The sequence below is a fragment of the Flavobacterium sp. PL002 genome, from assembly GCF_054165825.1.
Genome location: NZ_CM135110.1, coordinates 752,228 through 809,898 on the forward strand (window position 1 = coordinate 752,228; position 57,671 = coordinate 809,898).

Below are 57,671 nucleotides of genomic sequence, written 5' to 3' on the forward strand. Positions count from 1 at the left end.
AGTATTTCGGGTAAAATCATCGACCAAAAAACAAGCGAACCACTTCCTTATGTGAACGTTGTGATCAAAGAGGCTAACAAGTTAATCACAGCTGGAGTCACTTCTGAAAAGGGAATTTTTTACATCAAAAATTTAGATTTAAAGAATTACAATGTCGAAATTCAGTTTATGGGTTACAAAACGATTTTAAAAACCATCACTTTGTCAAGCGATAATAAAAACCTGGATTTGGGTACCATATCACTTCAAGAAAATGCGATTGAATTGCAAGGCGTTAATATCGTAAGTGAGAAATCGACTATTGTTCAAAAAATAGATCGAAAAATCATTAATGTGGGCAAAGACTTAATTTCGACTGGAGCAACAGCCAGCGAAATAATGAATAACATTCCCTCAGTAAGTATTGATCCGCAAACAAACGCGATTAGTTTAAGAGGAAACTCAAATGTAAAAGTTTTAATAGACGGAAAACCATCTACGATTGACGCATCGCAAATACTGCAACAAATTCCGTCAGCATCTATCAAACAAATTGAGTTGATTACCAATCCATCGGCAAAATACAACCCAGAAGGAATGAGCGGAATTATCAATATCGTATTGAATAAAAACAGCAAAATAGGTTTTAATGGCAGTATCAATAACGGAATCACATTTGGAAAAACACCCAAAGTAAATTCAGCTTTCGACCTAAACTATCGCAACGGAAAATTTAATTTTTATGGTAATTATGGGCTTAATCACGGCAAGCGGCTTAATAGAGGAGTAATTGTAAGCGAGGAAGAAGACAAAGAAAACACACAGCATTTTCAATTTGATAACTTAAACACCTCTCATCTTGCTAAAGTAGGTGTAGATTATTACCTCAACGACAACAATACCTTATCATTTTATACCAATCAAGTATTTTTTAATTCAAAAGGTTTAGGAAGTACCTCAGTAGATTATGTTTCTAACACCACAAATGTAGACTTGTTACAACCCTATCAAAATAGTCAAGACAATCAAGGTCAAACGTATAATTTTGATTACAAAGTAAATTTCAAAAAAGAAGGTCACAATCTAGAGCTTGAAGCTAATTATGGTGAAGATGACAGTCGTGAAAATGCAATTTACACCAACTTAAATAAAGACAACAATACACTTATTAACTCTTTCATTAATGATGTGCGTGTACTTAGCAAAAGTACCATTGTGAATCTTGACTATGTGAATCCATTGAGTGAAACCATAAAATTAGAATTGGGTTTAGAACTTAGAGAAGAAACTACAGATAACAATTTATTTAGAGACCAAGTCTATGGTTCTAATTTTACTTATGATCGAAATATCTACTCAGGTTATGCTACACTGGGTAAACAGTGGAAAAAATGGAGTTTTCAAGCAGGAGCGCGTTTGGAGCAATATAATGTTGATGCTTTATTTCAACAAGTGGCTGAAGCTAACGGAAAATTTAACGACGACATTTTAAGTATATACCCTTCTACTTTCTTGAATTACAACCCTAGTGAAAACAACTCCTTTAATTTAAGCTTTTCACGACGCGTAGACCGACCAAGTATTGATCAAGTGAACCCAATTAGAGAATGGAGTACAGCAACATTAGATTCAGAAGGAAACCCAAATCTTGTACCGCAATTCACCAACTCCTTTGAATTGAATTATACTAGAAAAACAAAAATAGGTTCGATTACTTCAGGCGTTTTTTATAGAAAAATTGAAGACGAAATCAATAGAGTACTTTTTACCAATTTAGAAAATCCAAACAAACAAGTGTTATCCTATGCCAATTTTGACAACAATAACGCCTACGGAATTGAGGTGTCAGGAAATTTAGATTTTAAAAAATGGTGGAGCGCTAACGTTAGTTTAGATGCTTATCAAAGGAAAATTAAAGGAACAATCGAAATTACTCCTGGAAACTACGAATTTGAAACAATAGATGCCACCACTTTTAATGCCCGAATCAACAATACTTTTAAACCAACCAAAGATTTGCGTGTGCAGTTGTTTGCCATGTACAGAGGAAGAGAACGCAGTATTCAGTTTAACGTTGCTAACATGTGGAAAATGGATATTGGAACAAGTTATACTGTTCTAAAAGGAAATGGAACGGTTAGTGCTCGTTTTAGTGATGTATTTAACACCATGCGTTTTGCTTTTAATAATGACAAACCCTACAAAACAAACGGGCAGTTTAATTGGGAAAGTCAAACAGTGTATTTAGGATTTAATTACCGTTTTGGAAGTGGAAAAAATAAAGCCGCTGAAAGAAAACAAAGAGACAAAAATGAAAGCCAAGGAGGCGGCGTTCTATAAACTAACTATAAAAATAAGGTTACCCAAAGAAAAACCCGAAGTCATGATGACTTCGGGTTTTTTTATATTTGAAAAGGATATTTTTATTGGTATAAAATTACCATTTAATAACCGCACTTGCCCAAGTAAATCCACTTCCAAAAGCAGCCAAAACTACAGTGTCTCCAGATTTAATTTTCCCTTTTTCCCATGCTTCGGTTAAAGCAATTGGAATAGAAGCAGCAGTTGTATTTCCGTATTTTTGAATGTTATTAAAAACTTGGTCATCCGTAAGCTCAAATTTCTTTTGTATGAACTGAGAAATCCTCAAGTTTGCTTGATGCGGAATCAACATATCAATATCAGACACCTTTAGATTATTGGCTTCAAGCCCTTCATTAATTACCTCAGCAAAACGAACTACAGCATTTTTAAATACAAACTGTCCGTTCATATGTGGAAAATAACTATCATCATCAGGATTATTGTCTGCAATAATATCCGTCACCCATCTTGCTCCCATTCCTGGTGCAATAAGTGCTAATTCTTCGGCATGTTGCCCTTCAGAGTGTAAATGTGTAGAAAGAATTCCTTTAGTCAAGTCTTCTTCTCTACTTAAAACAGCTGCTCCAGCTCCATCACCAAAAATTACTGATACACCGCGTCCACGAGTCGTCATGTCTAAACCTGTAGAATGCACCTCAGAACCAATTACCAAAATATTTTTATACATTCCGGTTTTAATATACTGATCTGCAACAGATAACGCATAAATAAACCCCGAACATTGATTTCTTACATCAAGAGCACCTATTGTTCTTAAACCTAAATCACGTTGTACAAGTACACCTGGCCCAGGAAAATAGTAATCTGGACTTAATGTAGCAAAAACTATAAAATCAATATCTTCTTTAGCCACACCAGAGCGTTCAATAGCTACTTCAGCAGCCTTAACTCCCATAGATGTAGTTGTATCCTCTCCTCTTATAATGTGTCTTCTCTCCTCAATACCAGTTCGTTCCTGAATCCACTCGTCTGTTGTGTCAATGATTTTTGTTAAATCATCGTTAGTTACAACATTGGAAGGAACGTAATATCCTAATCCCGCAATTTTTGAATGATACATATTGTTGTTTTATTAAAATAAGATTGCAAATTTAAAAATACTTTAAAATATAAACGTACAAATTACTGATTTTTTAACAAATAGCAATTTTTTAAGAGAAACTAGTGAATTTACCCCTAGTTTTTCAAAAGTAACAAATTGCTTATTCAACCAATAAAAACAACTATAATCTTACTAATCTACTAGGCATTCAGTAAAATAATTATTGTCTAAAATTTTGTTCGTTTGAATTATTTTCGATAAAAATAGTACCGATAATAATTTCATTTTAAAATGTGGTTTAAAACACCCACAGAATACTCGTTTCTGAAAGCATTTTATATTTATGAAATCATTAGTGTCACTGTCTCATTGACTGGCAACGGACGGTCATGTTCAAAGAAAATTACTTTTCTATCAAAGACTGCTTTTATTAAATAATAACCGCCTTTAAAATACGACTGTTTCACCACCGCATTAAGCATCCCGTTATCGACCACTTTTAATTGGTTAGGATATAACAAAACTGTTTCATCGGCACCGTCAACAGGAACTAACTGAGATAATTTCAACTCGTTTACCTCTCCAAAAAGAGAAGCAACATATTTATTTATTGGGTTGTTATATAAACTAAATGAGTTGGCTTTGTCTACCATCATTCCGTTTTGTAAAACGATTGTTTCATCAGCATAGGACAATGCATCTGTGCTATCATGAGTGGCTACAATACATGTAATTCCTTTGGTCTTTAAATAAGCAAACAAATTACGTCTTAAAGCGTTTTTTCTAAAGTTATCAATATGACTAAAGGGTTCGTCTAGCAATAAAATTTCAGGTTCATTAGCAAGAACTCTTGCTAGTGCCACACGTTGTTGCTGTCCTCCACTTAAATATTTGGCCTGAACGTTTGCGAATTCGGTCATTTCGACCATTTCTAATAACTGTTCGACACGTAGTTTTTTCAAGGCGTTAAAACCATTAGATAAAAACTTACCCACGTTTTCAGCAACTGTAGTGTACGGCATTAAATCAAAATCCTGGGCAAGATATTTTATAAAAGGCATTCCAGGAACCAAGTTATATTTAGGCCCAGTAACCTTTTTATCGCCCCATGTAATTGCTCCTTCATCTAAATCATACAAGCCATAAACTAGTTTTAGTAAAGTACTTTTACCACAACCACTTTCACCAATAACAGCAATATTCTGACCTTTTTCAATAGTGAAATTGATGTTTTTTAAAACGGGTTTTTCGTTATAACCAAAAGAGATGTTTTGAACTTGAAGCATTTTTATGATATGAAATTTTAAGGATACAAAGATAGATTTCTTTACTAGAAATAACGGAAATGAAATGATAATTAAAATAAAAAAAGTCGTTTCATCCTAAAACGAAACGACTTTTTTATGTTATAAAAAAAAAGAAAATTGCTTAGTTTCCTGATTCTTTTTGAGCGTCTTGTTGCATTTTTTCATTTGCAGTAATAGCAAATTCAACACGACGGTTTTGCGCTTTACCAGCTGAAGTTTCATTTGTTGCAATTGGGTCAGCAATACCTAAACCAGTTACTGTAAATCTACCTAAAACTAATCCTTTAGACACTAAGTAATCTCTTACTGAAGCTGCTCTTTCACCTGAAAGTTTCAAGTTAAAATCAGCAGGTCCTGAACTATCAGTATATCCAAAAATAGTTATGTTAGTATCAGCATATTCTTGAAATACTGGTATTAATTTATCTAAATTCGCTTTTGCAGCAGCAGTTAGACTAGATTTGTTAGTATCAAAACGTACTGCATTTTCATTCAATACTAATTTGATCCCTTCTCCTACTCTTTCTACCTCTGCACCAGGAATTGCTTGATCAATTTGTCTTGCTTGTTTGTCCATTTTATTACCAATGACACCACCGGCAACTCCACCAACAACTCCACCTAGAACGGCACCTACAGCAGTATTACCACCTTTACCTAAGTTGTTTCCTAGAACTCCACCTAGCACCGCTCCAGCTACGGCACCTATTCCAGCACCTTTTTGAGTGTTATTTGTGTTTTTTACAGCATCACAGCTTGTAAACAGTGAACCCATAGCCATTACTAAGGCCATTGAAAGTATAGAAATCTTTTTCATAATAGATTATTTAGTTTATTAGTTTGATTTTTGAAATTGGTAAATAACATCCGTTAATTTTCCACCCACGTTGATTTTGTCAACCAATTGAAAAGAAGTTTCCGTTTGGTTCGCCACTGTTAAGATATAACCATCTCTAACTTTTTTAGCCTTTTCACCAGCATCTAAAATTTTAAGAATGAATTGCCCGTCCTTATTAATGTACCATGTGATTGGAGAACTAAAAGCAGGACAGTCATAACTAGTTAAAGCCATTTCTCCTTTATTGTTATTCGAAATAAACTTCCAAGTACTACCTACAAAACATTTTGAATCGGCAATCTGGAATGAATTTACTTTTATTACTTCTGATCCTGGATAATTTACAGCGGTAATTGTCCACTCCCCTTTTACTGCTACTTGAGACCCTTTATTTAACTGTGTATTGGCAACTGATGCAGGCTTGCATGAGAAAAGCATTACTGCTATTGCTGCTAAGAAAATTAGTTTTTTCATTTTGGTTTTCGTTTTAATATTTAACTGATGCAAAGATACAATCCATTATGAATTGTACAGTAGTAATATTCTAGAAATTTGTTGTAAAATTAACATTTACGCCAATTTGTCACATTATAAGTAAATGGTATCTTATTTGAAAGAATTGTACGAGATTGTAAAACCCTAATAAATTTAAATATGACAACAGGAAAAATTAATGTATCGGTAGAAAACATCTTCCCATTAATCAAAAAGTTCCTTTATAGCGATCACGAAATATTTTTACGTGAATTGATTTCGAATGGGACAGATGCAACTTTAAAATTAAAACATCTAACAAATATTGGCGAAGCCAAAGTAGAATATGGCAACCCAATTATCGAAGTAAAAATTGATAAAGAAGCTAATAAATTGCATCTGATCGATCAAGGAATCGGAATGACATCTGATGAAGTTGAGAAATACATTAACCAACTGGCTTTTTCTGGTGCTGAAGAATTTTTAGAAAAATACAAAGACACTGCAAAAGATTCTGGTATTATTGGTCATTTTGGTCTTGGTTTCTACTCGGCTTTTATGGTAGCTTCAAAAGTGGAGATTATCACTAAGTCATATAAAGACGAGCCAGCTGCACACTGGATTTGTGATGGTAGCCCAGAGTTCTCTCTTGAACCAGCTGACAAAACAACACGTGGTACCGAGATTATCTTGCACATCGCTGAAGATTCATTAGAATTTCTTGAAGAGTCAAAAATCAAGGAACTTTTAAATAAGTACAACAAGTTCATGCCTATTCCAATTAAATTTGGAACAAAAACAGAAACGTTACCTAAAGCCGATGACGCTCCAGAAGACGCTGTTGCTGAAACGGTAGAAGTTGATAATATCATCAACAACCCTAACCCAGCTTGGACAAAACAACCTACTGATTTAAATGACGAAGACTATAAAACGTTCTACCATGAATTGTATCCTATGCAATTTGAAGAGCCTTTATTTCACATTCACTTAAATGTAGATTACCCATTCAACCTTACTGGTATTTTGTACTTCCCTAAATTAAGCGGGGACTTACAAATCCAAAAAGATAAAATTCAGTTGTACCAAAACCAAGTTTACGTTACAGATAACGTAGAAGGAATTGTGCCTGAATTCTTGATGATGCTACGTGGAGTAGTAGACTCGCCAGATATTCCTTTAAATGTTTCGCGTTCAGGATTGCAAGCAGATGGTGCGGTAAAGAAAATTTCGAATTATATCACTCGTAAAGTAGCTGATAAATTGAAATCTTTATTTACTGAAAACCGTGCTGACTTTGAAGCTAAATGGAATGACATTAAAATCGTTCTTGAATACGGAATGCTATCTGAAGATAAATTCTATGAAAAAGCTGGTGCCTTTGTTCTTTACCCAACGGTAGACAACAAATACTTCACGCTTGAAGAATTAAAAGAGAACTTAAAAGATAAGCAGACTAATAAAGATGGTAAGCTAGTTGTTTTATACGCTGGAAATAAAGAAGCGCAACACTCTTACATCGAGACAGCACAAGAAAAAGGATACGAAGTATTGTTACTTGACTCTCCTATTATCTCGCATTTGATTCAAAAAATTGAAGGAGATAACAGCGATATCACTTTTGTACGTGTAGATTCTGACCATATTGATAACTTAATCAAGAAAGACGAAACTACAATTTCGAAATTATCTGAAGAAGAGCAAACAGGTTTAAAAACAGTTTTAGAAACAATCGTTCCTAAACAAACCTATACAGTACAACTAGAAGCTATGGACAGCCAAGCAGCTCCTTTTATCATCACGCAACCAGAATTCATGCGTAGAATGAAAGAGATGAGTCAGTCAGGTGGTGGTGGCGGAATGTTCGGAATGGGTAATATGCCAGAGATGTACAATCTAGTAGTGAATACAAATTCACCACTAGCAACTACCATTCTTGGTACTGAGGACAAAGCAGCACAAGAGCACTTAGTAAAACAAGCGCTAGACTTAGCTAAATTATCTCAAAACCTACTTAAAGGAGAAGCATTAACTGCTTTTGTGAAACGTAGTTTTGAAATGATCAAATAATACCAGCATCATGCTATACTAAAAGCTGTCCTTCATTGGGCAGCTTTTTTTTTGGAGCAAAACGGATGATTATCATAAGAACTTCCCTCCCGCTTTCCACTGTATCTTTTTATCTGAAACTAGTTTTCTTACCATAATACTAGTTCAAGAAAAAAAGGATGCCGTTTCAATCGGGGCTAACTAGAATATTTAGTATTTCAAATTTCGATTATAAAAAAAATGGTAAAGTGCAGTAATTATATACAATTTGTAGCTACAATTGAGCTACTGCATTTTTTATCAAATATAAAAGGACTACAAAAAAGAAAAGCACTATTTTAGCACATGCTTATAAAAGCATTAGAAAAACAAATTACATGTTCGAACAAACATTCAAAAATATAGACGACCTGCTATACAAAGATTCAGGTGCAGATAGCGAACTAGATTATATAGGACAAACCTCTTGGGTGATGTTCCTCCGTTACTTAGATGAACTAGAACAAGATAAGTCTGATCAAGCCGGATTAAAAGGCGAAGAATACACCTTTATACTAGAAGAAGAATTTCGTTGGCCAAATTGGGCAATGCCTAAAGATGCTGAAGGAAAACTAGACCATCATGCTGCCATGACTGGACCAGATTTGGTGCAGTTTGTTGATGGTAAACTATTCCCGTATTTGGCTAAATTCAAACAAGAAGCAGAATCTGCTAATACGATTGAATACAAGATTGGGGAAATTTTCTCAGAATTAAAAAACAAAATTCAATCGGGCTACAACTTGCGTGAGATTTTGGAATATGCAGACAGTCTTCCGTTTCGTGCCTCCAATGATAAACATGAGCTGAGCCACTTGTACGAAACCAAGATTAAAAACATGGGTAATGCCGGTCGTAATGGTGGTCAATACTATACACCAAGACCCTTAATTCGTGCCATGATTAACGTGGTTGACCCACAAATAGGCGAGAAAATATATGATGGTGCAGCTGGTTCCTGTGGTTTCTTAGTGGAAGCCTACGATTATTTGTACCAACGCATGGAGAAAACCACTGATAATCTAAAAACACTACAAGAAGAAACCCTTTACGGAAAAGAGAAAAAGAACTTGGCTTATGTGATTGGGATCATGAACATGATTTTGCATGGTATTGAAGCACCCAACATTATACACACCAATACGCTAGGCGAAAACATACGCGATATACAAGAAAAAAACCGTTACCATGTAATTTTGGCTAATCCACCCTTTGGAGGAAAAGAACGCCCAGAAGTGCAACAGAACTTTGACATTAAAACAGGAGAAACGGCTTTCTTGTTTATGCAACATTTTATAAAGAGTTTAAAAACAGGCGGTCGTGCCGCTATTGTTATTAAAAACACCGTTTTGAGCAATACTGACAATGCTTCGGTAGCTTTGCGTAAGTTATTGCTAGAAGGTTCTAATTTGCACACTATTTTAGATTTGCCAGGAGGAACGTTTACAGGTGCAGGAGTTAAAACGGTTGTGTTGTTTTTTCAAAAAGGAGAACCTACTAAAAACATTTGGTACTACCAGCTAAACCCAGGACGCAACATGGGAAAAACCAATCCTTTGAACGATAAGGACATGGAAGCTTTTGTCACCCTGAGCGCAGTCGAAGGGCAAAAGCCAGAAACTGAACAATCTTGGAATATAAAAGTAGCCGATATTGACGAAACTACATTTGACCTAAGCGTAAAAAACCCAAACACTCCCGAAGAAGCCCAGAAGAAATACTAGACGAAATGGTGTATTTAGATAAAGAAACCAAATCTATTTTGAATGCTATTAAAGAGCTAATTTAATTATGTTAGAATCAAAAAAATTAGGTGAAGTTTGTAAATTTGTTAGAGGTCCTTTTGGTGGAAGTCTGAAAAAAAACTGTTTTGTAGAAAACGGAAATGCTGTTTATGAGCAGCAACATGCTATATATAATCAATTTTCTGAAATACGATATTTTATTAATGATGAAAAGTTTGAAGAAATGAAACGCTTTGAACTAAAATCAGGTGATTTAATTATGAGTTGCTCTGGGACAATGGGTAAAGTAGCAATTGTTCCTCCAAATATTAAGAAAGGAATAATTAATCAGGCTCTTTTAAAATTAACACCTTCTAAAAATCTTGATATTGAATATTTGCGTTACTGGATGAGCAGTCCAGATTTTATTCAAAGAATAGAAGAAAATACTGTAGGAGCAGCAATTAAGAATGTTGCATCTGTCAAAATCTTAAAAGAAATTGAAGTTCCTGTACCACCACTACAAGAACAACAACAAATTGTAGCGATTCTAGACCAAGCCTTTGAAGCCATAGACCAAGCCAAAGCCAATATTGAAAAAAACATAGCTAATGCAAAAGAGTTGTTTCAATCTAAATTGAATGCTATTTTTAGTCAAAAAGGTGATGGTTGGGAAGAGAAGAGTTTGAATACTATCTGTGAAGTTAAAGATGGCACACATGATTCACCAAAGTACATTGACAAAGAACTTGGAATACCTTTTGTAACACAAAAAAATATTCTTGATGATGGAATATCATTCGAAAATACGAAATTCATCAGTTTAGAAAACCATAATGATTTTTACAAGAGATCCAATGTTGCTTATAATGACATTCTATTTTCTATGATTGGTGCAAATAGAGGAATGGCATGTGTTGTAGATGACAAAAGAGTATTTAGCATCAAAAATGTTGGTTTAATTAAGTCAAACGAAAATTACAGACCAAAATTTCTTCTTTACTTTTTCAAAAGTTCAATAGCTCAAAAATTTATAGCTGAAAATTCAAGCGGAAGCGCACAAGGATTTGTTAGCTTGGGAAAATTGAGAACTTTTCCGATTCCATTCACACACATTGAAAATCAAAAAAAAATAGAATCAATAGTCGAATCTTTAAATGATTCTGTAAATTCTACAATATCAAATTACAAACAAAAACTAAACAATTTAGAAGACCTAAAAAAATCGATACTCCAAAAAGCGTTTGCAGGAGAGTTGACTAGTCCTGAAAGGACGAAGTAATTTAAGGAGGGACGTAGTCCTTCAGTATAGTAAGAAGGGACGTAGTCCTTCAGTATAGTAAGCAGGGACGTAGTCCTTCCGTGGTAAGTCACAAGAATAAAAACCCTGAAAGGGTGTAATAACCAGAACGCATACTAGTTATACCGCCCTTTCAGGGCTTTGATGAAGAGTAGTTTTGGGTGCATAGGGCTATGCCCTATGTGTTTAAATGTCGCCCTTTCAGGGCTTTGATGAAGAGTAGTTTTGGGTGCATAGGGCTGTGCCCTATCTGTTTAAATGTCGCCCTTTCAGGGCTTGGATGAAGAGTAGTTTTGGGTGCATAGGGCTATGCCCTATGTGTTTAAATGTCGCCCTTTCAGGGCTTGGATGAAAAGTAGTTTTGGGTGCATAGAGCTATGCCCTATCTGTTTAAATGTCGCCCTTTCAGGGTTTGGATGAGGAGTGGTTTTGGATGCATAGAGCTATGCCCTATGTGTTTAAATGTCGCCCTTTCAGGGCTTGAATGAGGAGTAGTTTTGTGTTCATAGAGCTATGCCCTATGTGTTTAAATGTCGCCCTTTCAGGGCTTGGATGAAAAGTAGTTTTGGGTGCATAGAGCTATGCCCTATGTGTTTAAATGTCGCCCTTTCAGGGCTTAAGATACATTTCATATACTAGGCAGGACTTCGTCCTACCTTATGGAATACCATCCCTTCGGGATTATTATTTGTTAATCCCATCGGGATGAAATAGATTTGGGTGGGATGTAATCCTAATAACTATAAAAAAAATATGGGACAATCATTAGTAAAAAATTATGTGCATATCGTGTTCAGTACCAAGTACCGTGAAGCATTGATAAAACCACCTTATGAGGAAGAACTTCATGCGTACTTGGGAGGAGTTTGTAAAGAGCTAGAATGCCCCGTACTCATTGTTGGCGGCTACACCGATCACATTCATATTTTGTGCATGTTGTCTAAAAAAATAGCCTTAATGACTTTGGTACAAAAACTAAAAGCCAATTCATCAAAATGGATAAAAACGAAAGATAAGAGTTTAGAGCATTTCTTTTGGCAAGATGGTTATGGAGCATTTTCTGTAAATCCAAGTCAGGTAGATGTGGTGATAAACTATATTAAAAATCAGCATGAGCACCACAGTAAAAAAGATTTCAAAGAGGAATATAGAGGTATTTTAAAAAAATATAATGTTGCATTTGATGAGACTTATGTTTGGGATTAACTTTACTATATCTATTTAGATATTATAGGGCTACGCCCTATGCAGATGAATATCATCCCTTTGGGATTACTAGATGTGGATGGACATACGGCAGGACTTCGTCCTACCTTATCAAATAACATCCCTTCGGAATTAACATAAAAGTCCCAACGGGACGCTATATATTAAGGATGGACGTAGTCCTTCTGTACTAAAGATAACTTATAAAAACCCTGAAAGGGTGCTATATATGAACGAAGCACAAACCAAACACGATTTAATTACACCTGCTTTACAAGCGGCAGGTTGGGGTATTGTAGAAGGCAGTCGTTTGCGTTTGGAGTTTCCCATAACCAAAGGTCGCTTAATAGGTCAAGGCAGAAGAGCCACACCGCTTTTTGCAGACTACGTTTTAGAATATAAAAATAGAAGAATTGGTATTGTAGAAGCAAAAAAAAGAGACGATTATTATACCTCTGGTGTTGGTCAAGCCAAAGATTATGCGGAGCGCTTGAACATTCGCTACAGCTATGCTACCAATGGTTTACAAATCTATGAAATAGACATGGACGAAGCCGCAGAAGGCGAAATCCCAAAATACCCAACTCCAGACGAGCTTTGGGAAATGACCTATCCAACACCAAAAGAAAATTATAAAATAGAAATCGCCAATTGGAAAGAACGCTTGTTCGAAATTCCTTTTGAAGACCGTGGTGGAACATGGCAACCGAGATATTATCAGCAAAATGCCATTGCCAAAGTATTAGAAGGCATCGCTGAAAAGAAAGACAGAATGTTGCTAACCTTAGCCACAGGAACAGGAAAAACAGCCATCGCTTTTCAGATTGCTTGGAAACTATTTCATGCCAAATGGAATTTAAAGCGTGATTCAACTAGAAGTCCAAGAATATTATTTTTAGCCGATAGAAACATACTAGCCGACCAAGCGTTTAATTCGTTTGGTGCTTTTGATGTTATAGACGAAAACATCAAAGTTCGTATTAGCCCGAAAGAAATAAAAAAGAAAGGGCATGTGCCTACAAATGGAAGTATCTTCTTTACCATTTTTCAAACCTTTATGACCAGTAAACAAAAGGAAGAGGAAGTGGAAGAAGAAATGGATTATCAAGCAGTAGCCGAACCCAGAGAAGAATATAGTAGCTCTGATTTTAATTTTGGACAATATCCACCTGATTTTTTTGATTTAATTATTATTGACGAATGTCACCGAGGTGGAGCCAATGACGAAGGTTCATGGAGAGCCATTATGGACTACTTTGCTCCTGCTGTGCAGTTGGGTTTAACGGCAACTCCAAAACGGGATGTCAATGGAGATACTTATAAATATTTTGGTGACCCCATTTATACTTACGCTTTAAAAGAAGGTATTAATGATGGATTCCTTACTCCTTTTAAAGTAAAAGAAATCCAAACCAATTATGATGAATATACGGTAACGGCTGATGATGTTATTTTAGATGGTGAAGCCGAAGTTGGTGATACGTTTACCTATCGTGATTATGGTAGAAAAATCATCATTCAACAAGTAGAAGAATATCGCGTTAAGAAATTCTTGGAACTGATCAATCAAAATCAAAAGACTTTGGTTTTCTGTTCTACTCAAAAACATGCCGCATTAATTCGGGATTTAGTCAATCAATTCTCTACAAGCAAAAGCATTAACTATTGTCATCGTGTGACGGCTGATGACGGAGCAATGGGGGAAAAATATTTACGAGATTTTCAGGATAATGAAAAAAGTATTCCAACAATATTAACTACTTCCCAAAAGTTAAGCACAGGAGTTGATGCACCCGAAATTAGAAACATCGTTTTATTACGCCCTGTAGATTCTATGGTCGAATTCAAACAAATCGTAGGTCGAGGAACCCGATTATTTGATGGTAAAGATTATTTTACCTTGTTTGATTTTGTAAAAGCGCATCAACATTTTAAAGACCCAGAATGGGATGGCGAGCCTTTAGAGCCTACACCACCACCACCAGGCGGAGGAACGCCAAGAGTTTGTAAAGTGTGTCAAGTAAAACCATGCGTTTGCGTAAAAACTGATCAGGAAGATTGTGAGGTTTGTAATAATTATCCATGTGTATGTGATAAATTACCAGGCAAAATCATAAGAGTTAAACTATCAGACAATAAAGAAAGAGAAATCGATTCGACTGTAAAAACCTCCTTTTGGAGTCCAAGTGGAGCGCCAATTTCCTCAGTGGAATTTATCCAACAATTGTTTGGTGATTTGCCAAGTTTCTTTGCCAATGAAGAGGAGTTACGTAAACTGTGGAGTTTGCCAAGCACTAGAAAAAAATTACTCATCGAGTTAAATGAAAAAGGATATACCAATGAACAATTAGAAGACTTACGTCTCTTAATTCATGGAGAGGATAGTGACTTATTTGATGTGCTAAACTATATAGCATACAGTAAAAATTTGGTACCTCGATTAGAAAGAGCAACGAGGGCAAAAGTTCAGTTAAGAGACTATAATCCTAAGCAACAAGAGTTTTTGAACTTTGTATTAGATCAATACGTAAAAGAAGGGGTTGATGAATTAGATGATGTTAAATTATCACCTCTGTTAGTTTTAAAATACAAAGCCATTGCTGATGCTAAGAAAGAACTTGGAGAAATAAAAACTATTAGAAATGCTTTTATAGGGTTTCAGAAACATTTATACGAAGGGACTGCATAAAGATAAAAATTAATTGGCAAAGATTAAATAATTTGAATCTATGGTTGAAATTTTCAAAAGATATGACGAGATCTAATAAAAAAGTATCGTTTTAAACTCCAATTAATGAAATAAATACACCCACAAGTAATTACAACATACAATGAAAACATTAAAAGAACAAACCGACGCAAAAATGGAAGCAGGACGCCAAGCCAATCCTGAATTCATGAAAGGCGTCGATACTGAAATTGCCAAAGCAAAAGAATTTGAGCAAGGAGCCAACGCTTTAAAAGTAGGAGATGTAGCAGTAAAATTTGAACTACCTAATCAACAAGGAAATCTAATCTCACTGAACGATTTAGTAGCAAAAGGGCCTGTTGTTGTTACTTTTTACCGTGGCGATTGGTGTCCGTATTGTAATTTGCAGCTGCGAGCGTTGCAAGCACGATTGGACGAAATTCATAAGTTGGGTGCTACACTCGTTGCCATTAGTCCACAAGTTCCTGATGGTTCTTTGACCAAATCTGAAATTAGCGAAATGAACTTTACTGTTTTATCCGATCAAAATGCAACAGTAGCTTCACAATATGGCGTAGCTTGGGAAGTTCCAGAGTTTTTGCTCGAGCACATGCGCACGGGTAGAAACTTAGACTTGCAAAAAATAAATAATGGAAACGGAACGGTTCTCCCTATTCCAGCCACTTTCATCATAAACAAAGATGGCATCGTAGTTTGGAACTATGTCAATGTCGATTATAGAACCCGCTCTGAACCGGAAGAAATTATTGAAGCGTTAAAAAAAATCACTTAATTTTTCTATAATAAGCTCAGTAGTGTGTTTAAATATAATTGTTGATTTTCAACTATAAAATCCATTTCAAAAGACTTGTTCAAAAATCACAAAATCTACTGACCTAATATATTATTTCTATAATAATGTATTTCTCCTAATTAAAAGTATTTATATCAAAATTTGAATAAACTGCAACAATTATAAATAAATGTCTTCAAAATTATTCTATTCTCCAACAAATTTAATTGTAGTTTTGAAGTTCATGGGTCAAGTATAAAAGAGTATTATTACTTGTTTAATTAACTTGGCTATAAAATTTCAAACACATGTGGTGGCATTATCTATTAGTTTTTTTTGGCGCGTTATTATTTGACATAGTTCCTTTTCCGTTTGCTCCAGCTTTTACAATAATGGTATTTTTTCAAATTCTTTTTGAGTTGGATGTTTGGATAGTTATTATTGTTGGAGTTATTGGATCCGTATTAGGTAGGTACATTCTTCTACTATATGCACCATTAATGGCCGATAAATATTTAAAAGCATCTAAAAATGAAGACATTAAGTTCCTTGGCGATAAAATGGATCAAAATAAATGGAAAGGAATTTTAGTCGTACTTGCTTATTCTTTACTACCTCTACCAACCACACCACTTTTTTTAGGTGCGGGAATTTCTAAAATGAAACCGATCTATATCATTGGTCCTTTTCTAGTAGGGAAATTCACTAGCGATGCTATCACTTTACATTTAGGGAAGTTTGCATCAGAAAACCAACAGAATATCATTGATAATATTTTTTCTTGGCAATCTATTGCTAGCTTTATTTTAGGATTTATAATGCTCTTTTGTCTGTTTTTTATCAATTGGCGTACCTTACTTCATACTAAAAAATTAGCTTTTGATTTTAAAATCCTAAATTAAATTTTATCTGCTTTTAAAAGAAAAGGCTCAGTCGTTTTCCTGATATAATTATCCTTAAAATCATTGAAAAGCGTATTATTACTTGGAAAATAAAATACAGTCTAAAGTAAAAAAAATAATGTTTTCACATCTTAATTATTAGAAAATTTTTACTAAAAATTCTAAAAAATAAAACAATTTTCATACTAATTTCTAAAACGTGATAAATTATAACTTCCCACAATATTATTATTTAAAAGCACATTGAACATATAGTAAAAATAATAAACAGAAAAGACCACCTAAATTGATTAAACATAACGACAACAAAAATGATCAAAAAAAAAGAGCTCATGCATTTGTTTTTAAGAATAGTATTACTCGTACTATTAATTCCAATAGCCTCAATTATTGGGTTATCAACATTAGATAAAAACAGACGATGTGGAACTGGAGATGGTTTAGCTGTATTCTTTTACATTTTTATCTTATATTGCATTTGGGTATTGGGATTATTGTATGAAGCTTACTTTTTAAATAAAAAAAAGGAAAATAGAAAAAGAAACCTCAATTTTATTATGGCTTTCACTATTCCAACATTGTTTTTTCTGCTTTACTTATATTTTCAAATAATAGAATTATTTAATTAGAATAACACTATGAAAATTACTTTTGTCATTTTTACATTATTACTGATCTCTTGTTCTTCAAAAGAAAAAAAGGATAAAGTGGACAAACAGTGGAATATTTTGACTGAGAAAACAATGCCTACTAAAGCTAAATTGAGTTTTGAAGAGACACAAGATTCTTTAAGAAAGCAACTTTTAAAGTCAAAATCAAACAAAAATCTAAAATCCAGTCTCTTACAAGAATTATATATTAGAGACCTGGTAAATCAAGTTGATAATAAAATCCTATTTGATCTAAATTTCAATCTTCACGGCTTTGATTGTGGCGCGCCTGACTGTTACTCAACCAACATCTCATTTGAAATTGCAGCTAAAGAGCCAATTGAATTTCCTGATAAAATTAATTTTGAATTATTAGAACAAGGATGCGGAATTGAAAATAAAAATCTTACTAATGGACTGTTTGAACTTGTTGAAGTAAGCACAAAATATGTGAATTATTATTCTAAAAAACAACAGAGCAATTTGGTTATTCTGGGCGAGAAAAAAAAGCTTTATTATTTTCCAAATACAGAGCCCAATGCAATAAAAGTAAAACTGTTAGATCAACTATTTGAACAGTACGATGATAAAGATCCTAATGCAATTGTTCCATATCAATCAACAACAATGATCACAAACGAATATGAAACCTTTTTAGTAAAGTAATCAATCAATTTTGTTTCTTTGAATTAGCTGCGATAATATTTAATTGTTGTGTAACAATAAACTATACTAATTTCAATAAGAACACTTGAGATATTTGATTTCGTTTTTCTTACTTTATTTTATTTTTGTCGTTATTTACAACAAACTTGCTTTATAATAACAATAATACCCAGACTGTCGTAAATCGGTACAATTATCTGTTCGAGCGGAGTCGAAAACTACTATTGCATCTTAGCTGTGCTACATCTAACAAAAATTAAGTTGGACTTTATTGTACCAGTTTGATAAAATCAAAATCATGAAAAACCGCTATCTATACTCTATATTCTTTTGTGTTTTATTACAAACAAGTACCGCTGCGCAAAACAAGACAAATCATTTTAGCGAACTGATAAGAGACGTTACAGGCGACTTAAATAATGACGGTTTCCCAGATAGCGTCATTGTTATGATGGACATTATTAATGAGACGAGACCATTAAGACTACAACTCTTTTTATCACAACCAGATGGAAAACGGAAGTTAATAGTGACATCTGACCAAATAATTGAAGCTATGTATCCTCTAGAAAAAAATGGCGCCTACAATGGATATCAAATCCCTGATTTTTTTATTGAAAACGGAATTTTAACAATGTGGTCAGAGATAGAAAAGGGCAACATCAATTATGAGTTTAAATACCAAAGAGGAAATTTTGAATTAATTAAACTACACAAAATCACGCACAATTCAACAATAGTCATAGATGAAAACACTGTTTTTACCGAAACTAATTTCAACCTCATCACTGGGCTTAGAACTGAAGTAGATCAATTATTAGGTTCTGACAAAATAGTAAACAAAAGGACAAAAACAGTACTTATTAGACCCTTGCCAAAAATACAGGATTTCAAATTTACTGATAAGTACTTATATTAGCAAACACAATAGCTGGTTGAGAGTCATAATTTAATTGTATTTTTGATAATCAATAAGCAACTTTTTGCAAGATAAAAAGCTGTCTTATGTGTTGAACTTTCGAATTTAATTATATTAAATTATACTATGCCTAATTTTATAAAACTCGTACAACTCACACTATTTATAGTTCTTTCGATAACGTGTAATGCTCAAGAAAAAAAAGACTCTAATTACTTTTTCGACCCCGTCAATGAGGAGTACCATGTAGTATTAAATAAAAAAACTCTACAAATACAGTCCGTTCAAAATGAATACCCTGCAGTTGCCATCAATATGACTAGCAACAAGTTTGTCAAAGTGCTTCCTAATATTATTTCTAAAGGAGATACCTCTGAAAGAGAAATTAGAAAATTAGATGCTGATTTATTTATTGAACCACGAGATCCAGAAATCGCAATTTTTCCTGGAAAACAAACCAAATTAAAAATAGTTGATCAAAAATGGAATTATTACAATCTCAAAAACGCTCAAGACATCATTTTTGATGAAGATAGTTTAAGAAAAATAAAATCAGGAGTTATTTTTCTACTAAAAATGGAAACTAATATAATATTCCAGATCAAAATCGAACATTTCAGTAGTGAAAATGAGGAGATGACACTGATTTATAAACTATTAAAATAAATAATATTAAATCTTTTTTTTTAATCAGAATAATTCAACTCTCAAAACGAGAAAAAATCCGCAAATGCAAGTACATCAATTTTTAAAAATAAAATTCGTCTTAATTTTTAGTCTCTTCACTATTAGTGCTCAATCGCAAGAAAAAGATACCCTTTATTTTGATGCTGATTGGAAACCGTCAAACAAAGAAAATCATGCTTTTTACAGACCGATGCCTTTAAAGCAGATTGGCGAGTTAGTATTGATAGAAGATTTTTACAAAAATGGAAATAGACAAATGCAGGGTTATGTCCTGAAAGATAATCAGGAAAACTACGTTGGTGATATTTATTACTACAATGAAAACGGAACAGATGCTAGTTCTTCTCAATATTACAATACCACTCAAAATCAGGAACTCACTTACTATTATCCTGATGGGAAACTTTGGAAAAAAATACATTATAAAGATGAGGTAAAAGACGGCAATACCCTCATTTATAAAAAAGACGAAACTATTTTAATGACGAGTACTTACGAAAAAGGACAGCCAATTTCTGGAGATTTTATAACAGTTAAAAATGTTGATGATTATTACGGTGATTCTCTCGCAGAAGAAATTGAGAATGAAAAATTAGCAGCTACGGTAGCTCCAGCAAGAATTGTAGAAGACACCGATTATAATGAAGAAGAAGTTGAGAACGCAACCCATAATGAAGAAGAATATTCCCCATACATAATAACAGAAGCCGAAGAAGTAAAAGAAGCGGAACTGGTTGAAGGTATGGAAGAAGTTGAAGAAGAAGATATTGCTATCCTATTTGAAAAAAAATACTGGCTGGATTCAAATCTATTAGCACAAGTAAAAGGATATAAGCGAACTGCATATGGTTACAAAGAACTTGAACTTATTTCTCAAAAAAATTATGACAAATCAGGTAAATTATTGCAAGATTTAAAAAAAGGAAGCCTGAATTATGGTAATCAAGTTACAAACGGAATTGACTATGAATATTATACTCAGAATGAGTTTATAACTGGAATTAAAACTACTACTCCATACGTAAACGAACAGATATCAGGCAAAGTTATTTCGTACTTCCCAAATGACAAAACGAGTACTATAACTAATTATAATGAAGGTTACAAAAATGGTGAAACCTTAGAGTACAGTCAACTTGGAGTACTCCTTAAAAAATTAGTTTACAAAGATAATGAACCCTTTGATGGTCATTTTAGCATTCCATTTGATCGTGACATTACTATAGAATCAACTTATAAAAATGGTTTGCAAGAGGGTGAAGCGATTGCTAAAACCGATTCTGGAGCTGTAGTTGCAAAAGGAATTTATAAAAACGGAAAACCATTTCAAGGCACTTTTTTTATTAAAGACTATGAAAGCTACAGGAATGATAAATATGAGATTATCAATGTAGTAAATTTCGAAAGAGAAGGCAAACAAACAACTTATGACTTTGACTATTTGCAACCTGTGGAAACTTACACCTTAAAAAATGGTAAGAAAAATGGAGAAAGCGTATTTTATAAAGACGAAAAAGTAGTCTCTACAATCATATATAAAGACAACAAACCTTATGAAGGGGTACTAACAGAAAAAAACGAGATCTCAACATATAAAAACGGAACTATGACACAACTAGTGACATCTAAAAGTTTTCAAAATGAGGATCAAAAAATAACACATCAATTTGAAAATAATTTACCAACTATAGCTACTTACAAAAATCAATTTATAATTACCGAAGATTCACGTGAAGAATATAGTGGTGTTTATAAAAACGGACTGCCGTTTGACGGCTATTTTTATGGTAATGAAAGTGAATTTAAAACAGTAAATCAGTATGAAAAAGGGATTTTAAAGTTTCAGTATTCAAATGACTACTTAAAAAACATGGAGCGTTATGTGCTTCCTGAATATGATATAAAGTCAACTTACAAGGATGGTAAAATCGTTGACGGGGTAGAATATATTAAAATGGATAAAAGCTATATCAGTAAAAAATGGAATAAAGGTATTCTACAAACTATAGATTGGGATTTATTTGCAGTTAATTATTTTAATAGAATTCATTTTACGTTAATCAAAGACCGAATTGAAATTACTGAATATCAATCTAAAGGTAAAATTATGATCTCTAAAAAGGACAACGAACTGCTAAGTGAGCTATTCTTGAAAGATAAAATTATTGCATCAAAAACTAGTCGTTCGGTAGAAGTAAATGACTCTCTACCTAAAAATGGAAATAGAATATATGTTATTCAAGATAACTCCTTAAAAGTTTATGACCAAATTAATAACGAAATCGAGAACAACAGAGCCAATCTTTACAATTCACAAGACATAGATTTATTACATAAATTTTATTTTAACGCAAACTTTAATGCAAACTCTGTCAAAGGTTGTTTCTTAGAAATTAGTAAAAACTTCACTTCTAATGAAACTCAACCTTCGCCACTAAAGTTATTAGGAATGTCAGATGATAGCCCCATGGAATTAGGTCTACAAACAGATAAAAACAGCAAGGTAGCTAGGGGAATTCAAATTACACAAAACGTTGACAAGACGTATAACTTGCAATTATTTTATAACTTCGAATCTATTAAAATCGTGAAGAACGTTCCATTTTCAAAAATCGAAAGTGAAGTAGAAAAATTATATCAAACTTTAAAAAAAGTCATGAATGACAAATTTAATTCTAGTAAATAAACAATTCATAAACACAAATAGCTCACATCATATGGTTGCTTCATCTATCAACGGTTTAGTAACTATTTTTTTTTCTCATCACTTAATCCCCATTGATCTAAGCTTCTTAAAATAGCTTCTAGTGATTGGCCTCTTTCCGTAAGTGCATATTCTACTTTTGGTGGAAAGACCGGGAAAACTTTTCTAGATATGAGTCCGTCCTTTTCTAATTCACGCACGGTTTCTGTAAACATTTTATTCGAAATTCCGTTTACTTCCCCTTGCAAAACACCGGAACGTAATGCCCCATTTAATAAATGAAATAGCACTAACGGTTTCCACTTAGTACCTATTAAGTTCATTGTATAATGAAGCGGACAACTATTATTTTCGATTATTTTACTCATATAAGTTATTGTAAATTAGCAAATTACTCCTTTAAGTAACTATGCTACTTTTGTGTAAGTTATTGTGGCTCTTGCAAATGTAATGTAATTTTGTACTCTAAAACAATACATTATGACAACAGATAACACTTATCCAAAATCTTTTTCACATATTGGAATCACTGTTCCTGATATTAAAAAAGCCGTTCAATTCTACTCTGAAGTAATGGGCTGGTACGTGATCATGGAACCTTCGACAGTAACTAAAGAGAAAGAAACTGCTATTGGCCAAATGTGCATTGATGTTTTTGGTGAGGATTGGGAAACTTTCGAAATTGCACATCTATCGACTTCTGACGGAACTGGAGTTGAGTTATTTTCGTTCCCAAATGGCGTAAAAGAAGCCGTTCCATTTAATCCGTTTCAAACCGGTCTTTTCCACTTTTGTATTCAAGATCCAAATATCGAAGCATTAGTTGAAAAAATTGTCGCTAACGGTGGTAAACAAAGAATGCCTATTCGCTCCTACTATCCCAATGATAAACCGTACCAAATGTGTTATGTCGAAGACCCATTTGGGATTGTATTTGAAGTATACACCCACAGTTACGAATTAACCTATTCTTCTGGCGCTTACGCAAAATAAAAACCTAAAGAGCTGTTCTATAATTGTTAAAGAAACTATTTATAATAATTGATAGAAAAAACTATCTTTGATTGTAACCAAAAAATAGTTTATGACATTACATATTGAAACTCCTGCCCTACTGTTCTCTGCAACCTCATTAATTCTATTAGCATATACTAATCGATTCTTGACAATTGCAACAATAGTGCGGGGATTAAAAAAAACCTATGATGAGAAAGAAAACAAAAGTATTCTTATCGAAATAGCCAACCTCAACTTGAGACTCACCTTGATTCGCTACATGCAACTTTTTGGAGTAGCAAGCTTATTTTTATCAGTGTTTACCATGTTGGTTTTGTTTTTTGACTTTCAAATTGTCGGGCTCTATTTTTTTGGTTTTAGTCTCTTTAGTTTGCTCGTTTCTCTGGCATTATCCTTCTGGGAAATCAGTATCTCTGTAAAAGCCTTACGAGTACATTTAAGCGATTTGATTTCGTAACAACAATTGAGACAAATCATCTCAAACCATTTTAATAAAAAAAAGAGCTGTAAAATAATTTTACAGCTCTTTTCTATTTGTCGTTCTACTAAGAAGCTTAGTTTACAAGGCCGCTTTCTTCTTTTTTCTCATTGTTTAGCAAACTTGGTGTTTCTTTAGCTAATTTATTTTTTGTTGGAATCTTGTAATTCAAACTAAAACCAAATTTCCTTGTGTCCATCTTATTATTGATTAGCAATGGTGTTTCATAAGAATTAAAGGCGTTACTATTTGAATTCAAAACATCATCAGCATAAATAGAAAGTGTCAATTGCTCTTTTAAAAACTTTTTTGAAAAACTTAAGTCCAATGCGTTTCTAAACGGCTTCACCGCAATAAAATAAAAATAGTTCCCTTTTGGGATAATGTAATTGTAATTAGCCACAAACTTTATTTTTTTAGGTAACACAATTTGCGACATGAAGTTGAACATCCAGAATCCTTTAGTATCTACCTCAGGAATTTGGTGGTACTGGTATCCTGCATACACATATAAAAAATTCATGGTATCAGGATTCACGTTCATTTTCATGGTTTCGGCTAGCCCTTTGGTAAACAACATATAAGGAATTGGCATTCCCACACTAAAGTTATGGATCTTAATTTCTGGTAAATTCTCGTTAGTATTGACCACTAAATTATTTTCTAAACCTACTCTATTAATCACTTGATTTTTAGCCGAACTAATATTATAGCTCACAAAAGCATAATCAAAAGCACTCAATTTTACTTCGTAATTATTATAAATCGTTGGTTGCAAGTTAGGATTACCAGAGTAATCAATATTTGGATTCTGGTAATTGGTATTATTTGGGTTCAAAGATGACGTACTTGGAAGCGTGATTTTTTTATTGTAATTCACATTAAAATAAATCATTTTATTAAAGTTGTACTGTGCACTGGCATTAGGAAAAAATCTAAATTGCTTGAAAGCCGTTAATTCAGTCACATCTGTCTTACCCGTAATATTGTAATCTTCGGCTCGACCGCCAAGAATAAAATTTAATTTATCAAACTTAGATTGCAACTCAACATAGGAGGCCGCCGTTGTACGTTTGTAATCTAAATTAGTAACGCCTTTACTGGCTGCGTCAAAAAGCAACTCTTCATACAAAGCACCAACACTTATTTTTCCTTCATCCGAGAATTTAAGTGGTTGCGAATAATCTCCTTTGATATTGTATAAATTCTGGTTGGATGAATTGGCTAATGTAGCTGTCGAAGTACCAACAGGATTTAATTCAAAATCGTTAGTATTGTTGTTGTAATTAAATTTGAACTCTAATTTTTTGGCTGTATCATCAAATTTTTTCTGGTAGGTTACTACGGCATCTTGGCGCAAGCCTGTACTTACTGAAGCATCGTTAGCGGTAAAACCGGGTCCGTTTCCTAACGTATAACTGTCATTGTTGTTTTGCGTTAAATCATAATTTAGCAACAAACGGTCTTTACCAAGGTCAAATGTCAATGCCGACTTGATAAAATTATTTCTTCCCACTCGATCCGCTTCTGTTTTTGAAAGTAAGCTGTTCAATCCATTTTCTTGTTTCTCTAAACTATTCCAAATAGCACTTTCTCTATAATTTTGACCTAAATTTAATTGCCATCCAAAGTATTTGTTTTTAGCATTCAATAAAATACTATTATTTAACCTCCAGCGTACGTCATCGTAATTAGTAAAGCTCGTACTATTAGTATAGGTTGCACTCAGATAATTTTTAGCATTTTTATTAGTAATAATGTTCAATATCGCTCCACCAGAAGTAGCAGGAAATTCGGCTCCAGGTTGGGTAATGATTTCAATTTTTTCAATTGCATTTGCAGGCATTCCTTCTAGAAAAGCATTTAGTTCATTAGATGAGATATTAAGCGGTCGCCCGTCCATAAACACATCTAACTGTTTCCCTTGGTACATCATTCCCGCAATGTCAGAGGCGATTAATCCCGGTAACTTTTTTATTCCTTCTAGAACTGATCCCGTATTTAAACTAGGTTGATCCGCAAAATTAAAAATTGTACGGTCAGCTTTTTGTTCTATTGCTTTCTTGGTTTTTATAATAGCAACCTCTTCTAATTCGGTTGATTTTTCTACCGATTTCTCAGGGGTAATTTGAGCCGAAAGTGTGTAAAAACTTCCCAAACTAAACAGGGCAATCAAATATGTTTTCTTCATGGTTATTTTTGTAAGACATACCATAAGTCAACTTTATGGAGTATATGTTACAAGAATGCATAAAATAGTCGTTTAAAAAAACTTTACTCAGCTAATAAACTTAAATACAAATACATAAAACACAAATAAAAATGCATTTTTCAGCTTACAAAAAACTAAAAAGGAGTTCTTACATTAAATAAAAAGTTAAAAAAAGTAGCTTTAACTTTTTTGGAATAAACCTTTTAATGTTTTAAAAGTCTTACAACTAAAATTAATTATCATGAAAAAAATAACCACCGCCCTTTTAATTATTCTAGGAGTTACAATTGGGCACTCACAAGAAAATGATTTACCAGAAAATATTGGTGATAATTTTAGTTTAGAAGGCGCACTTGCCTTATTTAAAAAATCAAGTTCTATAGCCGAATTTGAAAAACTGATCAATGAAGAAAACAATAATGTCAACAACCTCGATCTTAATAATGATGGCAACGTAGATTATATTACGGTAGACGACATTAAGGATAACGACACACACGTTATTGTTTTGAGTACGTATTTAGACCAAAATGAAAAGCAAGATATTGCTACGATTGGCATCGAAAAAACGGGCAACGAGCAAGCTATATTGCAAATAGAAGGCGATACTGATTTGTATGCCGAAAACACCATTATAGAACCATTTGAAACAGAAAGCAGCATGAATCAAGTTCAACACGGTCCTGCACTAGCAGCAATTAACACTAACAGAGTGAGTGTAAATGTATGGTTCTGGCCTAGTGTGCGGTTTATTTATGCGCCTAGATATGTTGCTTGGACATCGCCACACCACTGGGGATTTTATCCTAAATACTGGAGTACTTGGCATCCTTACCGCCATACTATTTTTTATGCTAAGGCTGCTCCTCACCGTTCCTATTTTCACCGAGTGGCATCCCGTCGCGTAATTGTGGCCCGAAATGTGTACTTACCTAAAAGACGCCATTCTACAATTGTGATTCATAATAATCGAAAAACAGTTGTGATAAAAGAAAGTAAAAAAGCTAAAACAAGCAAAGTTTATAAACATAAAAGACGTTAGTCTAAATACATTATTATGAAAAATAACACACTGTGGTCTTTGCGATTGGGTTTTTCTAATAAAGAAAACGACCAAATTGCGCAAAAAGGAATGACTGCTTTTCTAGAGGATTCTTTTACTATTCCTTTTGACAATACTATCCCTGATTTTTTAAGTCAGGGTCCAAGAACAGCAGCACAATTAAAGGCACAACGGTTAATGTTTAAAAACGCTACTGCAGAAGAAAAAAAGGAAGCCCGACAAAAAGAAAATCAAATTTCAGAGGCAATGAAACAATGGTGGGTAGACCGAATGATTAACTCCCAATATCCTTTGCAGGAAAAAATGACCTTGCTATTGCACAACCATTTTGTGGCTACCTATCAAAAAGTAAAAGTGAATTATTGGGTATTTCAACACAACCAGATTTTGCGTAAAAATGCCTTTGGAAACTTTAAAACTTTAACTAAAGCCATTTTAAAAAGCAATGCTATGGTACGTTATCTAGACAATACTGATAATAAAAAAGGAAAAATAAACGAAAACTTAAGTAGAGAATTACTGGAGCTTTTTACACTTGGTATAGGAAATTATACTGAAGAGGATATTAAAAATGGCGCTAAAGGATTGGCTGGGTTAACTCTTGGCGACGACGGAGCGGTTTATAAAAAACCATTTGAAGACAACTCTGTTATTACTTATTTCGGAAAAACTGGTGTATTCAAATCAGATGAGTTAGTTGATATTATTTTCGAACAAAAAAATATTCCGTATCGCATGACCCGCAAAATACTAGAATGGTTTATCTATGATGATCCAAAAGAGGAATTGGTGCGCTATTACGGTGATTATTTTAGAGAAGTCGATTTTGAATTTCAACCGTTGTTATTAAAAATTTTTACAGAAGAATTTGATAAAAACACCGCAGGTTCTAAGATTAAAAATCCAATAGAATACAGTTTGCAACTGCTTGATGAACTCCAAGTCAAAAATGTAAAAAGCAATGTAATTGTCAATTTCATAAAACAACAAAGTATGGATTTATTCAACCAACCTAATGTAAAAGGTTGGGAAGGAGGAAAATCATGGTTGACAACTCAAATTTATTTACAGCGCGCCACGGTTGCTGATGCCTATTGTCAAGGAAAAATATTCAATAAACAAAAGGTCGAACAAGACATGCAGGGAAAAATGGAGGAGAGTAGTGAGCGAAAAAACAACAAGCAAAAAGAAAAATCGGTTGCTTTAAATTGGCAAAAAGCTAAAAACAAAGCCATCATAACAGAACTCACAGACCGTTTGTTATTTGGCGTAAGCCCAGAGTCACAAACTGATTACGAAACGGTTATAAAATATGATTTTGACCCCAATAGCCCTAATGCTGATCAAGTTGTCTTGCGTTTATTTAACACCATTATTAAGGAACCTGAGTTTCAATTAATCTAATTACAGCGTTTAATTCCATATATTATGAACAGAAGAAATTTTTTATCCTTAACAGGTACTTTTACAGGTGGATCGCTGCTATTACCCGATTTTTTATTCTCTTTTAGCAAGCAACAAAACCTAATTATAGGCGAGCAATGTGTCGTTTTTATTCAATTAAACGGTGGTAATGACGGTCTAAATACTTTCATACCCTACTTGGATCCTTTGTATTATGAAATGCGTCCTAAAATTGCGATTTCTAAAGACGAAGTGATTGCTGGAAATAAGGAAATGGCTTTTCATCCTTCACTAAAAGGCTTTGCGCAAATGCAACAAAATGGTGATTTATCAGTGATTCAAAACGTGGGCTATCCAGAGCCCAATCGTTCGCATTTTAGAAGTCAGGAAATTTGGCAAACCGCTTCTGACGCTGATCAATATATAAATGAAGGTTGGCTAGGACGTTATTTAGATTTGCAATGCGCCACTCACACCCCTACTGCAGGAATTAATATTGACAACATTGACAACCTATCGTTAAAAGGAGAAGTCCCTAATGCGATTACGATTAAAGATCCTGAGAAATTCAAAATAAAAAATGGTAAGGAAGAGAACAACCAACTATCAGATAATCCCGAACTAGATTTTGTTCGAAAAATAGCCAATTCTGCTGTAGAAGGATCAGAGCAAATCCAGAAAGCTTTGGCGCAAGCAAGCCCAGAAAATGCATATCCTAAATCTGGATTAGGAAAAAACCTTGCTTGGATAGGCCGATTAATAAAAGGAAACTTGAATTCGAAAGTATATTATACTTCCTTAAATGGCTTTGACACGCATGACAATCAATTAACGCTTCATAAAAACAAACTCACTGAGTTAAATGATGCACTATTTAGCTTTTATAGCGATATGAAAAATGCTAAGCTACTTCAAAATGTGACCATCGTGGTTTTTTCAGAATTTGGCAGAAGAGTCCACGACAACGGAAATGGAACAGACCATGGAACAGCGGCCCCTATGTTTATTATTGGCGGAAGCAATAAAGGGAATGTTATTGGGAATAACCCTAATTTATCTGATTTGCAACAAGGTGATTTAAAGCATCAAGTCGATTTTAGGAGTGTGTATGCAACTCTTTTAAAGGACAAACTCAATTTTGATCCAACAAAAATTGGGATTAAAACCCCACTAGTAACCGACTTATTTTAAAAATAATCCCACTGTTAAAGTAAGCTTAGAGATGAAAGTGTATCTTTGCCCCTCTAAAAAAATAACAATGTCGAATAATACAGTTTTAAAGGGAGTTTTTCTAGTGGGTCTAGGCGCTACAAGTTATGGTATGCTAGCCACTTTTGTGAAGCTTGCTTATGGTGATATAGGAATCACCGGAAATCCATATACCACTGCAGAGGTTACCTCATCTCAGTTTATCTTAGGAATCATAGGGATTCTTTTGATTAATTTATTTCAAAAAAGTAAAAATAAGAATACAGTAAAAAAGGCGAGTTCACGTAATATTTTTCAGTTAATGTTAGCCGGAACTTCGTTAGGGATGACTAGTGTTTTCTACTACTTAGCTGTGCGCTATATTCCGGTATCAATAGGAATTGTTTTATTGATGCAAACCGTTTGGATGGGAGTTATTCTCGAAATGATATTAGAGAAAAAACTACCTTCTAAGCAAAAAGTGATTTCGGTATTCATCGTGTTAATTGGTACTGTACTTGCTACAAATCTTTTGAAAAACGAAATTCAATTAGACTGGCATGGACTTATGTGGGGAATGTTTGCAGCAGCATCATTTACAACAACCATGTTTACGGCAAATCGTGTAGCCACAGAAATTTCTTCGGCACAACGTAGTTTATATATGTTATTAGGTGGAGCGGTAATCGTTTTTGGTTTCTCGATAGCGACACAAACTACACCCTTTAACTATGACATTTTTTACAAATGGGGAATTATAATGGCTTTATTTGGAACAATAATCCCACCTTTGTTGATGACTGCAGGATTTCCTTTGACGGGAATTGGCTTAGGTAGTATTGTCTCTGCGCTAGAATTACCTATTTCAGTTATGATGGCTTTTGTGTTATTAGGCGAAGAAGTTATTGCAACACAGTGGATGGGTATTGCATTAATCATCATTGCCATAGTAATTATGAATGTTAATTTTAAACGTAAACAAATATTGTAATCTTAGTTGATGCGAAAAAAGAGTACTTTAGGTCTTCTTATTAAATACATAACAATATGACTTTTCCTTGGCATTTATATTTGATGGCTTTTATTTACACATTAGCTGGAATAAATCATTTTAGAAACCCTAGAATGTACCAAAAGATAGTACCTGATTATTTCGGTAATCCTAAATTACTAAATGTAATAAGCGGAATTACCGAAATCATTTTGGGAATCGCATTACTAATTCCTGTCTTGTCAAATCATGCCGCTTGGGGAATTATTGCTTTATTAATTGCTGTTTTTCCTACACATATTTATATGTATCAAAATCCAAAAGCACGTATGGGATTACCTACATGGGTATTATTGCTTCGCATGCCTTTACAACTAGTACTAATTTACTGGGCTTACTTATATACTTAATAAAAACACTAAAGCACTTGTTTCACTAGTTGTCACAAGTGCTTTTTACATTATAAATAGAGGAGGATTTTACCTCATAAAATAGCCATTAGAAGAAACAATTAATAACAAAAAACAATTGTTATTCTGCCAAAAAAAAAAGGCTATTTAAAAAATAATTAGATACTTTAAAAAAAAATACTTTTTTCATGCGAAGTAATTATTATTTTTATTAATATTGGTATCTAATTTAGAATCAATTATATTAATCATTAAAACCTATTTGAATTAATTTTCACGTGATGAAAAAGAGTAACCGCAAAGAACTGAACTGGGATCAAACAGAAAAACTTGTTACATTGGCTTTAGAAGAAAAAAATCCTTTTGAAATTATTAAAAAAGAATTTGGTCTAGCCGAGAAAGAAGTTCTGGAAATAATGAAGAAAAAGCTTCCTGCTGAAAAATTTGAGATGTGGAAAAAGAAAGCTACAGCGAATAAGCCAAAGCCAAAACCACTAAAAATAGATGAATTTGATGAAGATTTAGACGGAAAATATTATATAAAAAATAAATTTGATTAATCAAATTACTAGAAAGACACTCTTTACCCGAGTGTCTTTTTTTTTGCATAAATTAGGCTACAAAATCTGTAACACTATAGTTGTTTTTGAGTCTAATACTGAAAACTACAACAAATGAAAAGAATATTTTTAGTACTAACTGCTTCAATGGTACTTTGGGGTTGTAATACAACAAGCTCAACTACTCAAGTTACGGCAAAAAAAGAGGTTCAAGTAGCCATAAACTTGACTGATATCAAAGATGACAAAGTAATGGTGACCGTAAACGCACCTACTATTTTAACAAACGAAATAACGTATCACATCCCAAAAACGGTTCCAGGAACTTACTCTGAAGACAACTACGGTAGGTACATTGACGATTTAAAAGCTTATGATCAAAAAGGAAACCTTCTTGACGTAAAAAAACTGGATGACAACTCTTGGTCTATCTCAAAAGCTACAACTTTAAGCAAAATAACGTATTTAGTAAACGATACATTTGATACTGAAAAAGGAACGCAGTTTGGACAAGATGATATTTTCTCTCCTGCTGGTTCTAATATTGATGCTGGAAAAAATATCCTATTAAACACCCATTGTTTTGTAGGTTATTTTACAAACTTCATGACCATTCCTTACCAAGTTACTGTTTCGCATCCAGCCGATATGTGGGGAGCGACTTCAATGACTGACACTGATGAGAGCACAACTTTGGATGTATTTACTACGGAGCGATATGCTGAATTAGTAGAAAATCCTATTATGTACTCTAAACCTGATCACACATCATTTACCGTAGACGGAATGGAAATAAACATTGCGGTATACTCCCCAACAGGAAAGGTTACTGCAGAGAGCATCACGCCTGAGATGAAAACTATGATGACGGCGCAAAAACATTTTTTAGGAAAAATAAACGCTACTAAAAAATACAGTGTTTTATTGTATTTATCTACAATGACGGATACGGATGCAAAAGGTTTTGGAGCATTAGAGCACCCAACGGCAACTACAGTTGTTTTACCAGAAATAATGCCTAAAGAAGAATTAGTAAAATCAATGATGGATGTAGTGTCACATGAATTTTTCCATATCGTGACGCCATTAACTATTCATTCAAAAGAAATTCAATATTTTGATTACAACAACCCAAAAATGTCTGAACATTTATGGATGTATGAAGGGGTAACTGAATACTTTGCTAATTTATTTCAAATTAACCAAGGTTTAATTAGTGAAGAAGATTTTTACGGTCGTCTTTCTGACCAAATTGCACATGCAAATGCAATGAACGATACGATGTCATTTACAACAATGAGTAAAAATGTCTTAGTAGAGCCTTACAAAGCACAATATATTAATGTGTACCAAAAAGGTTCTTTAATAGGCATGTGTATTGATCTAATTATTAGAGAAAAAAGCAATGGAGAAAGAGGAATTCTTGATTTAATGCATAAACTATCTACGGAATACGGTGTTTCTAAACCATTTAACGACGAAGATCTTTTTGCCAAAATTACAAGCTTAACTTATCCTGAAGTGGGTGAATTTTTAAAGAAATATGTAGCTGGAACAACACCAATACCTTACGGAGAATTTTTATCTAAAGTAGGCGTTAAACAATCATCTGAAAAAGTAGCTGGAAACGTTTTCTTAAAAGGACAAACCCCTTACATAACTGTTAATCCTGAGACTAAAGAAATTATGGTACTTCCTGAAATTGAATTGAATCCATTTTTTACTGCTTTAGATTTAAAAGGAGGTGATATTATTGTTGCCATTAATGACAAACCATATTCTTTAGAAAATATTTATGACATGATTGGTGAAAGCCAAAAATGGAAAGAAGACGATGCAATCACTGTGAAAATAAAACGTGGAGACAAAACTCAAACACTAACCGGAAAAGTAAAATTCCCTTACGAAGATAAAGAAACGCTAACCGTTACTGATCCAAGTAAAAGCGAACTTAAAAATGCTTGGTTAAAAAATTAATGCAACTACAATTTAAAAAAATGGCAATCGTAACTGATTGCCATTTTTTTTTGAAAAATTACATTAAGACGACGTACTATCGTTCCAACTATTTTCTTTATTTTGCAGCAAAATTATAACCAATGAAAAAATCAATACTTGTATTCGCTTCTCTTGTGCTATTAGCATCATGTAATAAAACCGAATCAAAAGCAGACCTACACATTACAGGAAATATTAAAGGTCTTAAAAAAGGTACTTTATACATCCAGAGAGTGGTTGACACAACCCTAGTTGCTATAGACACCATAAACATTGATGGTAAATCAACTTTTGAAAGCGATATTGATTTAAAGTCACCAGAGGTATTGTACCTTTTTCTTGATAGAGGGGTTACTAATTCATTAGACAACAACATCGCCTTCTTTGCAGAACCAGGAAAAATGACTATTGACACCAACCTAGATGCGTATTTATCTGACGCGAAAATAACAGGTTCTAAAAATCAAGAATTACTTGAGGAATACAAAAAAATCAATAACCGTTTTAATGAGGAAAAACTAGATTTGATTGCTAAAAAATTTAAAGCAATAAAATACAAGAATCTTAAAGCCATTGATAGTTTAGGCGCGAAACAAGACTCTAATATCAAAAGAAAATACTTGTTTGCAACTAACTTTGCCATCAACAATAAAGACCAAGAAATAGCCCCTTATATTGCGTTATCTGAAATTTATGATATCAATATTAAATACCTAGATACTATTCAAAAATCAATGACCCCAAAAGTAGCCAAATCACTTTATGGAAAAAAGCTAACAGAGTATGTTAATGGATTAAAAAAACAATAAGTACAACTTTTTGTTTCTTGTTAAAACGTAAAAACGTCTCGTAAATAATACGAGACGTTTTTTTTTGGTATACCCACAAAAAAAACCACCTAACAAAAGTTAGATGGTTTTAACGATGAGCCGGCGGAGGGACTCGAACCCACGACCTGCTGATTACAAATCAGCTGCTCTAGCCAACTGAGCTACGCTGGCGTCTCATTTCGAGTGCAAATATACATATGAATTTTGATTATGCAAACAATATTTACAATAAAATTCATTTATTTTTTAACTGCTTATTAATAAGATATTTAGCTTTAAGGCAAAAAAAAACCATCTAATAAATTAGATGGTTTTACAATGAGCCGGCGGAGGGACTCGAACCCACGACCTGCTGATTACAAATCAGCTGCTCTAGCCAACTGAGCTACGCTGGCGTCTCATTACGGGTGCAAATATACAGATGAATTCGTGTTTTCCAAAATAAATCTGCTATTTTTTATCGTTTTTTTTGCCTACAATTCGTTGATCTTAGCAATCAATTGATTAGCAGTTTGTTCCAATTCAACATTGATTTGTTTGAAGTGTGCTTTTTTGTCTTCAACTTTTTTAGCATTAACTTTTGCGATCAAAACATCAAAAGCAGCGATAGCTTCGTCAATTAAATCGTTAGTTTCTGTTGTTGGTTTCCCAGTTGTAGAAATTTCGAACAAGTAAACTGCTTCAATAATATCTCCTAATACGTAGTTGATGTCTTTTTTTAAATTCTTAACGTTTGCCATTTTTTTTAATTTTAATTTGCGTCTGCAAAAGTACACATAATCTTTCTATTACTAGCTATGAAATGTAAATTTCTAAAATAGAAGCTTTTCCGCTTAACACATAATAGTCCATTGCAGCAGGTATTAATACAGTATCTCCTTTTTTATATTTATAGATGGTCATAGCATACTCTAACTCAAATTCACCACTAACACACATATATACAGTAAAACTATTTCCTGTTTTAGTAATCGTTGTTTCTTTTGATAAAGGAATAAAATTAGTCGTGAAATAAGGACAGTTAACAATAGGGTTCGCTTGATTCTCTTCTTCTAAATATTCTTTTCTAGTATCTACTTTATTATAATTTATTGCTTCTAGAGCTAAGTCAACATGCAATTCTCTAGTATTTCCCTGAGCATCTACACGGTCAAAATCATAAATACGGTAGGTAATGTCAGATGTTTGCTGAATCTCTGCAATTAACAAACCGGCACCTATAGCATGAACAGTACCTGTTTCAAGAAAAAACACATCTCCTTCACTTACTGTTATAGCATCTAAAATAGACAATAAGCCTTTATCTTTTAAATGGCTCAAATACTCCGCAGGATTTGAATCATCTTTAAAACCTACAATTATTTTAGCATCTGAATCTGCTTGCATTACATACCACATTTCTGTTTTTCCAAAAGAATTGTGACGTTTTCTAGCTAATTCATCGTTAGGATGTACCTGTATAGACAAGTCTTGACGAGCATCTAAATATTTAAATAATAAAGGAAATTGATCTCCATAACGGGCATGAACTTCGGTACCTAAAACTTCTTTAGGCATTTCAGCAATAACAGCCATTAATGATTTCCCTTTCAAAGAGCCATTAGCAACTACACTTACATCTCCTTTAACAGTTGACAACTCCCAACTTTCCCCAGTAATACTAGAAATAATTGGTTTCCCTAGCATTGTTTTTAATTTCTCACCTCCCCAGATTCTTTCTTTTAGAATAGGGTCAAATTGCAAAGGATATATTTTATCATTCATGTTTATATTTTTTAGTCTGCTTTAGCTATTATTCCGTAAACTAAGATACTATTTTTTTTAATGCTATTAACGCTTCAGAGATATGCTTACCTCCTAACATACTGTTAAAAATCAGCACTATGATTCCGTTTTTATCAACTACATAAGTCACTCTTCCTGGCAATAAACCAAATAAAGCTGGCGGAATACCAAAAAGCGTTTTGATTTTTTTATTCTCATCAGATAAAAGAATAAAAGGCAGCGCATGCTCTTTAGCAAATTCTTGATGAGAAGCTACACTATCATTACTAACTCCAATTACCTCAGCACCCAAATCTTTAAAATCTTGGTATTGATCTCTAAAACTACAAGCTTGTGCCGTACATATAGAGGTATTGTCTTTTGGATAAAAATAAATAACTGCAGGTTTTTTACCTATAATCTCTTGGCTATCAAAATGTGCTCCTTTAGTATCTTTGGATTCAAAAACCGGAACCTTATCTCCTACTTTTAATGCCATTATATTCCTTTATAAGTTACAAAATTTCGTGCTGTTTCATAAAGAACGACTTCCAATTCAAACTCATCCTTTATTCTTTTTCTGATTTTATTCCAGATCACTACTACAATATTTTCAGCGGTAGGATTCAAATCTTTGAATTCAGGAACATCAAGATTTAAATTTTTATGATCAAATTGGTTTTCTACTTCTTCCTTAATAATAGCAGCTAAGAACTTAACATCCATTACAAAACCAGTCTCAGGATCTATAGAGCCAGTAACACTAACGGTTAAATCATAATTATGACCATGAAAATTAGGGTTATTACATTTCCCGAACACCGAATCATTTTTTTCTACAGACCAATCTTTACGATACAATCTATGTGCAGCATTAAAATGTGCTTTTCTGCTTATGGTAACTTTCATAAATATTAGCTTTTCAAATTTTAGATTTTTGCTTTTACAAAATCCTTTTTAGATATCGCTTTAATAACTAGCAATAACCTGATTATAACTTATGATCTTCTAAATAATGATAGAATTCATCAAATATAATTTTAAACCAAACCGTATAAAGTGCTGGATTGTTGCGCATATCCTCTTGAACCGCCTCAATACTCATCCATTTCCAAGCTTCGACCTCATCAGGATTAATTACTGGACTATCATTATAATACCCTATCATTACATGATCTAATTCATGCTCAGTCAACCCGTTATCAAATGGTGCTTTGTAAATAAAATGAAAAAGCTCTTTAAGTTCCGCTTTAAATCCCATTTCTTCGTACAACCTTCTTGTTCCAGCTGTTATATTGGTTTCTCCTTCTCGTTGATGACTACAACAAGTATTTGTCCACAATAAAGGAGAATGGTATTTATGATGTGCGCGTTGTTGCAACATAATTTCATTTTTACTATTTAAAATAAAAACAGAAAATGCACGGTGCAAAACTGCTTTTTCATGAGCTTCTAATTTAGGCATTAACCCTACTTGCTCGTCTTTTTCGTTTACTAGTATTACGTTTTCTTCTGTCATAATTATTTTTAGCCAAACAAAAATACAAAAAGATATAGAATAAAAGGAGGCTTTAACGTTCTGTTTCGAATTGTTAAACACAATTTATTCGTATTAATTCTGTTAATTAAAAAACAACGCTCTTTACAATCACCCACTCCCTTTTAAGCTAACGGTTAACAATTAGTATGGACAGTATAAAAATAAGAAAAGCAATTCTAGCCGACTTGAACACATTACTAGCGTTTGAGCAAGGAGTTATTGCTGCCGAAAGACCTTTTGATCCTACTTTAAAAGAGGAGAAAATAAGTTATTATGATATTCGAAAAATGATTCCTGCAACTGATGTTGAAATCATTGTTGCAGTAGTTGACAACCAAATAATCGCTTCAGGATACGCCCGATTAGAAGTTGCAAAACCCTATTTAAAACATAAGAACTATGGCCATTTAGGATTTATGTACACCATTCCTGAATACCGAGGTCAAGGTGTGAATGCTAAAATAATTGCCGCTTTAAAAGAGTGGTGCAATTCCCAAGACGCAACCGAAATACGCTTGGATGTATATAGTGACAATGAAAATGCAATTAAGGCTTATACCAAATTTGGATTCAAAAAACACCTTACAAACATGCGTTTAAACCCATAGCAAAACCAGTTTTATTTTTACAATAAATTGGCAACAGCAAGCAAACACTTAACATTTTATTCCCTTACTTTACATCTAAAAATTAATACCCATCACAAGAAATGAAAGCACTTACCTTTTCTGAATTTGGCACTTCAGATGTGTTACAATACATCAAAATAAAAGATCCTATTTTAAAGGAAAATGAAGTTTTAGTTGAAATGAAAGCCATCGGATTGAACTTTGCAGATGTTTATAGACGAAAAGGTGATTACCATTTAGTAGGTACACCGCCATTTATAGCAGGTTACGAAGGAGCTGGAGTAGTCATCAATAGCAATAATACTAGTTTTAATGTGGGTGACCGAATCGCTTTCGCAGATGTTCCACTTGCTAACGCACAACTCGTTGCTGTTAACATTAAAAATGCGATTCCGTTACCTGATGCCATCAGTTTTGAAACAGCGGCCACGATATTACTACAAGGATTAACAGCACATTATTTAGCCACAGACAGCCACAAAACACAACAAGGAGACACCGTACTTATTCACGCTGCAGCAGGTGGTGTGGGACAGTTTTTAACTAAAATAAGTAAATTATTAGGAGCTACTGTTATTGGACTTACCTCATCAAACGATAAAGTAAAAGCAGCGCTGTTAAACGGTGCTGATAAAGTATTTTTATATTCTAATGATTGGAAAAATCAAGTTTTAAACTTCGTCCCCAACGGAGTAGATGTTACTTACGATAGCGTAGGTAATACATTAAGCGATAGTTTTGAAGTAACAAAAAACCGCGGCCAAGTTGTCTTTTTTGGAATGGCTGGTGGAGATCCTGATTTTATAAATCCAAGAATGTTAATGGATAGTTCTAAAACATTAACGGGTGGAGATTTATGGAATTACCTAGTTTCAAAAGAAGAACGTATTAAACGAGCAAATCAATTATTTGACTGGATAATTTCTGGAGAAATAACAATCCCTGAGCCTACAATTTTTAAACTTTCGAAAGGTAAAAAAGCACACGATTTTTTAGAAAGCAGAGAAAGTACTGGTAAAATAATTTTGATCCCGTAAAACAAAATGCCGTCTAACACAACCCTCTTTCCGTTATAGATTTGAGGATTTTTTACGCAAGCTTTCGCCAATCATCAACGCACATTTTTCACCATCAATAGCTGCAGATATAATTCCGCCCGCATATCCCGCTCCCTCACCACAAGGATACAATCCTTTTATCTGTAGATGTTCATAAGTAATCCCATCTCTAGGGATACGCACGGGTGATGACGTTCTAGATTCTGGTGCATGTAAAACTGCTTCGTTTGTAAGATACCCTTTCATTGATTTTCCGAATTCAGAAAATCCTTCTCTTAATATTTGAGTTAAAAACCCTGGAAAAACCTGTCCTAATTCAACTGAAGTAGTTCCTGGAACATAGGATGTTTTCGGAATCTCTGATGATAGTCTACTTTGTGTAAAGTCAATCATTTTTTGCGCAGGTACTTTTTGGCTTTCACCTGCAAGATGCCACGCTTTTTGTTCGATACTTTTTTGGAATTCCATTCCAGCCAAAGCACCAAACTTAGCAAACGGTTTAAAATCTTCTAGTTTTAATTCGATTACAATACCTGAATTTGCAGTAGCTTGATCACGTTTAGACGGAGACCAACCATTAGTAACTACTTCGCCTGGACTAGTAGCACAGGGAGCAATCACACCACCAGGACACATACAAAAAGAGTACATTCCTCTACCTCCTACTTGCTTCACAATACTGTAAGGAGCCGGTGGCAACAACTCACCACGGTAATCACAACTATATTGAATACTATCAATTAAAGATTGCGGATGTTCTGCTCGTACACCAAGTGCAAAAGGTTTTGCCTCGATAAATATCTTTTTCTTATCTAATAACTCATAAATATCTCGAGCCGAATGTCCTGTAGCAAGAATCAATTTATTGGCTAAAATAGTCTCCCCTTTATGCGTAACAATTCCTTGCACTTCATTTTGTTTTACTAAAATATCAGTAACTCGAGTTTCAAACAAAACTTGTCCTCCACATTCAATTATTTTTTCACGAATGTCCTGAATAATTTGCGGCAATTTATTTGTACCTATATGTGGGTGTGCTTCTACTAAAATATCTGGAGTTGCACCATAAGCAACTAATAATTCTAAAATTCGGGTTACGTCACCACGCTTTTTAGAACGCGTGTACAGCTTTCCGTCAGAATAAGTTCCCGCTCCTCCTTCACCAAAACAGTAATTTGAATCTTCATTAACTACATGATCCACATTAATTGCTTTCAAATCACGACGGCGTCCGCGTACATCTTTACCACGTTCTACAACTATTGGCTTTAAGCCTAACTCAATTAATTGTAAAGCTGCAAAAAGTCCTGCTGGACCAGCACCTACAACGATTACCTCCTGCGCATGAGTCACATTAGGATAATCCGGTAATTCAAATTTTGTTTCAGGAACGACATCTCCTTGCAAGTAAACAGCAACTTTTAAATTGATTTTAATTGCCTTTTGACGCGCATCAATAGAACGCTTTAAAATGGTGACTTGCTTAATTACTTTAGGACCTACTTTTAATAGTTTTCCTAAGTATTCTTTAAGCAACAATTCATTTGCAGCAATTTCTGGCGATACTTGTAATAGATGTTCTTGAGGCATTTTTTTAGCTATAATATTTATTCCAACAAATAAAACCAATGTCAGATTGCAAAAGTAGCATTTTGAAGTGAATTCTGCTTACGCAAAAGAGAAACCGTTTGAAATAATGAAAAATACTTTAATTTCTAAATTCAGTCTTTGTAACTTTGAAAGCTACAATTATTGAAAACAATACAATGTCTAGACAAATAAAATTACTATGGGATTTTAAAGGTCCCGCTGCGGCTAAAACTGCTGAACACCACGAAATCCATCTAAAAGAATACATCGTGATTGAAAAACTACCCTTAAACATTACTGGTTTCGAAATTCGCTCAGAGATGCACGCCGTTGCTTTTATGGTGGTTACTGACGAAAACATGATTCAAGTACGCGATAGTTTAAAACCACATCGTGGCGAAATTTATATTGAGAAAGAGCCTTAATTTAAACCAATGCTGCTTAAAAAAGCAACAAATAAGGTTTTAAAATAAAAACAGAAATACCATTACATTTATAACTTATCTTACCAATACGTCTTTGAAAAAAAAAAACCAGTTGAATATAAGAATCATAACGCTTTTTTCAAGTCGGAACAATTTATTCTCGCTGAAAATAAGCTTAACTTAGTCGTCATTAAGCATGATTTTTTAAGAAGATCAAGTAGTAAACTAAGTTTAATAAAATTGCATAAATTGTTCCCATCTAAATAGGAACGTAAATTTCGTGTTGCCAATTTATACTAGTTCATTCACTTTGCCCTAAACTGTGGCGCAAAAAGCTGCCTTTCTATTTAATTTGAAGCTTAAATTCCAGTGATGAAATTAATAGAAAAAATGCAATTAGTATTTATAAAGAAAAACCCTTTCTACTCCAATTACACACTAACTGTAAACCTAATGCAGTAACTGAATAAAATAATTATACGAACCTACAAATAAAAAAACACCTGCAAGAATGTTCTTGCAAGTGTTTTTTTAATTACTTTTATCTAATAAGCGCTATCGATTATTCTGGCCAGCACATACTACTAATTTGCTACTTCACTAATAAATTTTATTCGCATTAAGCGCAGCTCATCCATATCATAATCGCCTTCAAATTCCTTGAGAGCACCTTCAATTTTATCTGATTCTGATTCCATGAAATAATCATAGATTTCCTCTTGCTGCTCTTCGTCGAGCATATCGTCAACCCAGTATTTTATATTTAGTTTGGTTCCAGAGTAAACAATTTGTTCCATTTCTTTAATTAGCAAATCCATCGTTAACCCTTTTGCTTTAGCGATATCGTCAAGAGATAATTTTCTATCAATATTTTGAATAATATACAACTTATTAGCCGAGTTAGTTCCCGTTGATTTAACCACTAAATCTTCTGATCGAATAATATCGTTCTCATTAACATAACGATTAATTAATTCGACAAAATCACTACCATACTTTTTAGCTTTTCCTTCTCCCACACCATGAATATTAATCAATTCATGCAATGAAATAGGATATTTTAAAGCCATATCTTCTAGTGAAGGGTCTTGAAAAACCACAAACGGTGGCACTCCAATTTTTTTAGCTACTTTTTTACGAAGGTCTTTTAACATATTCATCAAAACAGCATCTATTGCTACCGTCACTTTTGAGGCACTTACAATGGCTTCATCTACGATTCCGTTGTATTCATGATCCTCAGACATCAAGAAGGAGGAAGGTTTTTTTATAAAGTCTAACCCTTTGTCGGTTATTTTTACAATACCATACGTTTCAATATCTTTTGTAAGGTAACCCGCAACAAGAACTTGGCGCAATAATGCCATCCAATATTTTTCGTCGAAAGAAATACCAGAACCAAAAAAGGGCTGAACATCTGTACGGTGTGCTTTTATAACTGCATTAACTCTTCCTATTAAGGTAAAGACAATTTCTTTAGATTTATATAAATGCTTTGTATCCCTAACTACTTCAAGAAGTTTCACTACTTGCTCTAAGGCTTCTACCTTCGTTTTTGGATTTCTTATGTTGTCATCCATATCAGCACCATCACCTGTTACATCATCAAATTCTTCACCAAAATAATGGAGTAAAAATTTCCTTCTTGACATTGACGTTTCTGCGTAAGCGACAACCTCTTGCAATAAGGCAAAACCTATTTCTTGTTCAGCCACAGGTTTCCCTGACATGAACTTCTCTAGTTTTTCTACATCTTTATAAGAGTAATACGCAAGACAATGCCCTTCACCACCATCCCGACCAGCACGACCGGTTTCTTGATAATAACTTTCTAGCGATTTTGGAATATCATGATGAATTACAAAACGCACATCCGGCTTATCAATCCCCATCCCAAATGCAATAGTTGCTACAACAACATCTACATCTTCCATCAGGAACATGTCTTGGTGTTTGGCTCTAGTTTTAGCATCTAATCCTGCATGGTAAGGAACAGCACTAATTCCGTTCACTTGTAAAACTTCGGCAACAGCCTCCACCTTTTTACGACTTAGACAATATATAATCCCCGACTTTCCTTTATGCTGTCTTATAAAACGAATAATATCCGACTCGATATTTTTAGTCTTAGTCCGTACCTCATAGTATAAATTAGGTCTATTAAATGACGCCTTAAAAGTAGTTGCACCAGACATATCTAAGTTTTTTAGAATATCCTCTTGCACTTTTGGCGTAGCAGTAGCAGTAAGTCCTATAATAGGTACATCCCCTAATTGCTTAATAATATTTTTTAGATTTCGATATTCAGGCCTAAAGTCATGCCCCCACTCTGAGATACAGTGAGCCTCATCAATAGCGACAAAAGAAATAGTGACACCTTTTAAAAAATTAACATTCTCCTCCTTAGTCAAGGATTCTGGCGCCACATAAAGCAACTTAGTTAAACCAGAGGTAATGTCTTTTTTTACTTGCGTAATTTCCGTCTTAGTTAGTGAAGAATTTAAAACATGAGCAATACCATTTTCTGAAGACAAACTTCGAATAGCATCTACTTGGTTTTTCATTAAAGCAATCAAAGGAGAAACAACAATCGCCGTTCCTTCTTGCATTAAAGCGGGCAGTTGATAACAAAGAGATTTACCTCCTCCAGTAGGCATAATAACAAAGGTATTTTGTTTATTAAGCAAACTTTTTATCACAGCTTCTTGCAGCCCTTTAAATTGGCTAAAGCCAAAATATTTCTTTAATTCCCTATGGATATCAATTTCGTTTGAATTCATTCTTTATTATATGGTATTTTGTATAAATTTGCATTATAAAGATACTAATTTCTTTTACACTTACAAATTTTAAACATTCTGTTTTGATATCAAAAGAAAATATATTGGCTACAGCCAAAAAAACCATCTTAGCTGAAAGTGAGGCGATTATAAACCTCAGCGCGTTTTTAGATGAAAATTTTTCAAATGCAGCCCAAGCAATTTACAATTCTAAAGGAAGATTAGTGATTACTGGGATAGGAAAAAGCGCAATAATTGCGCAGAAAATGGTCGCTACTTTTAACTCCACGGGTACTCCATCACTGTTTTTACATGCTGCCGAAGCCATTCATGGAGATTTAGGAATGGTTCAAAATGACGACATTATCATTTGTATTTCAAAAAGCGGAAATAGCCCTGAAATAAAAGTATTGGTTCCGTTATTAAAACGTTTCGGAAACACCCTTATTGCGATAACGGGAAACATGACTTCCTTTTTAGCAAAAGGATCAGACTACATCCTAAACACTACCGTAGAAAAAGAAGCTTGCCCAATTAATCTTGCACCTACAAGCAGCACAACAGCTCAATTAGTAATGGGAGATGCACTAGCAGTTTGCCTTATGGAAATGAGAGATTTTAAACCCGAAGATTTTGCGGTATACCACCCAGGAGGTGCTTTAGGCAAAAAATTATTATTGCGTGTAAAAGACATGCTAGAGCACACGCTAAAACCAATGGTTGCTCCTGATGCTTCGATAAAACAAGTGATTTTTGAAATATCAGAAAAAAGACTTGGGGTTACTGCAGTGGTAGAAAACGAAAAAGTGATTGGTATTATTACCGATGGAGATATTCGTAGAATGCTTAACGAAAGAGATAGTTTTGCTGATTTATCTGCTAAAGACATCATGACTAAAAATCCAAAGCTAATCCAGTCAAATGACATGGTCACGGATGCTTTAAATATTTTAGAAGATTTTTCTATAACACAATTGATTGTTGTAGAAAACGATGCATACCAAGGTGTTTTACACTTACACGATATTTTAAAAGAAGGAATAGTATAATGGCAAAGAAAAACCAAAACGAGATGTCGTTTTTAGATCATCTTGAAGACTTGAGATGGTTATTAGTAAGAAGTACAATTGCAATAATTATTATGGCATGTGTTACTTATTTCATTAGTGATTATTTATTTGACACTATTATATTTGGCCCTACAAGACCAACTTTTTTTACTTATGTGTATTTTTGTGAGCTATCCCATTCACTAGGTTTTGCAGATAGTATTTGCATCACCGAAATGCCTTTTATTATACAGAATACCGAGATGGAGGGACAAGTAAATGTCTTTATCTGGATTTGTATTCTCGCTGGATTCATCTTGAGTTTCCCTTATATCCTCTGGGAAGTTTGGAAATTCATTAGTCCTGCCTTATATAAAAACGAAAAGAAGAACGCAAAAGTCTTTATCTTTTTCTCTTCTTTACTTTTCTTTATAGGAGTATTATTTGGCTATTTTGTAGTAATCCCTATGTCGGTTAATTTCGTGGCTACTTTTACGGTCAGTCCTGTTGTTTTAAACCAGTTCACCTTAGATTCCTATATCGGAATGGTAAAAACATCGGTTTTAGCCAGTGGATTGTTTTTTGAATTACCAATAATCATTTTTTTCCTAACTAAACTAGGGCTTGTAACACCCTCTTTTTTAAGAAAATATAGAAAATATGCAATTGTATTAGTCCTTATTATTGCCGCTATCGTAACACCTCCAGATGTGGTAAGCCAGACTATTGTTGCAATACCAATGTTATTAATCTATGAAGCAAGTATTTTTATATCAGTATTTGTTCATAAAAAAGAAAAAGAATAAAGATGGCAGCTATTATTGAAGAATTTAATGAGTACCGTTCTAAAATGAACGAAAAGTTGTTAGCCGATAACAACAAAATTGTAAAACGAATATTCAATCTTGACACTAATGCTTATGCAGCAGGTGCGCTTGATGTAAAAACTAAAGAGCTATTAGGATTAGTTGCTTCGGCAGTTTTACGCTGTGATGATTGCGTAAAATACCACTTAGAAACAAGCCACAAAGAAGGGGTAACTAAAGAAGAAATGATGGAAGCTATGGGAATCGCTACGTTAGTAGGAGGAACAATTGTAGTCCCTCATTTAAGAAGAGCGTACGAATTTTGGGAAGCGTTAGAAGAAGAGGCAACAAAATAATAATTCCCTTTTTGTCAAAAAGCACTTTGTGTTCTATCAAGAACAATAAAGATACTTTGGTAAAAATAAAATAGTGTTAACACTTTAAATTGTTGATTTGTTTATTCGTTAATTTGTAGCGATTAAACAAATCAATGTTTAAATAATTAAACGCAGAACGTTTAAAACAAAGAAAATGATTTTAAGAGCTGATAATTTAGTTAAAACATACAAAGGAAGAAGTGTCGTAAAAGGGATTTCTGTAGAAGTAAATCAAGGAGAAATTGTTGGATTACTAGGACCAAATGGTGCTGGAAAAACCACTTCTTTCTACATGATTGTAGGATTGGTAAAACCCAATTCAGGAAACATTTATCTTGATGATTTAAACATCACTGATTACCCAATGTACAAAAGAGCACAACAAGGTATTGGGTATTTAGCACAGGAAGCTTCGGTTTTCAGAAAGCTAAGTATCGAAGACAACATCTTGAGTGTACTGCAACTAACAAAGCTTTCAAAAGAGGAACAAGTTGCTAAAATGGAAAGTTTGATAGCCGAATTCAGTTTGGAACACATTAGAACCAACCGCGGTGATTTACTTTCGGGTGGAGAACGTCGTCGTACTGAAATTGCGCGTTGTTTAGCTACTGATCCTAAATTTATTTTATTAGACGAACCTTTTGCAGGGGTTGACCCCGTTGCTGTTGAAGACATTCAACGCATTGTAGCACAGTTAAAAAATAAAAACATCGGTATTTTAATTACCGATCACAATGTACAAGAAACATTAGCAATCACAGATAAAACCTACCTAATGTTTGAAGGAGGAATCTTAAAAGCTGGTGTACCAGAAGAATTAGTAGAAGACGAAATGGTACGTAGAGTGTACTTAGGTCAAAACTTTGAACTACGTAAAAAGAAAATTGAATTTTAATTTATTGGGTATGAATCAAGAAAAACCTTCAAAAGAAACCTTAGAAAAATGGCACCAAGATCCTAATAATTGGGTTTTGGGGATTTTTTATTTCAATAGAGAAGACCCACGTATTTTCCCTCCAAAAAGGTTGGCATGGGCAGGATGGACTGTCAACTTTGCAAATCCATACTCAGTATCTATTTTTCTTGCGTTAGTGACTATATTCATACTTGTAGCATTCTTTAAAAAATAAAATTCGCTATTCTATAGTAATGAACTGCAGCTGCTGTAAATCACCGTTAAAAATATTAACATCTACATTCCCTTCAATACCTGGCACGCTGGCTTTTTCCGTAAACTGCCAAAAGAGCCAATCGTCTTGTATTTTTTCTCTATAAAAATTATAATTAGCAATCCAAAAAAGGTAATCGCTAAATTCTTCTTTTAAAAAATCATCATAATAACTTTCACCGGTATAAATAATAGGCTTGACTTTATAATGTGCCTCTACTTTTTCTAACCAGCGTCTCAAACCCACTTTAAGTCGAGCGATAGATTGATTTTTAGGCAACCGTTCTATATCTAATATTGGAGGTAAATCCCCTTTTTGCAAGCTTACTGTATTGATAAACAGCTCAGCTTGGTCTATAGAATTCTCATTAGGACGGTAATAATGGTACGCCCCTCGAATCATTTTATTTTCTTTGGCACCAAGCCAGTTTTTCTTAAATTTTCTATCCAAGCGATCATTACCCACCGTAGCGCGAATAATAACAAAATTTATAGGATATATTTCTTCTAAAGTATCCACCTCAAGCCATTCAATAGCGTCTTGATATTCACTAACATCAATCCCAATAGCTTTTCCTTTATGTTTAACAAGAACCTGAAAATTACGCACATCAGAGAGGCGTTTTTCTTCTTCTTGTTCTTTAGAAAGTACCGTTGATTTGAAACCGAGATAATACAAAATACCTTGTCTATAGTGGTAGGAACCAGTTACAAATACAGCAATTAGCGCAAAACCAACAAGAAATTTAACAACAGAGCCCGATAAAAAGCCACTTTTCTTTTTAACTCTTCTAGTAGTTGTTCTTCTAACTGTTTTTTTTCTCATTTAAGCAGTTACTTTTTTGCCCATTTTATTGTTAATTACAGACAACAATACATACATAATAATAACAAGCGCCACTCCTAAATACTGAAACAGCCCTAAAAGAACTAAGGAAACAGTTAAAAAACCTATTTGAAGTGCATTATCTTTAAGATTAAACTTTTTTATTTTTAATGAAAATAACGGAATCTCAGCATTCAAAATATAAGCGCTACACAAAGTAATCACTAATAAAACCCATTGATTGGTTAGCACTTCTAACACTATTAAAGAATCAGAATATTGTAAAATCAATGGCAAACTCAATATAAACAAAGTATTTGCTGGCGTTGGCAACCCTATAAACGATTCGGTTTGACGCGTATCGATATTAAAATTAGCCAATCTATAGCAAGATCCCATAGTGACAATAAATCCTAAATAATTCCAAATTTCGTGTGTTCCAATTTCATGTTGACTATTCTTCATCATAAAAAACATAACAAAACCGGGTACTACACCACTAGTCACCATATCAGCAAGAGAATCTAATTGCAGCCCTAACGGACTAGCAACTTTAAATAATCGAGCAAAAAATCCATCAAAGAAATCAAGAAAGATACCCAAACAAACAAAATAAAAAGCGGCAAAATAATCGCCATGAGACGCATAAACTAGCGCAATACACCCACACAATAGATTCAGTAAAGTAATTAAATTCGGAATGTGTTTCTTAATATTCATAGCAATGTTTTAATAGTATAAGGGCACAAATTTAATACAATAAGCCTTTACGTACCGTATTTTTTAAAAGAGATTGTTAACACAATGCACTGCTATTCTATTTATTTGCAAAAGGAAGAGTTAAGCTCATTAAAAAATTATATTTTTGATAAAAATTAAACGGCCATCAAGGCTTATAAAAACAGTTCGATTGAAAAAGATGCATTTTTTTATATTCCTTTTGGTTTTCAGCACAAATTACAGCCAAACTGTTCGTAAATATTCTAATGAATTTATGAACATTGGTGTAGATGCTGCGGCGCTAGGAATGTCGAATACTGCAGTTGCAGCAACAGCTGATGTGAATTCAGGCTATTGGAACCCTGCAGGATTGACCCAGTTAGAAGATTCGCAAATAGCATTGATGCACGCCAGTTATTTTGCTAACATTGCGCAATACGACTACATCGCCTACGCCAGCCCTATTGATGATAGGAGTGCATACGGAATCTCATTAATCCGTTTTGGAGTAGATGATATTTTAAACACCACTGAACTAATCGACAGTCAAGGGAATATTGATTACAACAGAATCAGTCTTTTTTCGACTGCTGACTATGCTTTTACCTTTTCTTATGCTCGAAAACTACCCGTTCCCGGTTTTCAATACGGCATAAATGCAAAAGTAATTCGAAGAATCATTGGAAAATTTGCCGATTCCTGGGGATTTGGTTTTGATGCTGGAATACAATTCCAAAGAAACAATTGGAATTTTGGTTTGATGGTTCGCGACATTACTACTACGTATAATGTATGGAATATTAATGAAAAAGAATACCAGAAAATTGCCGATGCAGCACCAGGTCAAAATCAAGAACTTCCTGAAAATTCTGAAATCACAATCCCGAAACTACAAATCGGAATGGCTAAAAAATTTCTATTTCATTATGATTACAGTCTTTTGGCTGCAGCCAATGCCAATATGCGATTTACAAGAACTAACGATATTATTTCATCAAAAGCAGTAAGTATTGATCCTGCATTGGGTTTAGAATTTGGATATACTAACTTGGTTTTTCTTAGAGCAGGAGTTGGTAACTTTCAAAATGTGGTGCAACTAGACAGTTCTGAAAAAACAACTTTTCAACCCAATATAGGCCTAGGTTTCAAATACAAAGGAATCCAAGTAGACTACGCCCTAACAGATTTAGGAAACCAAAGCACCGCTTTATACTCTAATATTTTTTCTTTAAAAGTAGACTTATCGCTTTTTAGAAACTGATTTCACGCTTAAAAAACAGACTAATGAAAACTTCATTCTTACAAATAGCTTCTCTTTATATCTTTCTTATCTGTTCGATAAGTAATTTATCTGCACAAAAATTAACTTTATCAGACGAAACAAAGGTTAGCGTATTAACCTGCGGAACCGGTAATGAATCCTATTCCCTTTTTGGACACACCGCAATTAGAATCGCAGATCCAAAGAACTTCATTGACATTGTTTACAACTATGGTGCTTTTGACTTTAATACGCCCAACTTTGTTTTGAAATTCGTAAAAGGCGACTTACAATATTTTGCCGTAGCACATCCCTACCCTGACTTTATTAATGAGTACACCTATGAAAAAAGAGCGGTTTACGAACAAGAGTTAAACGTATCACAACAATTAAAGCAAGATTTATTTGACAACTTAAAAACCTCATTATCGTCAGGAGAAAGCTACTACACCTATAAATTTATAGACAAGAATTGCACCTCAATGGTAGTAGACATCCTCAACAAAACCTTAAAAACAAAGGCTATTGTAAAAAATACAGATACTGACCTAACCTACAGAACAATCTTATTTCCTTATTTCGACCACCATTTTTACGAGAAATTAGGAACGAGTATTATTTTTGGAGAGAAAGTAGACCGTATGGGAACACAAATATTCCTTCCGTTTGAATTAATGAAAAGCTTAGAAAAAACGTCTTTTGAGAACCATTTATTAGCTAATAAAACACAAACAATACTATCCTACGAAACCGAAAGTCCATTTTCATGGTGGAATAATGCCTACACATATTTGTTGCTACTTGCTATAGTAGTATTGATAAACAGTAAAAGCGTAAATCAATTTTACCTTTTAATAATGGCATTGCTGGGAGTGTTTTTTGTTTTTGCGGGATTTTATTCCTTCCATCAAGAGTTAGCATGGAATTATAATATTTTATTATTCAACCCGCTATTATTTATACTGCTGTATTTTATAATAACTAAAAACAGCGGCTTAATTTATAAGTTGACTGTTGCCAACCTACTTTGTTTAGCAATCTATGTAGTGCTTTTAATCAACAAAGCACATGTATTAATTGTACTCCCTATGGTGTTTACTTGTGCTACAATTCTGGTACGATTAGCGATTAAGAATAAAAAGAAGATTCCTATAATTATCTAGTAATAACTATTGACCGCGATACAAAACTATTGTAGTAATCGTTTTAATTGCAATATTCAAATCCAAATAAAAGCTTCTGTGCTTAATGTAATATAAGTCATATTGGAGCTTAATCAAACTGTCTTCAATAGTTTCACCATAAGTGTAATTCACCTGTGCCCAACCTGTAAGCCCTGGTTTAATAATATGCCTTGTGGTGTAAAATGGCATTCTATCAGCAATTTCTTTAACAAAATAAGGTCTTTCAGGACGCGGACCAATAATTGCCATCTCTCCTTTTAGTACATTTATAAACTGTGGAAATTCGTCTATACGTGTTTTTCTTAGAAATTTCCCAAATTTAGTTACCCTTTCATCGTTATAAGTTGCAAAAACAGCTTTATCAGTTTCTGCATTTTTAATCATAGTACGAAACTTAAGGATCTTAAAAAGAACACCATCCCTACCTACACGTTCTTGCGTGTAAAATAACTTACCGTTATTCCCTAAGAAATTACCCAACAAGATAAACGGAACTAGTACAGCACCGATGGCTATGCCTAAAATGGAAAAACCAACTTCTAACAACCTAATTACCGAAAGATATAACTTGTTTTGATTGCTTCTGCTAAAAGGGAAGAAACGATAAAAATCCCTATCAAGGAATTGTACCGGAATGCGTTGTGTTTTACTTTCATAAACCTGTACATACTCTCTAATCATATTACCAGATTCCAATAAATGCAATAACTGCAAATAAAGATCACTAGTAATTCCTTCGGTTTTTTGGGAAGCGATTACTATTTCAGAAACCTTATTTTCTTTTACATACGAGTACAAATCTTCTTTTTTAACATGCGGAACATAATGTGTTCTAGCAATTGCGTCTTCAATACTATCAGCACTTACATAACCTACAATTTTATAATGGGGATCAATATTCTCCAAACCTAAAATTAATTCTTCGACTTGATCGTTATCACATATTAAAATAGCATTTTGATAGAAACGATGTGATGCCAATAACCGTACATAAAAAATCCTCCATAAAAAAAGAGCAATTAATACAACGAGAAAAAAAGTGATTATTTGCAAACGGTTTTTTGGCAATAGCGGAGAAAAAATTGGTGTTAAGAGGTACACCAAAACAGTAGTAGAAACGGTTAGCAACGTACTTTTCAAAACCTGAAATTCGTTACTTGCTACCTGTAAATTGTACATTTCGAAGATAGCTCCAAAAACATTGATGTAAACAGCCAATACAATAGCCCAATGATAATTAGTTACCGAAACACGTAAGTAGTCCAGTTCAAAAAGAGTCCCTACAAAATACAATACAAATAAAACTACGAATACATCGATAGAACGAAGCAGCATTTTCCTTTCAGAAATTTCGAAGTGAATTTTATTTTTAAACATTATTGTATCGTGGTTTGGGCTGCAATTTAGCATTTTCGAATTAGAAAACACCTCCAAATAGAATTTCAATTACTAATTAATCCTTTTAAATTACAGCCAAAATGAGTAATGCAACTTACAATTACAAACGGACTAAGTCACTCTTTATTCTTCTGATTTTGAAAAATTTGCACATTAAGCAAAGACAACGAATATACAAAAGCGGGTACAGCAGTTCTCATTGCAGCGTGGTTAATGGTTAAAAACCAAAATGCAACAAAACACAGCAAATACATATTGAATTTATTTTCAAAATATAAAAACAAAGGAGTTAAAAAAAGTATTGCTAGCGCTAGTATCCCTAGCATACCATGCTCAGCAAGCATTCTAGTAATTTCATCGTGTGACAACACTTTCATCCCTGTCTCTCTTTCTCGCAATTCGGCTGCAACACCAGTCCCTACTCCCAATAGCGGGTTTTTATAAAACGTATTGATTTCGTTTTGAGCAATATCCTCTCGACCAGTAAACTGACTTTCCTTTGCCCTACCCGCTGCATCTTGATTAGCATAGCGTTTATTAATTAAACCATCTGTTTGAAAAGAAGTATAACTCCAAGCCGAAACTAATGCAACTGTAATTAAAACCATTATAGAGCCTAATTTTACCTTACCTCCACCATTTGTTTTAAAGTACAGAAAAACAAGCAACAACAGTATCATCAAAAAACCAGTAATCATTCCACCACGAGAAAAGGTAACCATTCCTCTATAAGTGATATTAAGTGCAAGAATTAGATTGATCGCTACCATAATTTTGGTTTTAGACTCTAGTATAATCCTCGAAAAAAAGATAAACATCCCTAATCCTAAAAAGGTCGCCACTTGGTTGGGGCCAAAACCTCCAGAGGTTTCAAAATTAGACTGTGTACTGGTAATAACATCTCTAACATTAGGCGTATAAAACGTTAAATACACCATACAGGAAACAATAGGCAATCCCATACTTAGTAGGATATCATTCATTTTCTCTAATGCTATTTTTCTTCTAAAGGTATAGAGTGAAGCAATTCCGAGACAAACAGGACCCGAAATATTAAAAGCAATTGTTTTTCTAATATCTGAATCATAATTTAAGGAATAAGTTGCCATAATCACCCCGGGAATGAGCAGCAATAAAAAAAACCAATACGGAAAAGCCCCTTTGGAAAAACCGCTATAATACATTCCAATTAAAACATAAAAAATCACACCATACTTAGAAATCTCATACAAAGGATTTCCTCCTGTCATCCGCAGGAAAACCTCACTACCTACAACATAAGCCGCAACAATAAGCGCTTCATTATTGCTGTTTTTACTTTTTATAACATAATAAGTTCCGAAAATAAAAATGGAATACCCATATATTTTAGACGTAAAGGGAACGAGGTAAATAAGAAACCCTATTCCTACATGAAAAAGTATTAATTTGAGATAGGTAGTTTCTTCTTTAGTCATTTTTTATTTCGTCGTATGTAGCTATTAATTGTTTTAAAACAATCTTTTTTGAATATTGTTGAAGCACTGATTCCTGCAAATATAATCCAAAACGATCTCTAAGTGGCTTATCTGAAATAATTTTATACAGTTGGTTTTTTAATTCCTTTTCGTTATTTGGGTCGAAAAGCAAACCGCTTACACGATCAGTAACAATCTCTGAACAAGAACCCACATTGGTGGATAGAGTAGCTAGCCCAGCCAACCCATATTCTAACAAACTAACAGGAAAACCTTCAGCAGTAGAGGCCAAAACACCTATGGTAGCTTGTGACAAAATATTTTTTACATCACTTTTTGCACCATGTAGAAACACAAAGCCTTCTAAATTTTCTAATTGGATGTAATCCCGAATCGCTTTGGAGTAATCATCATCATAATCTTCACCTATGAAATGCAAAGTCCATTGAGCCTCATTTAAAACTTTAAAAGCACGAAGTAAAGCCAAGTGATTTTTAGGATGTTTTAAATTAGCTACACAAACAATTCGTTGTCCATCATTCCCTTGTAAAATGGTCGTTCCCTTTTTTTGTGTATCAAAGGCAGTGAAGTTAGGAATATAATACGCTTTTTGACAAAATGTCTTTTGTTTTACCCAAGTCAACAACTGCTTATTGACAACAAAAATAGCATTAAAAAATAAAGAGCATAAAATCAAAACCGCATTAGCACTTGCGGTTTGATTCACTCTGGCACCATAGTGTTCATGCCAAATGACTTTAATTTTAGGGTAACTAATTTTTAATAAAACAGCTATAAAAAAGGAGGTTCCGTGAGCATGAACAATAGCAACGTTATGGGTAATAATATACTTCCTCAATTTAAAAAAAGCCTGAAAATCAATAGTTTGTTTTTTATCCAAGAACAAATAAGAACAATTAGAATTTATCGCATTCAATAAGGGGCCTTCTTTTCTAGTAACAACTATTCCCGAAAACGAAATTTCTTGCGCCAAAGCATTGGCATAATTTACTGCCATGCGCTCTGCACCACCCGCTTCAAGTGAATCTATGATTTGAACAATACGCATGAGACTAACAATTTTTTAATTTCAGTTTCAAAAACATCAAGTGTGTAGTTTTGCGACCAAGTAAAAGCGGCTTTTTGTTGAATTACATATTCCTCTTTATTATTTAAAAGCGATGCTATTTTAGACACATCCTCTCGTATGTTTTCTTCTAATAAAACACCTCTTTTTCCGTAATCCAGCATATAAGGCACGCAAGAAACAGCAGTAGCAATAGGAACACAACCCCAAAACATGCCTTCGGCAAGGGCTTTTGGCCAGCCTTCACTAGCGGATGGAAGCAATACAAAATGACTTTCTTGGTAAGCCATTTTCAAGGTTTCTCTATCTTGATTCCCTTTTAGAGCCACAACCTCAGCTAAATTATTTTTTAAAATATAATTTTCTAAAACGATACGTTCAACTCCTTCCCCATATAAATCTAAAGAAACGTCAAAACCTTTACGATACAATTGCTCGATTAATTGAATAGCATACAACGGATTTTTACCAATAACTAAAGCTCCTACGAAAACAAAAACAATTTTCTTGTCTAGATTTTTAGTGATCAAAGCTTTTTTCTCTTTTTCAAAATAGCTTGCAGTAAAAAAAGATTTGCAGTTCTTGGTTTGCCCTTCCCATTCTCCATAAATTAAAACCTGCATGTTTCTAGTCCAGAAAGTGTTGCTCAGTATTTTCTGTTGCAATTTATAAGTCCAAGGTTGTTTTGATTTTGGATCCCAATTTCCGGCATACTTCGCTGTCTTTATTTTATTAGGAAATAAAATTTGCACAAAACAGCCCAATAAACCAACATTACCTGGACAACGCAAATGAATGTGATCTGCATTTTGCATGGCTCTATACATTTTCCAACAGATTTCTGGGAATTTAGAAATAGCAAGCAGACTATTTTTCAGACTTAAAACATCAAAATTTTTGACACTTACAAATTCAATACTATTATGTTCATAAGCCGAATCAATGGCCGTTTTAAATTGGGTTGATTCTGGAGCTACAATAGCTAAATCATCAGCATGCTTTGTCCAAATATTCATTTCATTTACATAAGGAGCATAAGCAAAAATATGTTTTTTTTCTATGAGATGCGGAACGTTTGTGATAATGAGAAATTTCATTTTTAATTTTTTGGTTTATTGAATAACAAACTCCACCAACCTACGGTTCTACCTATTGCTTCAGTAAAAGCCTCTTTTTTTGCCTTTGTAGTTACCACATTACTATACCTAATTAACGTCAATACGATGGTAATGGCATGCCACTTGAATTGGTCTTTCCACTTAGGATTTGGATTTTTAACACGCCAAACGTACCAGCCATTCCTAACGACCATTTTACCATAATGATATTGATTAGGCCTTCCAGAGGCGTCGTGATAATGATTTAATTGGGCCGCTGTGTTCAGGTACATCTTCCCCAATTTAGAAACACGAAGTGTGAAATCAGCATCCTCATAGAGTCCGTATCCTTCAAAATAAGTAGAGAACTGAATCGTCTCAAACACTCTTTTTTTAAACGAAGAAACCCCACCCATTAACATTTCTACTTCATATGTTTTACCTGTTGGAGGTAAAAACCCCACACTGCGTCCATGTGAATATAACGAGGAATATCCTGGAGGACAATCACTATCCAATCCTAGCTTTTTTCTAAGAACAAATCTGCTTCCTTCATGCTGTTTCCAGCCATCATAATAAAATTCATTTATCGTAGGGGTATAATTGTCACCTACATAATCCCATTCATTCCCCTCTTTGATAAAACCACCTACCGCTAAGGCTTCTGGAAAAACCTGATATGTTTTGAGCAATTGTTCAAAATAATCCTTTTCTAAAACAATATCATCATCCAAAAAACAAACAATTTCTACTTCTTTTCCTACCTTAGCTATGCCAAAATTTCTTTGTTTGGTCAATCCGCGATCGGCATCACTAACTTTAAAATAGTTTAAATTTTGAAATGGATTCCCATTTAACACTATTGCTGTTGCATCGTTATTGGATCCATCTATAATTAAAATTTCATCAGGATATAGAGTTTGACTTTGAACTGATTGCAATAATTTTAGC

52 protein-coding genes and 2 tRNA genes (2 of these 54 running past the window's edge) are annotated in these 57,671 nt (G+C 33.8%); 32 read left to right on the forward strand and 22 right to left on the reverse strand.

Annotated features, from left to right (window positions below; genetic code table 11):
- Positions 1 to 2,319: the 3' portion of an outer membrane beta-barrel family protein gene (locus ACVEGE_RS03250; protein ID WP_192500187.1), read on the forward strand. Its footprint begins 96 nt before the window's first position; only the last 2,319 of its 2,415 coding nucleotides appear in the window; its start codon lies off the left edge, out of view; the stop codon is at positions 2,317 to 2,319.
- A 97-nt stretch (positions 2,320 to 2,416) separates the two neighbouring features.
- Here ACVEGE_RS03250 and ACVEGE_RS03255 read toward each other — a convergent pair whose 3' ends face one another.
- From ACVEGE_RS03255 to ACVEGE_RS03270, 4 genes are all read right to left on the reverse strand, one after another.
- Positions 2,417 to 3,424: a 3-oxoacyl-ACP synthase III family protein gene (locus ACVEGE_RS03255; RefSeq protein ID WP_173852785.1), complete on the reverse strand. Its 1,008-nt coding sequence runs from the start codon at positions 3,422 to 3,424 to the stop codon at positions 2,417 to 2,419.
- Between the two features lie 323 nt (positions 3,425 to 3,747).
- The gene (locus tag ACVEGE_RS03260; RefSeq protein ID WP_173852784.1) at positions 3,748 to 4,692 is read right to left on the reverse strand and encodes an ABC transporter ATP-binding protein; all 945 of its coding nucleotides are present in this window, start codon (positions 4,690 to 4,692) and stop codon (positions 3,748 to 3,750) included.
- A 142-nt stretch (positions 4,693 to 4,834) separates the two neighbouring features.
- Entirely contained in the window at positions 4,835 to 5,530 is a 696-nt protein-coding gene (locus ACVEGE_RS03265) for an OmpA family protein (protein ID WP_173852783.1), read from the reverse strand.
- Between the two features lie 18 nt (positions 5,531 to 5,548).
- Complete coding sequence (locus ACVEGE_RS03270; protein WP_192500188.1) at positions 5,549 to 6,025, reverse strand: lipocalin family protein; 477 nt, start codon at positions 6,023 to 6,025, stop codon at positions 5,549 to 5,551.
- A 180-nt stretch (positions 6,026 to 6,205) separates the two neighbouring features.
- Here ACVEGE_RS03270 and htpG point away from each other — a divergent pair, with 180 nt between their 5' ends.
- The 11 genes from htpG to ACVEGE_RS03325 all read left to right on the forward strand — a co-directional run bounded on the left by htpG (position 6,206) and on the right by ACVEGE_RS03325 (position 22,335).
- Positions 6,206 to 8,095, forward strand: a complete 1,890-nt coding sequence (gene htpG, locus ACVEGE_RS03275; protein WP_192500189.1) for a molecular chaperone HtpG — start codon at positions 6,206 to 6,208, stop codon at positions 8,093 to 8,095.
- A 356-nt stretch (positions 8,096 to 8,451) separates the two neighbouring features.
- On the forward strand, positions 8,452 to 9,837 hold the full coding sequence (locus tag ACVEGE_RS03280) for a class I SAM-dependent DNA methyltransferase (RefSeq protein ID WP_225738072.1): 1,386 nt from the start codon (positions 8,452 to 8,454) through the stop codon (positions 9,835 to 9,837).
- A 67-nt stretch (positions 9,838 to 9,904) separates the two neighbouring features.
- Complete coding sequence (locus tag ACVEGE_RS03285; protein WP_192500190.1) at positions 9,905 to 11,119, forward strand: restriction endonuclease subunit S; 1,215 nt, start codon at positions 9,905 to 9,907, stop codon at positions 11,117 to 11,119.
- 771 nt (positions 11,120 to 11,890) lie between these two features.
- Positions 11,891 to 12,343 carry an IS200/IS605 family transposase gene (gene tnpA, locus ACVEGE_RS03290; protein ID WP_192500191.1) on the forward strand — a complete coding sequence of 151 codons (453 nt, stop codon included), beginning with the start codon at positions 11,891 to 11,893 and terminating at the stop codon, positions 12,341 to 12,343.
- Positions 12,344 to 12,572: 229 nt separating this feature from the next.
- A complete protein-coding gene (gene hsdR / locus ACVEGE_RS03295; protein WP_192500192.1) occupies positions 12,573 to 15,032 on the forward strand; it encodes an EcoAI/FtnUII family type I restriction enzme subunit R in 2,460 nt (819 codons plus the stop codon).
- 142 nt (positions 15,033 to 15,174) lie between these two features.
- Entirely contained in the window at positions 15,175 to 15,825 is a 651-nt protein-coding gene (locus ACVEGE_RS03300) for a peroxiredoxin-like family protein (RefSeq protein ID WP_192500193.1), read from the forward strand.
- Positions 15,826 to 16,133: 308 nt separating this feature from the next.
- Positions 16,134 to 16,727: a hypothetical protein gene (locus ACVEGE_RS03305; protein WP_192500194.1), complete on the forward strand. Its 594-nt coding sequence runs from the start codon at positions 16,134 to 16,136 to the stop codon at positions 16,725 to 16,727.
- 638 nt (positions 16,728 to 17,365) lie between these two features.
- On the forward strand, positions 17,366 to 18,043 hold the full coding sequence (locus ACVEGE_RS03310) for a hypothetical protein (protein WP_192500195.1): 678 nt from the start codon (positions 17,366 to 17,368) through the stop codon (positions 18,041 to 18,043).
- 298 nt (positions 18,044 to 18,341) lie between these two features.
- Positions 18,342 to 18,962 carry a hypothetical protein gene (locus tag ACVEGE_RS03315; protein WP_192500196.1) on the forward strand — a complete coding sequence of 207 codons (621 nt, stop codon included), beginning with the start codon at positions 18,342 to 18,344 and terminating at the stop codon, positions 18,960 to 18,962.
- A gap of 126 nt (positions 18,963 to 19,088) precedes the next feature.
- Entirely contained in the window at positions 19,089 to 19,628 is a 540-nt protein-coding gene (locus tag ACVEGE_RS03320) for a hypothetical protein (protein ID WP_192500197.1), read from the forward strand.
- Positions 19,629 to 19,692: 64 nt separating this feature from the next.
- Positions 19,693 to 22,335, forward strand: coding sequence for a toxin-antitoxin system YwqK family antitoxin (locus tag ACVEGE_RS03325; RefSeq protein WP_192500198.1), 2,643 nt, complete (start codon positions 19,693 to 19,695; stop codon positions 22,333 to 22,335).
- A 62-nt stretch (positions 22,336 to 22,397) separates the two neighbouring features.
- On the opposite strand, the gene ACVEGE_RS03330 is transcribed toward ACVEGE_RS03325, so the two are convergent.
- Positions 22,398 to 22,721, reverse strand: a complete 324-nt coding sequence (locus tag ACVEGE_RS03330; protein WP_173856544.1) for a winged helix-turn-helix transcriptional regulator — start codon at positions 22,719 to 22,721, stop codon at positions 22,398 to 22,400.
- 112 nt (positions 22,722 to 22,833) lie between these two features.
- Between ACVEGE_RS03330 and ACVEGE_RS03335 the strand changes: the two genes are divergently transcribed.
- Positions 22,834 to 23,346 (forward strand): VOC family protein, encoded by a 513-nt coding sequence (locus ACVEGE_RS03335; protein ID WP_173852772.1) that lies wholly within the window; start codon positions 22,834 to 22,836, stop codon positions 23,344 to 23,346.
- A gap of 91 nt (positions 23,347 to 23,437) precedes the next feature.
- Positions 23,438 to 23,827 carry a DUF2721 domain-containing protein gene (locus ACVEGE_RS03340; RefSeq protein ID WP_173852771.1) on the forward strand — a complete coding sequence of 130 codons (390 nt, stop codon included), beginning with the start codon at positions 23,438 to 23,440 and terminating at the stop codon, positions 23,825 to 23,827.
- 97 nt (positions 23,828 to 23,924) lie between these two features.
- On the opposite strand, the gene ACVEGE_RS03345 is transcribed toward ACVEGE_RS03340, so the two are convergent.
- Positions 23,925 to 26,039 carry an outer membrane beta-barrel family protein gene (locus ACVEGE_RS03345; RefSeq protein ID WP_192500199.1) on the reverse strand — a complete coding sequence of 705 codons (2,115 nt, stop codon included), beginning with the start codon at positions 26,037 to 26,039 and terminating at the stop codon, positions 23,925 to 23,927.
- Between the two features lie 262 nt (positions 26,040 to 26,301).
- On the opposite strand from ACVEGE_RS03345, the gene ACVEGE_RS03350 reads away from it, so the two are divergent.
- The 8 genes from ACVEGE_RS03350 to ACVEGE_RS03385 all read left to right on the forward strand — a co-directional run bounded on the left by ACVEGE_RS03350 (position 26,302) and on the right by ACVEGE_RS03385 (position 34,483).
- Complete coding sequence (locus ACVEGE_RS03350; protein WP_192500200.1) at positions 26,302 to 27,102, forward strand: hypothetical protein; 801 nt, start codon at positions 26,302 to 26,304, stop codon at positions 27,100 to 27,102.
- Positions 27,103 to 27,117: 15 nt separating this feature from the next.
- Positions 27,118 to 28,527, forward strand: coding sequence for a DUF1800 domain-containing protein (locus tag ACVEGE_RS03355; RefSeq protein WP_192500201.1), 1,410 nt, complete (start codon positions 27,118 to 27,120; stop codon positions 28,525 to 28,527).
- Between the two features lie 24 nt (positions 28,528 to 28,551).
- Positions 28,552 to 29,718 carry a DUF1501 domain-containing protein gene (locus ACVEGE_RS03360; protein WP_192500202.1) on the forward strand — a complete coding sequence of 389 codons (1,167 nt, stop codon included), beginning with the start codon at positions 28,552 to 28,554 and terminating at the stop codon, positions 29,716 to 29,718.
- Between the two features lie 67 nt (positions 29,719 to 29,785).
- Positions 29,786 to 30,706, forward strand: a complete 921-nt coding sequence (locus tag ACVEGE_RS03365) for an EamA family transporter (RefSeq protein WP_192500203.1) — start codon at positions 29,786 to 29,788, stop codon at positions 30,704 to 30,706.
- Between the two features lie 56 nt (positions 30,707 to 30,762).
- Entirely contained in the window at positions 30,763 to 31,116 is a 354-nt protein-coding gene (locus ACVEGE_RS03370; RefSeq protein ID WP_192500204.1) for a DoxX family protein, read from the forward strand.
- A 281-nt stretch (positions 31,117 to 31,397) separates the two neighbouring features.
- The gene (locus ACVEGE_RS03375) at positions 31,398 to 31,676 is read left to right on the forward strand and encodes a DUF2805 domain-containing protein (RefSeq protein WP_173852764.1); all 279 of its coding nucleotides are present in this window, start codon (positions 31,398 to 31,400) and stop codon (positions 31,674 to 31,676) included.
- 114 nt (positions 31,677 to 31,790) lie between these two features.
- On the forward strand, positions 31,791 to 33,653 hold the full coding sequence (locus tag ACVEGE_RS03380) for a M61 family metallopeptidase (RefSeq protein WP_192500205.1): 1,863 nt from the start codon (positions 31,791 to 31,793) through the stop codon (positions 33,651 to 33,653).
- Between the two features lie 122 nt (positions 33,654 to 33,775).
- Complete coding sequence (locus ACVEGE_RS03385; RefSeq protein ID WP_173852762.1) at positions 33,776 to 34,483, forward strand: DUF4369 domain-containing protein; 708 nt, start codon at positions 33,776 to 33,778, stop codon at positions 34,481 to 34,483.
- 118 nt (positions 34,484 to 34,601) lie between these two features.
- Here the strand turns inward: ACVEGE_RS03385 and ACVEGE_RS03390 are convergent.
- The 7 genes from ACVEGE_RS03390 to idi form a co-directional block, all read right to left on the reverse strand.
- Positions 34,602 to 34,675: transfer RNA gene (locus ACVEGE_RS03390), tRNA-Thr, on the reverse strand.
- 150 nt (positions 34,676 to 34,825) lie between these two features.
- A tRNA-Thr gene (locus ACVEGE_RS03395) sits at positions 34,826 to 34,899 on the reverse strand.
- Between the two features lie 78 nt (positions 34,900 to 34,977).
- Positions 34,978 to 35,244, reverse strand: a complete 267-nt coding sequence (locus tag ACVEGE_RS03400; protein ID WP_173852761.1) for a hypothetical protein — start codon at positions 35,242 to 35,244, stop codon at positions 34,978 to 34,980.
- Positions 35,245 to 35,299: 55 nt separating this feature from the next.
- Positions 35,300 to 36,268, reverse strand: a complete 969-nt coding sequence (locus ACVEGE_RS03405) for a type I phosphomannose isomerase catalytic subunit (protein ID WP_192500206.1) — start codon at positions 36,266 to 36,268, stop codon at positions 35,300 to 35,302.
- 40 nt (positions 36,269 to 36,308) lie between these two features.
- Positions 36,309 to 36,767, reverse strand: a complete 459-nt coding sequence (locus ACVEGE_RS03410) for a peroxiredoxin (RefSeq protein WP_192500207.1) — start codon at positions 36,765 to 36,767, stop codon at positions 36,309 to 36,311.
- Positions 36,767 to 37,177, reverse strand: a complete 411-nt coding sequence (locus ACVEGE_RS03415) for a 6-pyruvoyl trahydropterin synthase family protein (RefSeq protein ID WP_173852758.1) — start codon at positions 37,175 to 37,177, stop codon at positions 36,767 to 36,769. The genes ACVEGE_RS03410 and ACVEGE_RS03415 overlap by 1 nt, the downstream gene beginning before the upstream one ends.
- An 82-nt stretch (positions 37,178 to 37,259) precedes the next feature.
- Positions 37,260 to 37,787: an isopentenyl-diphosphate Delta-isomerase gene (gene idi, locus ACVEGE_RS03420; RefSeq protein ID WP_192500208.1), complete on the reverse strand. Its 528-nt coding sequence runs from the start codon at positions 37,785 to 37,787 to the stop codon at positions 37,260 to 37,262.
- A 167-nt stretch (positions 37,788 to 37,954) separates the two neighbouring features.
- On the opposite strand from idi, the gene ACVEGE_RS03425 reads away from it, so the two are divergent.
- Positions 37,955 to 38,416, forward strand: coding sequence for a GNAT family N-acetyltransferase (locus tag ACVEGE_RS03425; protein WP_173852756.1), 462 nt, complete (start codon positions 37,955 to 37,957; stop codon positions 38,414 to 38,416).
- Positions 38,417 to 38,517: 101 nt separating this feature from the next.
- On the forward strand, positions 38,518 to 39,474 hold the full coding sequence (locus ACVEGE_RS03430) for a quinone oxidoreductase family protein (protein ID WP_192500209.1): 957 nt from the start codon (positions 38,518 to 38,520) through the stop codon (positions 39,472 to 39,474).
- Between the two features lie 33 nt (positions 39,475 to 39,507).
- Here the strand turns inward: ACVEGE_RS03430 and ACVEGE_RS03435 are convergent, their stop codons facing one another.
- Positions 39,508 to 41,085 carry an NAD(P)/FAD-dependent oxidoreductase gene (locus tag ACVEGE_RS03435; RefSeq protein WP_192500210.1) on the reverse strand — a complete coding sequence of 526 codons (1,578 nt, stop codon included), beginning with the start codon at positions 41,083 to 41,085 and terminating at the stop codon, positions 39,508 to 39,510.
- Between the two features lie 176 nt (positions 41,086 to 41,261).
- On the opposite strand from ACVEGE_RS03435, the gene ACVEGE_RS03440 reads away from it, so the two are divergent.
- Positions 41,262 to 41,510, forward strand: a complete 249-nt coding sequence (locus tag ACVEGE_RS03440) for a hypothetical protein (RefSeq protein ID WP_192500211.1) — start codon at positions 41,262 to 41,264, stop codon at positions 41,508 to 41,510.
- Between the two features lie 584 nt (positions 41,511 to 42,094).
- Here the strand turns inward: ACVEGE_RS03440 and ACVEGE_RS03445 are convergent.
- Positions 42,095 to 44,290: an ATP-dependent DNA helicase RecQ gene (locus ACVEGE_RS03445; RefSeq protein ID WP_192500212.1), complete on the reverse strand. Its 2,196-nt coding sequence runs from the start codon at positions 44,288 to 44,290 to the stop codon at positions 42,095 to 42,097.
- Between the two features lie 83 nt (positions 44,291 to 44,373).
- On the opposite strand from ACVEGE_RS03445, the gene ACVEGE_RS03450 reads away from it, so the two are divergent.
- The 5 genes from ACVEGE_RS03450 to ACVEGE_RS03470 all read left to right on the forward strand — a co-directional run bounded on the left by ACVEGE_RS03450 (position 44,374) and on the right by ACVEGE_RS03470 (position 47,652).
- Positions 44,374 to 45,339, forward strand: a complete 966-nt coding sequence (locus tag ACVEGE_RS03450; RefSeq protein ID WP_173852751.1) for a KpsF/GutQ family sugar-phosphate isomerase — start codon at positions 44,374 to 44,376, stop codon at positions 45,337 to 45,339.
- Entirely contained in the window at positions 45,339 to 46,145 is an 807-nt protein-coding gene (gene tatC, locus ACVEGE_RS03455; protein WP_173852750.1) for a twin-arginine translocase subunit TatC, read from the forward strand. Before ACVEGE_RS03450 ends, tatC begins: the two co-directional genes overlap by 1 nt.
- A gap of 2 nt (positions 46,146 to 46,147) precedes the next feature.
- Positions 46,148 to 46,501 (forward strand): carboxymuconolactone decarboxylase family protein, encoded by a 354-nt coding sequence (locus ACVEGE_RS03460; protein ID WP_173852749.1) that lies wholly within the window; start codon positions 46,148 to 46,150, stop codon positions 46,499 to 46,501.
- 175 nt (positions 46,502 to 46,676) lie between these two features.
- Positions 46,677 to 47,417 carry an LPS export ABC transporter ATP-binding protein gene (gene lptB / locus ACVEGE_RS03465; protein WP_173852748.1) on the forward strand — a complete coding sequence of 247 codons (741 nt, stop codon included), beginning with the start codon at positions 46,677 to 46,679 and terminating at the stop codon, positions 47,415 to 47,417.
- A 10-nt stretch (positions 47,418 to 47,427) separates the two neighbouring features.
- Positions 47,428 to 47,652 carry a DUF5808 domain-containing protein gene (locus tag ACVEGE_RS03470; RefSeq protein WP_192500213.1) on the forward strand — a complete coding sequence of 75 codons (225 nt, stop codon included), beginning with the start codon at positions 47,428 to 47,430 and terminating at the stop codon, positions 47,650 to 47,652.
- A gap of 6 nt (positions 47,653 to 47,658) precedes the next feature.
- On the opposite strand, the gene ACVEGE_RS03475 is transcribed toward ACVEGE_RS03470, so the two are convergent.
- Entirely contained in the window at positions 47,659 to 48,516 is an 858-nt protein-coding gene (locus tag ACVEGE_RS03475; RefSeq protein WP_192500214.1) for a glycoside hydrolase family 25 protein, read from the reverse strand.
- Positions 48,517 to 49,236 (reverse strand): CDP-alcohol phosphatidyltransferase family protein, encoded by a 720-nt coding sequence (locus ACVEGE_RS03480; RefSeq protein WP_192500215.1) that lies wholly within the window; start codon positions 49,234 to 49,236, stop codon positions 48,517 to 48,519.
- Between the two features lie 190 nt (positions 49,237 to 49,426).
- On the opposite strand from ACVEGE_RS03480, the gene ACVEGE_RS03485 reads away from it, so the two are divergent.
- Positions 49,427 to 50,497 (forward strand): putative type IX sorting system protein PorV2, encoded by a 1,071-nt coding sequence (locus ACVEGE_RS03485; RefSeq protein ID WP_458008618.1) that lies wholly within the window; start codon positions 49,427 to 49,429, stop codon positions 50,495 to 50,497.
- Between the two features lie 23 nt (positions 50,498 to 50,520).
- On the forward strand, positions 50,521 to 51,660 hold the full coding sequence (locus ACVEGE_RS03490; RefSeq protein WP_192500216.1) for a lipoprotein N-acyltransferase Lnb domain-containing protein: 1,140 nt from the start codon (positions 50,521 to 50,523) through the stop codon (positions 51,658 to 51,660).
- A 6-nt stretch (positions 51,661 to 51,666) separates the two neighbouring features.
- Here the strand turns inward: ACVEGE_RS03490 and ACVEGE_RS03495 are convergent, their stop codons facing one another.
- The 5 genes from ACVEGE_RS03495 to ACVEGE_RS03515 all read right to left on the reverse strand — a co-directional run.
- On the reverse strand, positions 51,667 to 53,058 hold the full coding sequence (locus ACVEGE_RS03495) for an exopolysaccharide biosynthesis polyprenyl glycosylphosphotransferase (protein ID WP_192500217.1): 1,392 nt from the start codon (positions 53,056 to 53,058) through the stop codon (positions 51,667 to 51,669).
- A gap of 137 nt (positions 53,059 to 53,195) precedes the next feature.
- A complete protein-coding gene (locus tag ACVEGE_RS03500) occupies positions 53,196 to 54,536 on the reverse strand; it encodes an O-antigen ligase family protein (RefSeq protein ID WP_192500218.1) in 1,341 nt (446 codons plus the stop codon).
- Positions 54,529 to 55,605, reverse strand: a complete 1,077-nt coding sequence (locus tag ACVEGE_RS03505) for a glycosyltransferase (RefSeq protein WP_192500219.1) — start codon at positions 55,603 to 55,605, stop codon at positions 54,529 to 54,531. Before ACVEGE_RS03505 ends, ACVEGE_RS03500 begins: the two co-directional genes overlap by 8 nt.
- A complete protein-coding gene (locus ACVEGE_RS03510; protein ID WP_192500220.1) occupies positions 55,584 to 56,720 on the reverse strand; it encodes a glycosyltransferase family 4 protein in 1,137 nt (378 codons plus the stop codon). Before ACVEGE_RS03510 ends, ACVEGE_RS03505 begins: the two co-directional genes overlap by 22 nt.
- A 2-nt stretch (positions 56,721 to 56,722) precedes the next feature.
- Positions 56,723 to 57,671: the 3' portion of a glycosyltransferase family 2 protein gene (locus ACVEGE_RS03515; protein WP_192500221.1), read on the reverse strand. It continues 47 nt past the right edge of the window; the window shows 949 of its 996 coding nt (coding positions 48-996); its start codon lies off the right edge, out of view; its stop codon occupies positions 56,723 to 56,725.

Bases quoted from the DNA above. Each gene is read 5' to 3' on its own strand.
- ACVEGE_RS03315 (WP_192500196.1), top strand. From the start codon at position 18,342: ATGAAAAACCGCTATCTATACTCTATATTCTTTTGTGTTTTATTACAA.
- ACVEGE_RS03385 (WP_173852762.1), top strand. From the start codon at position 33,776: ATGAAAAAATCAATACTTGTATTCGCTTCTCTTGTGCTATTAGCATCA.
- ACVEGE_RS03365 (WP_192500203.1), top strand. From the start codon at position 29,786: ATGTCGAATAATACAGTTTTAAAGGGAGTTTTTCTAGTGGGTCTAGGC.
- ACVEGE_RS03285 (WP_192500190.1), top strand. From the start codon at position 9,905: ATGTTAGAATCAAAAAAATTAGGTGAAGTTTGTAAATTTGTTAGAGGT.
- ACVEGE_RS03340 (WP_173852771.1), top strand. From the start codon at position 23,438: ATGACATTACATATTGAAACTCCTGCCCTACTGTTCTCTGCAACCTCA.
- ACVEGE_RS03270 (WP_192500188.1), bottom strand. From the start codon at position 6,025: ATGAAAAAACTAATTTTCTTAGCAGCAATAGCAGTAATGCTTTTCTCA.
- ACVEGE_RS03505 (WP_192500219.1), bottom strand. From the start codon at position 55,605: ATGCGTATTGTTCAAATCATAGATTCACTTGAAGCGGGTGGTGCAGAG.
- ACVEGE_RS03480 (WP_192500215.1), bottom strand. From the start codon at position 49,236: ATGAATATTAAGAAACACATTCCGAATTTAATTACTTTACTGAATCTA.
- ACVEGE_RS03510 (WP_192500220.1), bottom strand. From the start codon at position 56,720: ATGAAATTTCTCATTATCACAAACGTTCCGCATCTCATAGAAAAAAAA.
- ACVEGE_RS03265 (WP_173852783.1), bottom strand. From the start codon at position 5,530: ATGAAAAAGATTTCTATACTTTCAATGGCCTTAGTAATGGCTATGGGT.
- ACVEGE_RS03335 (WP_173852772.1), top strand. From the start codon at position 22,834: ATGACAACAGATAACACTTATCCAAAATCTTTTTCACATATTGGAATC.
- ACVEGE_RS03400 (WP_173852761.1), bottom strand. From the start codon at position 35,244: ATGGCAAACGTTAAGAATTTAAAAAAAGACATCAACTACGTATTAGGA.
- ACVEGE_RS03345 (WP_192500199.1), bottom strand. From the start codon at position 26,039: ATGAAGAAAACATATTTGATTGCCCTGTTTAGTTTGGGAAGTTTTTAC.
- lptB (WP_173852748.1), top strand. From the start codon at position 46,677: ATGATTTTAAGAGCTGATAATTTAGTTAAAACATACAAAGGAAGAAGT.
- ACVEGE_RS03320 (WP_192500197.1), top strand. From the start codon at position 19,089: ATGCCTAATTTTATAAAACTCGTACAACTCACACTATTTATAGTTCTT.
- ACVEGE_RS03410 (WP_192500207.1), bottom strand. From the start codon at position 36,767: ATGGCATTAAAAGTAGGAGATAAGGTTCCGGTTTTTGAATCCAAAGAT.
- ACVEGE_RS03470 (WP_192500213.1), top strand. From the start codon at position 47,428: ATGAATCAAGAAAAACCTTCAAAAGAAACCTTAGAAAAATGGCACCAA.
- ACVEGE_RS03445 (WP_192500212.1), bottom strand. From the start codon at position 44,290: ATGAATTCAAACGAAATTGATATCCATAGGGAATTAAAGAAATATTTT.
- ACVEGE_RS03500 (WP_192500218.1), bottom strand. From the start codon at position 54,536: ATGACTAAAGAAGAAACTACCTATCTCAAATTAATACTTTTTCATGTA.
- ACVEGE_RS03260 (WP_173852784.1), bottom strand. From the start codon at position 4,692: ATGCTTCAAGTTCAAAACATCTCTTTTGGTTATAACGAAAAACCCGTT.
- ACVEGE_RS03375 (WP_173852764.1), top strand. From the start codon at position 31,398: ATGAAAAAGAGTAACCGCAAAGAACTGAACTGGGATCAAACAGAAAAA.
- ACVEGE_RS03380 (WP_192500205.1), top strand. From the start codon at position 31,791: ATGAAAAGAATATTTTTAGTACTAACTGCTTCAATGGTACTTTGGGGT.
- idi (WP_192500208.1), bottom strand. From the start codon at position 37,787: ATGACAGAAGAAAACGTAATACTAGTAAACGAAAAAGACGAGCAAGTA.
- ACVEGE_RS03425 (WP_173852756.1), top strand. From the start codon at position 37,955: ATGGACAGTATAAAAATAAGAAAAGCAATTCTAGCCGACTTGAACACA.
- ACVEGE_RS03360 (WP_192500202.1), top strand. From the start codon at position 28,552: ATGAACAGAAGAAATTTTTTATCCTTAACAGGTACTTTTACAGGTGGA.
- ACVEGE_RS03475 (WP_192500214.1), bottom strand. From the start codon at position 48,516: ATGAGAAAAAAAACAGTTAGAAGAACAACTACTAGAAGAGTTAAAAAG.
- ACVEGE_RS03255 (WP_173852785.1), bottom strand. From the start codon at position 3,424: ATGTATCATTCAAAAATTGCGGGATTAGGATATTACGTTCCTTCCAAT.
- ACVEGE_RS03495 (WP_192500217.1), bottom strand. From the start codon at position 53,058: ATGTTTAAAAATAAAATTCACTTCGAAATTTCTGAAAGGAAAATGCTG.
- ACVEGE_RS03310 (WP_192500195.1), top strand. From the start codon at position 17,366: ATGAAAATTACTTTTGTCATTTTTACATTATTACTGATCTCTTGTTCT.
- ACVEGE_RS03435 (WP_192500210.1), bottom strand. From the start codon at position 41,085: ATGCCTCAAGAACATCTATTACAAGTATCGCCAGAAATTGCTGCAAAT.
- ACVEGE_RS03440 (WP_192500211.1), top strand. From the start codon at position 41,262: ATGTCTAGACAAATAAAATTACTATGGGATTTTAAAGGTCCCGCTGCG.
- ACVEGE_RS03490 (WP_192500216.1), top strand. From the start codon at position 50,521: ATGAAAACTTCATTCTTACAAATAGCTTCTCTTTATATCTTTCTTATC.
- ACVEGE_RS03280 (WP_225738072.1), top strand. From the start codon at position 8,452: ATGTTCGAACAAACATTCAAAAATATAGACGACCTGCTATACAAAGAT.
- ACVEGE_RS03330 (WP_173856544.1), bottom strand. From the start codon at position 22,721: ATGAGTAAAATAATCGAAAATAATAGTTGTCCGCTTCATTATACAATG.
- ACVEGE_RS03460 (WP_173852749.1), top strand. From the start codon at position 46,148: ATGGCAGCTATTATTGAAGAATTTAATGAGTACCGTTCTAAAATGAAC.
- htpG (WP_192500189.1), top strand. From the start codon at position 6,206: ATGACAACAGGAAAAATTAATGTATCGGTAGAAAACATCTTCCCATTA.
- hsdR (WP_192500192.1), top strand. From the start codon at position 12,573: ATGAACGAAGCACAAACCAAACACGATTTAATTACACCTGCTTTACAA.
- tatC (WP_173852750.1), top strand. From the start codon at position 45,339: ATGGCAAAGAAAAACCAAAACGAGATGTCGTTTTTAGATCATCTTGAA.
- ACVEGE_RS03430 (WP_192500209.1), top strand. From the start codon at position 38,518: ATGAAAGCACTTACCTTTTCTGAATTTGGCACTTCAGATGTGTTACAA.
- ACVEGE_RS03405 (WP_192500206.1), bottom strand. From the start codon at position 36,268: ATGAATGATAAAATATATCCTTTGCAATTTGACCCTATTCTAAAAGAA.
- ACVEGE_RS03415 (WP_173852758.1), bottom strand. From the start codon at position 37,177: ATGAAAGTTACCATAAGCAGAAAAGCACATTTTAATGCTGCACATAGA.
- tnpA (WP_192500191.1), top strand. From the start codon at position 11,891: ATGGGACAATCATTAGTAAAAAATTATGTGCATATCGTGTTCAGTACC.
- ACVEGE_RS03300 (WP_192500193.1), top strand. From the start codon at position 15,175: ATGAAAACATTAAAAGAACAAACCGACGCAAAAATGGAAGCAGGACGC.
- ACVEGE_RS03370 (WP_192500204.1), top strand. From the start codon at position 30,763: ATGACTTTTCCTTGGCATTTATATTTGATGGCTTTTATTTACACATTA.
- ACVEGE_RS03305 (WP_192500194.1), top strand. From the start codon at position 16,134: ATGTGGTGGCATTATCTATTAGTTTTTTTTGGCGCGTTATTATTTGAC.
- ACVEGE_RS03350 (WP_192500200.1), top strand. From the start codon at position 26,302: ATGAAAAAAATAACCACCGCCCTTTTAATTATTCTAGGAGTTACAATT.
- ACVEGE_RS03355 (WP_192500201.1), top strand. From the start codon at position 27,118: ATGAAAAATAACACACTGTGGTCTTTGCGATTGGGTTTTTCTAATAAA.
- ACVEGE_RS03325 (WP_192500198.1), top strand. From the start codon at position 19,693: ATGCAAGTACATCAATTTTTAAAAATAAAATTCGTCTTAATTTTTAGT.